The sequence below is a fragment of the Methylobacterium sp. BE186 genome, assembly GCF_031457035.1.
Lineage (GTDB): Bacteria > Pseudomonadota > Alphaproteobacteria > Rhizobiales > Beijerinckiaceae > Methylobacterium > Methylobacterium segetis.
On sequence record NZ_JAVDVV010000003.1, the window covers coordinates 281,495 to 337,832 of the forward strand.

At 70.9% G+C, this 56,338-nt stretch carries 50 protein-coding genes (2 of these 50 cut by a window edge); 24 read left to right on the forward strand and 26 right to left on the reverse strand.

Annotated elements, in window-relative coordinates; translation table 11 throughout:
• The 5 genes from J2X36_RS05435 to atpC form a co-directional block, all read left to right on the forward strand.
• Nucleotides 1–505 carry the 3' portion of a F0F1 ATP synthase subunit delta gene (locus J2X36_RS05435; RefSeq protein WP_310347106.1) on the forward strand. It extends 68 nt beyond the left edge of the window, so the window shows 505 of its 573 coding nt (coding positions 69–573); its start codon lies beyond the left edge, outside the window; it ends in the stop codon at nt 503–505.
• A gap of 62 nt (nt 506–567) precedes the next feature.
• Complete coding sequence (atpA, locus tag J2X36_RS05440; protein ID WP_132250617.1) at nt 568–2,097, forward strand: F0F1 ATP synthase subunit alpha; 1,530 nt, start codon at nt 568–570, stop codon at nt 2,095–2,097.
• A gap of 75 nt (nt 2,098–2,172) precedes the next feature.
• Nucleotides 2,173–3,060, forward strand: coding sequence for a F0F1 ATP synthase subunit gamma (locus tag J2X36_RS05445; RefSeq protein ID WP_132250619.1), 888 nt, complete (start codon nt 2,173–2,175; stop codon nt 3,058–3,060).
• A gap of 48 nt (nt 3,061–3,108) precedes the next feature.
• Nucleotides 3,109–4,566 (forward strand): F0F1 ATP synthase subunit beta, encoded by a 1,458-nt coding sequence (gene atpD, locus J2X36_RS05450; protein WP_310347108.1) that lies wholly within the window; start codon nt 3,109–3,111, stop codon nt 4,564–4,566.
• Between the two features lie 119 nt (nt 4,567–4,685).
• On the forward strand, nt 4,686–5,087 hold the full coding sequence (atpC, locus tag J2X36_RS05455) for an ATP synthase F1 subunit epsilon (protein ID WP_310347110.1): 402 nt from the start codon (nt 4,686–4,688) through the stop codon (nt 5,085–5,087).
• Nucleotides 5,088–5,202: 115 nt separating this feature from the next.
• On the opposite strand, the gene J2X36_RS05460 is transcribed toward atpC, so the two are convergent.
• From J2X36_RS05460 to J2X36_RS05480, 5 genes are all read right to left on the reverse strand, one after another.
• Nucleotides 5,203–6,459, reverse strand: coding sequence for a CCA tRNA nucleotidyltransferase (locus J2X36_RS05460; protein WP_310347111.1), 1,257 nt, complete (start codon nt 6,457–6,459; stop codon nt 5,203–5,205).
• On the reverse strand, nt 6,456–6,713 hold the full coding sequence (locus tag J2X36_RS05465) for a DUF6111 family protein (protein ID WP_132250627.1): 258 nt from the start codon (nt 6,711–6,713) through the stop codon (nt 6,456–6,458). The genes J2X36_RS05460 and J2X36_RS05465 overlap by 4 nt, the downstream gene beginning before the upstream one ends.
• Before the next feature lie 45 nt (nt 6,714–6,758).
• Entirely contained in the window at nt 6,759–7,442 is a 684-nt protein-coding gene (locus J2X36_RS05470) for a CoA pyrophosphatase (RefSeq protein ID WP_405029726.1), read from the reverse strand.
• Entirely contained in the window at nt 7,439–8,026 is a 588-nt protein-coding gene (locus J2X36_RS05475) for a DUF1285 domain-containing protein (RefSeq protein ID WP_310347115.1), read from the reverse strand. The genes J2X36_RS05470 and J2X36_RS05475 overlap by 4 nt, the downstream gene beginning before the upstream one ends.
• A 62-nt stretch (nt 8,027–8,088) precedes the next feature.
• Complete coding sequence (locus J2X36_RS05480) at nt 8,089–8,514, reverse strand: PaaI family thioesterase (protein ID WP_132250631.1); 426 nt, start codon at nt 8,512–8,514, stop codon at nt 8,089–8,091.
• Nucleotides 8,515–8,749: 235 nt separating this feature from the next.
• Between J2X36_RS05480 and J2X36_RS05485 the strand changes: the two genes are divergently transcribed.
• The 4 genes from J2X36_RS05485 (at nt 8,750) to J2X36_RS05500 (ending at nt 15,825) form a co-directional block, all read left to right on the forward strand.
• Entirely contained in the window at nt 8,750–9,754 is a 1,005-nt protein-coding gene (locus J2X36_RS05485; protein WP_132250633.1) for a MoxR family ATPase, read from the forward strand.
• A 3-nt stretch (nt 9,755–9,757) separates the two neighbouring features.
• Nucleotides 9,758–10,669: a DUF58 domain-containing protein gene (locus J2X36_RS05490; RefSeq protein ID WP_310347119.1), complete on the forward strand. Its 912-nt coding sequence runs from the start codon at nt 9,758–9,760 to the stop codon at nt 10,667–10,669.
• Between the two features lie 10 nt (nt 10,670–10,679).
• Nucleotides 10,680–13,511, forward strand: a complete 2,832-nt coding sequence (locus J2X36_RS05495) for a DUF4159 domain-containing protein (protein WP_310347121.1) — start codon at nt 10,680–10,682, stop codon at nt 13,509–13,511.
• Nucleotides 13,512–13,743: 232 nt separating this feature from the next.
• The gene (locus J2X36_RS05500; protein WP_310347122.1) at nt 13,744–15,825 is read left to right on the forward strand and encodes a hypothetical protein; all 2,082 of its coding nucleotides are present in this window, start codon (nt 13,744–13,746) and stop codon (nt 15,823–15,825) included.
• Nucleotides 15,826–15,840: 15 nt separating this feature from the next.
• Here J2X36_RS05500 and J2X36_RS05505 read toward each other — a convergent pair whose 3' ends face one another.
• A complete protein-coding gene (locus tag J2X36_RS05505; RefSeq protein WP_310347124.1) occupies nt 15,841–16,239 on the reverse strand; it encodes a DUF6157 family protein in 399 nt (132 codons plus the stop codon).
• Nucleotides 16,240–16,259: 20 nt separating this feature from the next.
• Entirely contained in the window at nt 16,260–16,757 is a 498-nt protein-coding gene (locus J2X36_RS05510) for an N-acetyltransferase (protein WP_310347126.1), read from the reverse strand.
• A 228-nt stretch (nt 16,758–16,985) separates the two neighbouring features.
• Here J2X36_RS05510 and J2X36_RS05515 point away from each other — a divergent pair, with 228 nt between their 5' ends.
• Both J2X36_RS05515 and J2X36_RS05520 read left to right on the forward strand, forming a co-directional pair.
• Complete coding sequence (locus J2X36_RS05515) at nt 16,986–17,768, forward strand: hypothetical protein (RefSeq protein WP_310347128.1); 783 nt, start codon at nt 16,986–16,988, stop codon at nt 17,766–17,768.
• Nucleotides 17,765–18,313: a hypothetical protein gene (locus J2X36_RS05520; RefSeq protein WP_310347130.1), complete on the forward strand. Its 549-nt coding sequence runs from the start codon at nt 17,765–17,767 to the stop codon at nt 18,311–18,313. Before J2X36_RS05515 ends, J2X36_RS05520 begins: the two co-directional genes overlap by 4 nt.
• 10 nt (nt 18,314–18,323) lie before the next feature.
• On the opposite strand, the gene J2X36_RS05525 is transcribed toward J2X36_RS05520, so the two are convergent.
• The 5 genes from J2X36_RS05525 to J2X36_RS05545 all read right to left on the reverse strand — a co-directional run bounded on the left by J2X36_RS05525 (nt 18,324) and on the right by J2X36_RS05545 (nt 24,588).
• Nucleotides 18,324–19,427: a microcin C ABC transporter permease YejB gene (locus J2X36_RS05525; RefSeq protein ID WP_132250650.1), complete on the reverse strand. Its 1,104-nt coding sequence runs from the start codon at nt 19,425–19,427 to the stop codon at nt 18,324–18,326.
• 18 nt (nt 19,428–19,445) lie between these two features.
• Nucleotides 19,446–21,308, reverse strand: a complete 1,863-nt coding sequence (locus J2X36_RS05530) for an extracellular solute-binding protein (RefSeq protein WP_310347133.1) — start codon at nt 21,306–21,308, stop codon at nt 19,446–19,448.
• Nucleotides 21,305–23,101: an extracellular solute-binding protein gene (locus J2X36_RS05535; RefSeq protein ID WP_405029734.1), complete on the reverse strand. Its 1,797-nt coding sequence runs from the start codon at nt 23,099–23,101 to the stop codon at nt 21,305–21,307. Before J2X36_RS05535 ends, J2X36_RS05530 begins: the two co-directional genes overlap by 4 nt.
• 220 nt (nt 23,102–23,321) lie before the next feature.
• The gene (locus tag J2X36_RS05540) at nt 23,322–23,495 is read right to left on the reverse strand and encodes a hypothetical protein (protein WP_165937771.1); all 174 of its coding nucleotides are present in this window, start codon (nt 23,493–23,495) and stop codon (nt 23,322–23,324) included.
• A 130-nt stretch (nt 23,496–23,625) separates the two neighbouring features.
• Nucleotides 23,626–24,588 carry a cytochrome c family protein gene (locus J2X36_RS05545; RefSeq protein WP_132250656.1) on the reverse strand — a complete coding sequence of 321 codons (963 nt, stop codon included), beginning with the start codon at nt 24,586–24,588 and terminating at the stop codon, nt 23,626–23,628.
• Between the two features lie 288 nt (nt 24,589–24,876).
• On the opposite strand from J2X36_RS05545, the gene J2X36_RS05550 reads away from it, so the two are divergent.
• Entirely contained in the window at nt 24,877–25,620 is a 744-nt protein-coding gene (locus J2X36_RS05550; RefSeq protein WP_310347137.1) for a 3-deoxy-manno-octulosonate cytidylyltransferase, read from the forward strand.
• 6 nt (nt 25,621–25,626) lie between these two features.
• Nucleotides 25,627–26,484, forward strand: coding sequence for a prephenate dehydratase (locus J2X36_RS05555; RefSeq protein ID WP_310347140.1), 858 nt, complete (start codon nt 25,627–25,629; stop codon nt 26,482–26,484).
• A 4-nt stretch (nt 26,485–26,488) separates the two neighbouring features.
• Here J2X36_RS05555 and J2X36_RS05560 read toward each other — a convergent pair whose 3' ends face one another.
• Complete coding sequence (locus J2X36_RS05560) at nt 26,489–27,214, reverse strand: tyrosine-protein phosphatase (protein ID WP_132250662.1); 726 nt, start codon at nt 27,212–27,214, stop codon at nt 26,489–26,491.
• A gap of 190 nt (nt 27,215–27,404) precedes the next feature.
• Here J2X36_RS05560 and J2X36_RS05565 point away from each other — a divergent pair, with 190 nt between their 5' ends.
• Nucleotides 27,405–27,914 (forward strand): GNAT family N-acetyltransferase, encoded by a 510-nt coding sequence (locus J2X36_RS05565; RefSeq protein WP_132250664.1) that lies wholly within the window; start codon nt 27,405–27,407, stop codon nt 27,912–27,914.
• 151 nt (nt 27,915–28,065) lie between these two features.
• On the forward strand, nt 28,066–28,605 hold the full coding sequence (ppa, locus tag J2X36_RS05570) for an inorganic diphosphatase (RefSeq protein WP_132250666.1): 540 nt from the start codon (nt 28,066–28,068) through the stop codon (nt 28,603–28,605).
• An 18-nt stretch (nt 28,606–28,623) separates the two neighbouring features.
• Here the strand turns inward: ppa and J2X36_RS05575 are convergent, their stop codons facing one another.
• Complete coding sequence (locus J2X36_RS05575; RefSeq protein WP_132250668.1) at nt 28,624–29,880, reverse strand: FAD-dependent monooxygenase; 1,257 nt, start codon at nt 29,878–29,880, stop codon at nt 28,624–28,626.
• A 92-nt stretch (nt 29,881–29,972) separates the two neighbouring features.
• On the opposite strand from J2X36_RS05575, the gene tesB reads away from it, so the two are divergent.
• From tesB to J2X36_RS05595, 4 genes are all read left to right on the forward strand, one after another.
• Nucleotides 29,973–30,842, forward strand: a complete 870-nt coding sequence (gene tesB / locus J2X36_RS05580) for an acyl-CoA thioesterase II (protein WP_310347144.1) — start codon at nt 29,973–29,975, stop codon at nt 30,840–30,842.
• A gap of 310 nt (nt 30,843–31,152) precedes the next feature.
• Nucleotides 31,153–31,491, forward strand: coding sequence for a P-II family nitrogen regulator (locus J2X36_RS05585; RefSeq protein WP_132250672.1), 339 nt, complete (start codon nt 31,153–31,155; stop codon nt 31,489–31,491).
• Between the two features lie 91 nt (nt 31,492–31,582).
• Nucleotides 31,583–33,085 carry an ammonium transporter gene (locus tag J2X36_RS05590; protein ID WP_132250674.1) on the forward strand — a complete coding sequence of 501 codons (1,503 nt, stop codon included), beginning with the start codon at nt 31,583–31,585 and terminating at the stop codon, nt 33,083–33,085.
• A 390-nt stretch (nt 33,086–33,475) separates the two neighbouring features.
• Nucleotides 33,476–34,744, forward strand: a complete 1,269-nt coding sequence (locus tag J2X36_RS05595; RefSeq protein ID WP_405029727.1) for an outer membrane beta-barrel protein — start codon at nt 33,476–33,478, stop codon at nt 34,742–34,744.
• Nucleotides 34,745–34,904: 160 nt separating this feature from the next.
• Here J2X36_RS05595 and serA read toward each other — a convergent pair whose 3' ends face one another.
• The 3 genes from serA to trmD form a co-directional block, all read right to left on the reverse strand.
• On the reverse strand, nt 34,905–36,497 hold the full coding sequence (gene serA, locus J2X36_RS05600) for a phosphoglycerate dehydrogenase (RefSeq protein ID WP_310347146.1): 1,593 nt from the start codon (nt 36,495–36,497) through the stop codon (nt 34,905–34,907).
• A 133-nt stretch (nt 36,498–36,630) separates the two neighbouring features.
• Complete coding sequence (locus J2X36_RS05605) at nt 36,631–37,800, reverse strand: phosphoserine transaminase (protein ID WP_310347147.1); 1,170 nt, start codon at nt 37,798–37,800, stop codon at nt 36,631–36,633.
• 137 nt (nt 37,801–37,937) lie between these two features.
• Entirely contained in the window at nt 37,938–38,678 is a 741-nt protein-coding gene (gene trmD / locus J2X36_RS05610) for a tRNA (guanosine(37)-N1)-methyltransferase TrmD (RefSeq protein ID WP_310347149.1), read from the reverse strand.
• A 108-nt stretch (nt 38,679–38,786) separates the two neighbouring features.
• On the opposite strand from trmD, the gene J2X36_RS05615 reads away from it, so the two are divergent.
• Nucleotides 38,787–39,530 carry a class I SAM-dependent methyltransferase gene (locus tag J2X36_RS05615; protein WP_310347150.1) on the forward strand — a complete coding sequence of 248 codons (744 nt, stop codon included), beginning with the start codon at nt 38,787–38,789 and terminating at the stop codon, nt 39,528–39,530.
• A 37-nt stretch (nt 39,531–39,567) separates the two neighbouring features.
• Here the strand turns inward: J2X36_RS05615 and rimM are convergent, their stop codons facing one another.
• From rimM to J2X36_RS05635, 4 genes are all read right to left on the reverse strand, one after another.
• Nucleotides 39,568–40,254: a ribosome maturation factor RimM gene (gene rimM, locus J2X36_RS05620; protein ID WP_310347152.1), complete on the reverse strand. Its 687-nt coding sequence runs from the start codon at nt 40,252–40,254 to the stop codon at nt 39,568–39,570.
• A gap of 10 nt (nt 40,255–40,264) precedes the next feature.
• Complete coding sequence (gene rpsP, locus J2X36_RS05625) at nt 40,265–40,627, reverse strand: 30S ribosomal protein S16 (RefSeq protein WP_132250686.1); 363 nt, start codon at nt 40,625–40,627, stop codon at nt 40,265–40,267.
• A gap of 105 nt (nt 40,628–40,732) precedes the next feature.
• A complete protein-coding gene (ffh, locus tag J2X36_RS05630; RefSeq protein WP_310347155.1) occupies nt 40,733–42,286 on the reverse strand; it encodes a signal recognition particle protein in 1,554 nt (517 codons plus the stop codon).
• A 19-nt stretch (nt 42,287–42,305) separates the two neighbouring features.
• The gene (locus tag J2X36_RS05635) at nt 42,306–42,527 is read right to left on the reverse strand and encodes a glutathione S-transferase (RefSeq protein ID WP_132250691.1); all 222 of its coding nucleotides are present in this window, start codon (nt 42,525–42,527) and stop codon (nt 42,306–42,308) included.
• Between the two features lie 265 nt (nt 42,528–42,792).
• Between J2X36_RS05635 and J2X36_RS05640 the strand changes: the two genes are divergently transcribed.
• The 4 genes from J2X36_RS05640 (at nt 42,793) to J2X36_RS05655 (ending at nt 47,675) form a co-directional block, all read left to right on the forward strand.
• The gene (locus J2X36_RS05640; protein WP_132250693.1) at nt 42,793–43,272 is read left to right on the forward strand and encodes a hypothetical protein; all 480 of its coding nucleotides are present in this window, start codon (nt 42,793–42,795) and stop codon (nt 43,270–43,272) included.
• A 437-nt stretch (nt 43,273–43,709) separates the two neighbouring features.
• Entirely contained in the window at nt 43,710–44,735 is a 1,026-nt protein-coding gene (locus tag J2X36_RS05645; RefSeq protein WP_310347207.1) for an aromatic ring-hydroxylating dioxygenase subunit alpha, read from the forward strand.
• Between the two features lie 68 nt (nt 44,736–44,803).
• Complete coding sequence (locus J2X36_RS05650; RefSeq protein ID WP_310347156.1) at nt 44,804–45,865, forward strand: MBL fold metallo-hydrolase; 1,062 nt, start codon at nt 44,804–44,806, stop codon at nt 45,863–45,865.
• Between the two features lie 169 nt (nt 45,866–46,034).
• The gene (locus tag J2X36_RS05655) at nt 46,035–47,675 is read left to right on the forward strand and encodes a methyl-accepting chemotaxis protein (RefSeq protein ID WP_310347158.1); all 1,641 of its coding nucleotides are present in this window, start codon (nt 46,035–46,037) and stop codon (nt 47,673–47,675) included.
• An 85-nt stretch (nt 47,676–47,760) separates the two neighbouring features.
• Here the strand turns inward: J2X36_RS05655 and J2X36_RS05660 are convergent, their stop codons facing one another.
• The 5 genes from J2X36_RS05660 to J2X36_RS05680 form a co-directional block, all read right to left on the reverse strand.
• Nucleotides 47,761–49,497, reverse strand: coding sequence for an MFS transporter (locus J2X36_RS05660; protein WP_310347160.1), 1,737 nt, complete (start codon nt 49,495–49,497; stop codon nt 47,761–47,763).
• A 349-nt stretch (nt 49,498–49,846) separates the two neighbouring features.
• Complete coding sequence (locus J2X36_RS05665) at nt 49,847–51,535, reverse strand: cation acetate symporter (RefSeq protein WP_310347162.1); 1,689 nt, start codon at nt 51,533–51,535, stop codon at nt 49,847–49,849.
• Nucleotides 51,532–51,909, reverse strand: a complete 378-nt coding sequence (locus J2X36_RS05670) for a DUF485 domain-containing protein (RefSeq protein WP_310347163.1) — start codon at nt 51,907–51,909, stop codon at nt 51,532–51,534. Before J2X36_RS05670 ends, J2X36_RS05665 begins: the two co-directional genes overlap by 4 nt.
• Nucleotides 51,910–52,092: 183 nt before the next feature.
• Nucleotides 52,093–54,042, reverse strand: a complete 1,950-nt coding sequence (gene acs / locus J2X36_RS05675; RefSeq protein WP_310347165.1) for an acetate--CoA ligase — start codon at nt 54,040–54,042, stop codon at nt 52,093–52,095.
• A 401-nt stretch (nt 54,043–54,443) separates the two neighbouring features.
• On the reverse strand, nt 54,444–56,338 hold the 3' portion of the coding sequence (locus J2X36_RS05680; protein WP_310347166.1) for an ATP-binding protein. It continues 655 nt past the right edge of the window; the window shows 1,895 of its 2,550 coding nt (coding positions 656–2,550); its start codon lies off the right edge, out of view; it ends in the stop codon at nt 54,444–54,446.

Genomic DNA, 56,338 nt, shown 5'->3' on the forward strand with positions numbered 1-56,338 from the left:
GTTCGAGTTGGCACGGGACGAGCGTCAGGTCGACGCCGTCGCCGAGAACCTCGACCGGTTCGACGCGCTCCTCCAGGAGAGCGCGGACCTGAACCGCCTCGTGAAGAGCCCGGTCTTCTCCGGCGAGGAACAGGCCGCCGCGATCGGCGCCGTCCTCGACCGAGCCGGCATCACGGGCCTCGCCGCCAATTTCATCCGGCTCGCCGCTGCCAACCGCCGGTTGTTCGCGCTCCCCGACATGATCCGGTCCTTCCGCGCCCTGGTTCGGGCCTCGAAGGGCTTCGTCCGCGCCGAGGTCCGGGTGGCCGAGAAGCCCTCGGAGGCGGTGCTCGAGGAGATCAAGTCCAGCCTGCGCGACGTCGCCAAGTCCGAGGTCGACATCGATCTGCATGTCGATCCGCGCCTGATCGGCGGACTCGTGGTGAAGCTCGGCAGCCGCATGGTCGATGCCAGCCTGCGCACCAAGCTCAACGGAATTCGCCTTGCGATGCGGGAAGCCCGGTAGGCGCCTGACGCCGACCCCGCTCCCGTCCCTGACAACACACGATTGAAGTAAGAGGCCCGACGATGGACATCCGCGCCGCCGAGATCTCCGCGATCCTGAAAGAGCAGATCAAGAACTTCGGCGAAGAGGCCGAGGTCACCGAGGTCGGCCAGGTCCTGTCCGTCGGCGACGGCATCGCCCGCGCCTATGGCCTCGACAACGTCCAGGCCGGCGAGATGGTCGAGTTCGAGTCGGGCGTGCGCGGCATGGCGCTCAACCTCGAGCAGGACAACGTCGGCATCGTGATCTTCGGCTCCGACCGCGAGATCAAGGAAGGCCAGACCGTCAAGCGCACCGGCGCCATCGTGGACGTGCCGGTCGGCAAGGGCCTGCTCGGCCGCGTCGTGGACGGCCTCGGCAACCCGATCGACGGCAAGGGCCCCATCGTGGCTGAGGAGCGCCGCCGCGTGGACGTGAAGGCGCCGGGCATCATCCCGCGCAAGTCCGTGCACGAGCCGATGGCTACCGGCCTCAAGGCGATCGACGCCCTCATCCCGGTCGGCCGCGGCCAGCGCGAGCTGATCATCGGCGATCGCCAGACCGGCAAGACCGCGATCGCCCTCGACACGATCCTGAACCAGAAGCCGGCCCACCAGGGCACCGACGAGAAGGCCAAGCTCTACTGCGTGTACGTCGCGGTGGGTCAGAAGCGCTCGACCGTCGCCCAGTTCGTGAAGGTGCTGGAGGACCAGGGCGCGCTCGAGTACTCGATCGTGATCGCGGCCACCGCGTCGGACGCCGCGCCGATGCAGTTCATCGCCCCCTTCGCCGGTTGCGCCATGGGCGAGTACTTCCGGGACAACGGCATGCACGCCGTGATCGTGTACGACGATCTCTCGAAGCAGGCCGTCGCCTACCGCCAGATGTCGCTGCTGCTGCGCCGCCCGCCGGGCCGCGAGGCCTATCCGGGCGACGTGTTCTACCTCCACAGCCGCCTGCTCGAGCGCGCCGCCAAGATGGGCGACGCCGCCGGCAACGGCTCGCTCACCGCGCTCCCGGTCATCGAGACCCAGGCCAACGACGTGTCCGCCTACATCCCGACGAACGTCATCTCGATCACCGACGGCCAGATCTTCCTTGAGACCGACCTGTTCTACCAGGGCGTGCGCCCGGCGGTGAACGTCGGACTTTCGGTGTCGCGCGTCGGCTCGGCCGCGCAGACCAAGGCGATGAAGAAGGTCGCCGGCAAGATCAAGGGCGAGCTCGCGCAGTACCGCGAGATGGCCGCCTTCGCGCAGTTCGGCTCCGACCTCGACGCCTCGACGCAGCAGCTCCTGAACCGCGGCTCGCGGCTCACCGAGCTTCTCAAGCAGCCGCAATTCTCGCCGCTGAAGATGGAGGAGCAGGTCGCGGTGATCTACGCCGGCGTGAACGGCTACCTCGACAAGCTCCCCGTCAGCAAGGTGCGGGCCTTCGAGGATCAGCTCCTCTCGACGCTGCGCTCCAAGCACCAGGACCTGCTCACCGGCATCCGCGACTCGAAGGATCTCTCCGACGAGAACGCCGGCAAGCTGAAGAGCGTCGTCGAGGGCGTCTCCAAGTCGTTCAACTGAGGCGACGGATCGCCGAAGCCGGGCGCCCGCCGCGCCCGGCCCTGAGCCGCCCGTGACCCACCTGGAAATCTCCCGATGCCGAGTTTGAAGGATCTGCGTAACCGCATCACTTCGGTGAAGGCGACGCAGAAGATCACCAAGGCGATGCAGATGGTCGCCGCCGCCAAGCTGCGGCGCGCCCAGAATGCGGCCGAGAGCGCGCGGCCCTACGCCGAGAAGATGTCCCAGGTGCTCGGCAACCTCGCCGGGAACCTCGTCGGCGGCGTCGGCGCTCCGAAGCTTCTGTCCGGCACGGGTGAGGACCGCACGCACCTCCTCGTGGTCTGCACCGCCGATCGCGGCCTATGCGGCGCCTTCAACTCGTCGATCGCTCGGCTCGCCCGCGACCACGCCAACCGCCTGATGGCGGAGGGCAAGACGGTGAAGATCATCACCGTCGGCAAGAAGGGCTACGACATCCTGCGCCGCCAGTTCCGGCAGCAGATCATCGAGAACATGGACCTGCGGGGCAACAAGCCCGTCGATTACGAGTTCGCCTCGGAGATCGCCGACAAGATCCTCGCGCGCTTCGACGCGGGCGAGTTCGACGTGGCGACCCTGTTCTACTCCGAGTTCCGCTCGGTCATCTCGCAGATCCCGACCGCTCAGAAGCTGATCCCGGCGCAGCTGCCGGAGGGAGCGGAGAGCACCACCGGTGCGCCCGCCGATTCCGCCCTGGAATTCGAGCCGAGCGAGGAAGCGATCCTCGCGACGCTCCTGCCGCGCAACCTCACCGTCCAGGTCTTCCGGGCGCTTCTCGAGAACGCAGCCTCCGAGCAGGGCTCGCGCATGAGCGCCATGGATTCCGCCACCCGCAACGCGGGCGAGATGATCAAGAAGCAGACGCTGATCTACAACCGCACGCGTCAGGCCATGATCACCAAGGAACTGATCGAGATCATCTCGGGCGCCGAGGCTCTCTAAGAGCCGCCCGGACGCCCCGCCCGCACAGATTCGAAGGACACGCACATCATGGCGAACACCGCTCTTCCCACCGCCGCCAACTCGGTCGGCCGGATCACGCAGGTCATCGGGCCTGTGGTCGACGTGCAGTTCGACGGCCATCTGCCGGAAATCCTGAACGCTCTCGAGACCAAGAACAACGGCGCTCGCCTCGTGCTCGAAGTCGCCCAGCAGCTCGGCGAGAACACCGTGCGCTGCGTGGCGATGGACACGTCCGAAGGCCTCGTGCGCGGCCAGGAGGTCACCGACACCGGCGAGGCGATCAAGGTGCCGGTCGGCCTGAACACGCTCGGCCGCATCATGAACGTCATCGGTGAGCCGATCGACGAGGCCGGCCCGATCGAGACCACGACCTACCGTGCGATCCACCAGCCCGCCCCGGCCTACGACGAGCAGTCGACCGAGGCGCAGATCCTCGTCACCGGCATCAAGGTGGTGGACCTGCTCGCCCCCTACGCCAAGGGCGGCAAGATCGGCCTGTTCGGCGGCGCCGGCGTCGGCAAGACCGTGCTGATCATGGAGCTGATCAACAACATCGCGAAGGCCCACTCGGGCTACTCGGTGTTCGCCGGCGTCGGCGAGCGCACCCGCGAGGGCAACGATCTCTACCACGAGATGATCGAGTCCAAGGTCAACATGGACCCGAAGGAGAACGGCGGCTCGGCCGAGGGCTCCAAGTGCGCGCTGGTCTACGGCCAGATGAACGAGTCGCCCGGCGCCCGCTCCCGCGTGGCGCTCACCGGCCTCACCGTCGCCGAGCAGTTCCGCGACGAGGGGCAGGACGTGCTGTTCTTCGTGGACAACATCTTCCGCTTCACACAGGCGGGCTCCGAGGTGTCGGCGCTTCTCGGCCGCATTCCCTCGGCGGTGGGCTATCAGCCGACGCTCGCCACCGACATGGGCGCCCTGCAGGAGCGCATCACCACGACGACGAAGGGTTCGATCACCTCGGTGCAGGCCATCTACGTGCCGGCCGACGACCTGACCGACCCGGCGCCCGCCGCCTCCTTCGCCCACCTCGATGCCACCACCGTGCTCTCGCGCTCGATCGCCGAGAAGGGCATCTACCCGGCGGTGGATCCGCTCGACTCGACCTCGCGCATGCTCTCGCCCGCCATCCTCGGCGAGGAGCATTACGACATCGCCCGCCGCGTCCAGCAGACCTTGCAGCGCTACAAGGCGCTCCAGGACATCATCGCGATCCTGGGCATGGACGAGCTCTCGGAAGAGGACAAGCTGACGGTCGCCCGCGCCCGCAAGATCGAGCGCTTCCTCAGCCAGCCCTTCCACGTGGCCGAGGTCTTCACGGGCTCGCCCGGCAAGCTCGTCGCCCTCGAGGACACGATCAAGGGCTTCAAGGGGCTCGTCAGCGGCGAGTACGACGACCTCCCGGAGGCGGCCTTCTACATGGTCGGCACCATCGAGGAGGCCAAAGAGAAGGCCAAGAAGCTCGCGGCAGCCGCCTGAACCGGCCGTCTCCCTCCCCGCCTCGCGGGGAGGGGCCAAGGGTGGAGCGGCCTGCCCGCACCACCCCGCTCCCAGCTTCTCCCCGCGGGGAGGAGAGCTTCTGAAGAGACCCTGATCCGATGGCCACCTTCCAGTTCGATTTCGTCGGCCCCGAGCGGACGCTCTATTCCGGCCAGGTCGAGGCCGTGCAGCTGCCGGGCACCGAGGGCGAGATGACCATCCTTCCCGGCCACGCGCCGGTGCTGACCTCGCTCAAGGTCGGGGTCATCCTCGTCACCGAGCGCCAGAACAGCGGCAAGCGCATCCTCGTCCGCGGCGGCTTCGCGGATATCGGCCCGACCGGCGTGACGGTGATCGCCGAGCGCGCGGCCCCCATCGAGGAGGTGACGCCCGCCTCGATCGACCGCGACATCGAGGCTGTCGAGCTTCAGCGGGATGCGACCGAGGATTTGGAGCGTCGCGAGGAGCTGAATGGGCAGATCGTACAGCTCCAGGAGACCAAGGTCGCCCTCGGCCTCTGAGCCGATCGCCGGCTCGTCAGGACGGAATTATCCGCCGCTCTCGGCTCAGCCGAGGGCGGTTTTTTTGTCCGGTCGGAAGGCGGCAATCTGCGGCTCGGCAACTCGCCCGGGTCACTCACGCCTTGCGGATCACTTCGAGCGCCTCCTCGAGCAGCGCGTCACGCGATGCCGCGTCGACGGGGCAGCCGCGGGCGAGCCAGAGCTTGCGCGCGGCGGCGAGGGCGCGCCCGATCTGAGGTCCGGGCGCCAGACCGCGGGCGACGAGGTCGGCGCCGGCGAGGGGCATCACCGATCGGGGTGCGGCCGGATCGAGGAGGGCGGGGAGCAGCGCACGGGCCTCCGGCGAGAGGCGAGGGCGCGGCTCGCCCCGGGTGGCTTCGAGCACGCGTCCGAGCGCCGCCGCGCCGTGTTCTGCCGCGAAGGCCCGAAGCGCGGTCGCGTCGATGCTGTCTGGGCTGAGGAGCGCGGCCAGCGCCCGGGCATAGGCGAGAAGGACGGCCTGCTCGGCATTCGAGAGGCGCAACCGGTCTCGTAGCCGCTCGACGTCCGAGGCGCTGAGGACGAAGCCGGCGGCGAGCCGCCCAGTGGCGCAGAGCCCTGCTCGGGCGGCCCGTCCGAGCCGGCCGAGATCGCAGAGGCCGCCGATGAGACGCGGCAGCAGCCCGGTCCGGCTCAGGATCTCGAACGCTTCGGTGACGCCCGGTGTCGTCAGGATCTTGAGGAATTCCGCCCGCACGCGCTCGCGGGACAAGCCGTCGAGGCTGTCGCGAGCCCGGATACAGGCGGCGAGGCCGGGAGCGTCCGGCTCGCCGGCTCCGAACCGGGCGTGAAAGCGGAAGAAGCGCAGGATGCGCAGGGCATCCTCGCGGATGCGCGTGTCCGGATCGCCGATAAAGCGGACACAGCCCTCGGCGAGGTCGGCGAGGCCCTCGGTGAGGTCGTGAAGCGCGCCGTCCACACCCAGGGACAGGGCGTTCATGGTGAAGTCGCGCCGCTCGGCGTCGCGCCGGAAGTCGCGCCCGAACCGGACGATGGCGTGCCGCCCGTCCGTCTCGATGTCCTCTCGGAGCGTCGTCACCTCGAACGGGTCGCCGTCGGCGATCACCGTGACCGTGCCGTGCTCGAACCCGGTCGGGATTGCCTTCAGCCCGGCGGCGGTGGCCCGCGCCATCGTCGAGGCGGGCAGCAGGGTCGTCGCGAGGTCGATGTCGGCCACTTCCCTGCCCAGCAGCGCGTCGCGCACGCAGCCGCCGACGAGGCGGGTCTCCTCGCCCGGCCCGTCGAGGGCAGCGAGCACGGCGGCTACGCCCGGCCGCGCGAGGAGCCGGCTGAGGCCGAGCGCGTCGAGACTGTCCGGGATCGTCGACGTCACCGGAACTGCCCCGGTACGAGGCGGCCATTCTCCATATGAGCCGGCACGTAGCCGCCGGCATGGCGCTCGGAGAACAGGCCGGTGAGGACGAGAGAGGCGATCACGACGCCGAAGCCCGCCAGCACGAGCCGGAAGACCTGCGCCTCCCAGTGAACCCGGTGGAACGGGTTCCGGCCGACGAGGAGGAGGTAGCCGAAGAAGAGCAGGAACGGGATGAGGAAGAGGCCGAGCTCTTCGAGGACGCGACGCAGCATGGCACCCGGGCGGTCAACGGATCAGGCGGGCGGCGACGCCCTGGCTCACAGACATAAGCGCTGATGGAGATTGTGCAGGATCCCGGCCGTGAGACCCCAGATCATGCGCTCGCCGAAGGGAATGGCGTAGTAATGGCGCAGCTGGCCCTTGCACAGAAGGGCGTTCCGCTCGTAGCGCGAGGGGTCCATCAGGAAGGCGAGCGGCACCTCGAAGATCTCGGCGACCTCCGCCGGGTTCGGCGCCAGCGGTGCGGCGGGATCAACGAGGCCGACCACGGGCGTGACGAGGAAGCCGGTCGCCGAGAGGTAGGGGTCGAGATATCCGATCGTCCGCACCCGCTCGGGGGCGAGGCCGATCTCCTCCTCGGCCTCGCGGAGCGCGGCGTGCCGGGGCGTCTCGTCGTGCGGGTCGATCTTGCCACCGGGGAAGGCGATCTGGCCCGAATGGTCGCGCAGATGGGGGGCGCGCTTCGTCAGGAGGACGAACAGGCTGCCATAGCGGGGCACCACCGGCACCAGCACGGCGGCGCGGCGATGCGGACCGGGCGGCGCCACGGCCTTGCCCTCGGGATCGAGGGAATGGTCGCCGCACGGGTTGGAGGTCGGATCGCAGGGACCCGGCGGCTCGCGCGAGAGCCGGGCCTCGGCCCGGGCGAGGAAATCGGCCAAGGCCGCCTCGTCGGGCGGCGGGGCGGCCACCGGGGCCAGGACGCGAGAGGACACGCTCACGCAGCCTCGGCGGGCGCGATCCGGTGGAAGGCGCCGCCCGCTGCGAGCCCGAACCAGCGGGTCCCGTCGATCTCACGCTCTTCGCCCATCTCCACGAGGTCGTAGGTCAGAGCGCGCGTCATGAGTGCCCAGAGACCGCGCCGGACGTGGATGTAGGGGCGCAGACCCCCCTCCCGATCCTGCTCGAACCGGAGCGCGTGCTCGGTATCGAGCGGGACGAGATCGTCGACGTTGGTGCGGAAGGCGAGGCGCCGCGCTTCGCCGGTGCCCTCGACGGCCATCTCGACGGCCAAGAAGGGCGCGTCGTCCACGGCGATGCCGACGCTCTCGACGGGTGTGACGAGGACGATGCGTCCGTCCGGCTCCTTCCGGAGGATCGAGGCGAAGAGCTTGACCAGGGCCGGCCGCCGGATCGGCGATCCGTTGTGGAACCACGTCCCGTCCGCGGCGATCCGCATGTCGATTTCTCCGCAATAGGGCGGCTTCCACGATTCGACCGGCGGCAGCCCGCGCGGCTCCAGCCTGCCGAGCGCGTCGCTGAGGCGGCTGAGGATCGGATCGGCGGTCGCGTCGGCGGCTGTCATCGGTGCATCAGATAGGGCCGGGCGGACGCTGGCAATCGGCTCGCGACGCGGTGCCACCGCCTTCATGGCGCGGGCTTGCGGCGGAGGATCTTCCAGATGCCCGTGGCGCTGGCGACGATATCCGTCCCGCAGGTCAGGTCCGTGCGCAGGAAGACGAGGGAACTCGTGCGTCTTACGATCTCGGGGCGGGCCTCGATCCAGTCGCCGATGCGCCCTGCTCCGACGAACTGCATCTCGAGCTGGATCGTCACGCAGTTCGCTCCGTCGGCGGCCGCCATCGCGGCGACGCCGAGAGCCCGGTCGGCGAAGGTCATCAGCATGCCGCCCTGCACGATCCCGATCAGGTTGGCGTGCTTCGTCTCCGCGCGGAAGCCGTAGGCCCCCTCCGGCCGGTGCCAGACCGGGCCGACATGGTCGATGAAGCCCGGATCGTCGAAAGCTTCCCAGCCGTCGGACGGCTCGGGCAGGAGGGCGGGGTCGGCCGGCATGGCGATCTCGTGAAGCGGGACGGTGGGATCGTGGACAGAACTCTGTGCGCCGGCGGTTGATCCGAGGGGTTGAGGGAGCGGACCGGGCTGCGGCGACACCGACCTTGCCAGCCCGCCCAAAAGGACGCCACACTCCGGCCCTTCGACAGGTCCCGGGCGTTCGTCCCGGGCACGGCCCCTGCACACCGACCGCGAGGCCCGCGCGCCGGGCCGCGAGAGACGGGAAACGACGCGCATGACGCACGGCTCATCGCCGGCCACCAGCCTCGACGACGGCATCGTCGCCACCGCCGAATCCTGCCTCGCGGCGGTCGGCAAGGCCCGGGAGGCGATCCACGGAGTCATCTTCGGCCAGGAGCAGGTCGTCGACCTCGCCCTGGTGACGATCCTCGCCGGCGGACATGGTCTCCTCGTCGGCTTGCCGGGCCTCGCCAAGACCAAGCTCGTGGAGACCCTCGGCACCGTCCTCGGCCTCGACGCGCGGCGGGTGCAGTTCACCCCCGACCTGATGCCCTCCGACATCCTGGGCACCGAGATCCTCGACGAGGACGCGGACCGGCGCCGCTCCTTCCGCTTCGTGAAGGGCCCCGTCTTCACGCAGCTCCTGATGGCCGACGAGATCAACCGCGCGAGCCCGCGCACCCAATCGGCCCTGCTGCAGGCGATGCAGGAGCACTTCGTCTCGGTCGCGGGCGAGCGCCACGACCTGCCGCGGCCGTTCCACGTGCTGGCGACCCAGAACCCGATCGAGCAGGAGGGCACCTACCCGCTGCCGGAGGCGCAGCTCGACCGCTTTCTCCTCGAGATCGACGTGGGCTATCCCGACCGGGCGGCGGAGCGGCGCATCCTGATCGAGACCACCGGCGTCGAGGAGACGCGGCCGCGGGCCGTCATGACGACGGAGGAGCTTCTCACAGCCCAGCGCCTGGTCCGGCGGCTGCCGGTCGGCGAGGCGGTGGTCGACGCGATCCTCGACCTCGTGCGCTCGGCCCGGCCGGACAGCGGCGAGGGAATCGTGAAGGGCAAGCTCCTGTGGGGTCCGGGACCCCGCGCCAGCCAGGCGCTGACGCTCGCCGTGCGCGCCCGCGCCCTGATCGAGGGCCGCGTCGCGCCCTCCATCGCCGACGTGAAGGCGCTCGCCGAGCCCGTGCTGAAGCACCGCATGGCGCTGAGCTTCGCGGCCCGGGCCGACGGCGAGACCGTGCCGGGCCTGATCCGGCAGCTCGCGGACAAGCTCTAGCGGATGGTCGCGACCCGGGTCTCCGGCCCCTCCGAGCGCGCCCCCGGACGGCGCGAGACTGAGCGCGCGCTCTCCCTGGCAGAGCGCATGCCGCGCCTCGTGCTGGAGGCGCGGCGCGTCTCGTCGACGCTGGCGCACGGCCTTCACGGGCGCAGGCGAGCGGGACCGGGCGAGAGCTTCTGGCAATTCCGGCCCTTCGTGACGGGTGAGGCGGCGGCCCGCATCGACTGGCGCCGCTCGGCCCGGGACGACCGGCTCTACGTGCGCGAGCGCGAGTGGGAGGCCGCCCACAATGTCTGGCTCTGGATCGACCGATCCGCCTCGATGGGCTTCGTGTCGGACCTCTCCGAGACCCCGAAGGTCGAGCGCGCCCTCGTCCTCGGCCTCGCCCTGGCCGACACCCTGGTGGAGGGCGGCGAGCGGGTCGGCCTGCTCGGGCTGACGCGGCCGAACGCCTCCCGGCGGATCGTCGAGGCGATGGCGCAGGAGATCGTCGGCGACGAGGCCGGACTCGCGCAGGACCTTCCGCCCCGCGCCGCCCTCGGGCGGTTCGACGAGGCGATCCTGGTGAGCGACTTCCTGACGCCGCTGCGCGAGATCGAGCCCGCGCTGCGCACCCTCGCGGGGCACGGTACGCGGGGCCATTGCGTCCTCATCGCCGACCCGGTCGAGGAGACTTTCCCCTTCGCGGGACAGGCGGTGCTGCAGGATCCGGAAGCCGGGATCAGCCTGGATGTCGGCGACGCGGCGGCCTGGGGGGAAGCCTATCGCGAGCGCAACGCCGCCCATCGCGCCGGGCTTCTCGGGCTGACCCGGGACCTCGGCTGGACGCTGACGCTCCACCGCACCGACCGCCCGGCGAGCGAGGCGGCGTTGCGCCTCGTCACCCTGGTGGCCGCCCGCGGCGCCGGCTGAGGAGGGCGTGATGCTCGGACCGCTGACCTTCGCCGCCCCCTTCGCGCTCGCCGCCCTGGTGGCCCTGCCGGCCCTCTGGTTCCTGCTGCGGGTGACGCCGCCGCGCCCGCGCCGGATCGACTTCCCGCCGCTGCGGATCGCGGCCGATCTCGCGCCGCGCCGGGAGACGCCGGCCCGCACGCCGCCCTGGCTGCTGATCCTGCGGATGCTGGCGGCAGCCGCCCTCATCCTCGCCGTGGCGGGACCTGTCTGGAACCCGGCCGGGATCGGGGCGGCGGGCGGGCGCAACCCGCTCATCCTACTGATCGACAACGGGTTTTCGGCGGCCCACGATTGGCGGGAGCGCCTGCGCGTCGCCACCGACGCGGTCGAGGGCGCGGCCCGCGACGGGCGCCCGGTCGCGATCCTCAGCCTCGCCGATCCGGCCGCCGCGGCCGAGGCGCGCAACCCGGCCGCCGCGCTGGAGCGCCTGCGGGCGATCGCGCCGCGGCCCCATCTCGCCGACCGGGCGGCGCATCTGCCGGCCATCGGAAGCGTCCTGGAGCGGATGCCGGGAGCCGGCATCGTCTGGATCAGCGACGGCGTCGCGGGGACCGGGGAGGGTCGTTTCGCGCCGGATCTGGAGGCGCTCGCGACGAAGCACGGCGTTGATCTCGCGATCCTCAAAACCGACCAGCCGACGTTGATCGCGATCACCGGCTCGGAGGGGGGCGGACGGCTCACCGCACGGGTCCTGCGCGCGGCGCCCAACGGGCGCGACACGGGCCTCGTCCGGGCGCTCGACCAGAAGGGCCTGCCCCTCGCGGAGCACGATTTCGCCTTCGCGCCGAACGCCACCGAGGCCGAGATCGTGTTCGACCTGCCGGTGGAGCTGCGCAACGCGATCGCGCGGCTCGAGATCACCAACGAGCGCTCGGCCGGAGCCGTGGCCCTGATGGACGAGCGCGGCAAGCGGCGCCGCGTCGGCCTCGTCTTCGGCGGCACGGCCGATCAGGCGCAGCCCCTGCTGGCGCCGACCTACTATCTCGCCAAGGCGCTGACGCCCTTCGCCGACGTGCAGGAGCCCCGCGGCGCCAAGGGCACGGCCGAGTCGATCGGCCAGATGCTCGACAGCCAGGTCTCCGTGCTGGTTCTGGCCGATGTCGGGGCGCTCGACGAGCAGACGCTCGGCCGCGTCTCGACCTTCGTCGATGGCGGCGGCCTCCTCCTGCGCTTCGCCGGGGCCCGGCTCGCCGCCGGCAACGATCCGCTCGTGCCCGTGCGCCTGCGCCGGGGCGGCCGGACGCTCGGCGGCACGCTCTCCTGGGACAGCCCGAAGACGCTGGCCCCCTTCGCCCCCGAGAGCCCCTTCGCGGGCCTCGCGCCGCCGGCCGATATCGGCGTGCGCCGCCAGATCCTGGCGGAGCCCGACGGCGAGTTGCCGAGCCGGACCTGGGCCTCGCTCCAGGACGGCACGCCGATCGTCACCGCCGAGAAGCGGGGCCAGGGGCTCGTCGTGCTGTTCCACGTCACCGCCGACACGACCTGGTCGAACCTGCCCCTGTCCGGCCTCTTCATCGACATGCTGCGGCGGGTGGTGGGCCTCGCCGGCAGCAGCGCCGCCCCGGTGGCCGAGGGCGGCCCGCGGCCCGCGGCCGCCGTCCTGGCGCCGCGGCTGACCCTCGACGGGTTCGGGGCGCTCGGCAGCCCGCCCGCCTCCGCCAAGGCCGTCTCGGCCGATTACGGGGACCGGGCGACGGGCGAGCACCCGCCGGGCTTCTACGGGCCGGCTGATAGCGGCATCGCCGTCAACGCGCTCCGGCCGGACGACCGGCTGAAGGCCCTCGACCTCGCGAGCCTGAAGAATGCCCGCCTCGGCTCGCTGGCGGGGGCCGAGACCCTTGACCTTCGGGCCCACCTCTTCACCCTTGCCCTGATGCTCCTCGTCCTCGACACCCTCGCCGGGCTCTGGCTCGGCGGGTTCCTCAGCCGGTCGACCGGAGGCCTGCTGGGCCGGGTCGGCAACCGGCCGGCCGCCCTGCTGCTCGCCGGCCTCGCCCTCCTGGCGCTGGCGGCTCCGCTCCCGACGCGCGCCGAGGAGCCGGCGGCGAACCGCCCGAACGGCTTCGAATCCGCCCTCGTGACGCGCCTCGCCTACGTGATCACCGGCGACGCGGCGGTCGACGAGGCGAGCCGGGCCGGCCTCTCGGGGCTGACCCAGATGCTCGCCTCGCGCACGGCGCTCGAACCCGGCGAGCCCGCGGGCCTCGACCCGGCCAGGGACGAGCTCTCCTTCTACCCGCTGATCTACTGGCCGATCGCGCCGGGGCGCCCGCAGCCAAGCGAGGCCGCGATCCGCCGGATCGACGCCTTCATGCGCAACGGCGGCACCGTCCTCTTCGACACCCGCGACGCCCTGACGAGCCGCCCGGGCGACGGGCCGACGCCGGAGGCGGCCTACCTGCGCAAGATGCTGGCGACGCTGGAGGTGCCGGAACTGGAGCCCGTTCCGATCGACCACGTGCTCACCAAGGCCTTCTACCTCGTCGAGACCTTCCCCGGCCGCTACGCGACGGGCCAGACCTGGGTCGAGGCGCTGCCCCCCGCGGCGGACGGGGGCGAGCGGCGCCCGGCGCGCGCGGGCGACGGGGTCAGCCCCATCATCATCACCGGCAACGACCTCGCCGCCGCCTGGGCGGTCGGCCGCCGGGGCGAGGCGCTCTATCCCGTCACCGGGGGCGACCAGCGCCAGCGCGAGATGGCCTTCCGCGGCGGCGTCAACATCGTGATGTACACGCTGACCGGCAACTACAAGGCGGATCAGGTCCACGTGCCGGCCCTGCTGGAGCGGCTCGGACAGTGAGGAACATGCAGGCACAGGTGAGACGGCCGCTGGCTCGCAGCCCGGCTCGATCGGGCGCCCTTCAGCTCTCCAGCCCGGGAGAGGTCGACGCCGCGCGAGCCGACCGGGTGAGGGGGACAGGTTTTTCGGAAACGGTCGCACCCCTCACCCCGTCCCTCTCCCGAACGGGAGCGGGGGCGCGGCGCGGGCTTGATGATCGCCGGTGCACCCCTGATCGCGGAGGGCTCGCTCCGTGCTGAGCCTCAGCTTCACGCCCCTCGTCCCCTGGCCGGTTCTCGCCGGCTTCGGCGTGCTCGCCCTCCTGTTCGGCGGCCTCGCCCTCGTGGCGCGCGGGCGGACGGCGGGCCTGCGGGCCCTCGTGCTGATCCTCGTCCTCGCCGCCCTCGCAAACCCGTCCCTCGTGCGCGAGGACCGGGAGCCGGTGAAGGACGTCGCGGCGGTCGTCGTCGACCGCTCGGGCTCGCAATCGCTCGGCGATCGCCCGGCCATGACCGATCAGGTCCGGGCCGAGCTGCAGCGCCGCTTCGGCGGCCTCACCAACATCGAGCCGCGCTTCATCGACGTGCCGGATTCCCGCGAGGGCGACGGCGGCACGCAACTCTTCGCGGCGCTCTCGCAATCGCTCGCCGACGTGCCGCCGGAGCGGCTGGCGGGCGTCGTGATGCTGACGGACGGCGTGATCCACGACATCCCGGCCACCGCCGCCGCGCTCGGCCTGAAGGCGCCGCTCCACGTCCTCGTCACCGGGCACCCGGACGAGCGCGACCGGCAGATCAAGCTCCTGGAAGCGCCCCGCTTCGGCATCGTCGGCAAGGAGCTGACGATCCGGGCCGAGGTGATGGAGCGGGGCGGCACCGGCAACGCCGTGGTGACGGTCCGCCGCGACGGCGAGCAGATCGGCCGGCGCAGCGTGCCGACGGGCAAGCCCTTCGCGCTGACGACGAAGATCGAGCATGGCGGCCCGAACGTCGTCGAGATCGAGGTCGAGCCGCTGCCGGGCGAGCTGACCACGGTCAACAACCGGGCGGTGCTGCCGATCGAGGGCATCCGCGAGAAGCTGCGCGTGCTCCTCGTCTCCGGCGAGCCGCACCAGGGCGAGCGGACGTGGCGCAACCTCCTCAAGTCCGACGCCAATGTCGATCTCGTCCACTTCACCATCCTGCGCCCGCCCGAGAAGCAGGACGGCACGCCGATCTCCGAACTCTCCCTGATCGCCTTCCCGACGCGCGAGCTGTTCGTCCAGAAGATCAAGGATTTCGACCTGATCATCTTCGACCGCTACGCCAACCAGAGCGTGCTGCCCTCGGCCTATTTCGACAACATCGTCCGCTACGTGCAGGAAGGCGGCGCGCTCCTCATCGCGGCGGGTCCGGAATTCGCCTCCTCGGCGAGCCTCGCCCGCACCCGGCTCTCCTCGATCCTGCCCGGCGACCCGAACGGCCGGGTCGTCGAGCAGCCCTACAAGGCCGCCCTCACGCAGACCGGCGCGCGCCACCCCGTCACGCGGGCGCTGCCCGGCTCCGAATCGAGCCCACCAACCTGGGGCGACTGGCTGCGCATCGTCGCGGCGCAGACCCGGCCCGGGATCCAGCCGATCCTGGCAGGGGCCAACAACCTGCCATTGCTCGCCCTCTCCCGCGAGGAGAAGGGGCGCGTCGCGCTGCTGCTCTCGGACCATGCCTGGCTCTGGGCGCGGGGCTACCAAGAGGGCGGCCCGCATCTCGACCTGCTGCGCCGCCTCGGCCACTGGCTGATGAAGGAGCCTGCGCTGGAGGAGGAGGCGCTGCGCGCCCAGACCACGGGCCGGGGCCGCGAGGTCCGGGTCGAGCGCCAAACCATGTCGGATACGGCCGAGCCCGTCACCGTCACCGGCCCGACCGGGCAGGAACGGACCCTCACCCTCACGGAGGCGCAGCCCGGCCTGTTCTCGGCGACCTTCGAGGCGAGCGAGCTCGGCCTCCACACGCTGCGTTCCGGATCCCTCGTCGCCTTCGTCAGCGTCGGCCCGGCCAATCCGCGCGAGCTCACCGACGTGTTCAGCGACACCGAGCGGACGCGGGCGCTCGCCGAGGCGACGGGCGGCTCGATCCGCCGCGTGGCGGATGCGGGCGGGATCAGCGTGCCGCGTCTGCAGAGCGTGCGCAGCGGACGCCTGAGCGGCGGCGACTGGATCGGTTTCCGCCCGAGCGACAGCGCCATCATCCGGGGCGTCGAGGTCTACCCGCTCGCCCTCGGCCTCTGGGCTCTGGCCGCCATCGGCGCGGCGCTGCTGGCGATGTGGCTCGTGGAGGGGCGCCGCGGGCGCGCCGCCTGAGCCGCCGGCTGAGGCTCAGGCGCGCCGGGTGCGCATGCCGGGAACGATCCTGAGGTCCGTGCGCGCGGCGAACATCGCATAGGCCTGCGTCTCGACGCCGTAGGCCGCGACGCGGCCCGCCGCATCGTGGTGCAGCCCCCAGCCGTGCAGCTTCACCAGCGGCGAGGCGCGCAGGCACGCCTGCGGCCGGGCCAGGAAGGCGGCGCGCTCCGCCGGCCGCTCCGCCTCCGTGAGGGCGCGGCGGCGCGCATGGACCTCGAACAGCAGGTCGTCGCTCGTGAGCCCGTAGGGATCGGCGAGGAGGAGGGCGTGCTGGATCTGCGCGATCGAGCCCGGCTTCAGGGGGGCGAGGCCGGCATCGGCCGGGCTGTCGGCGGAGGCGAGGATGAACGCGTCGACATAGTTGGTGCTCATCGCCCCTCCGGCGCGCAGGTTCAGCCGCCCGAGACCGGGCCTTCGGCCGCCGCGAAGGCGCCCTCGGCGAGTTCAAGCCAGAGGAAGCGGGCCGGATCGACCGGACCCGGCAGGACGAGGCGGCCGGCCGGCACCGGCACGAAGCCGAAGCGGCGGTAATAAGGGGCGTCTCCCACCAGCACGACGAGGCCGTGCCCGGCCTCCCGCGCCGCCGACAGGCTCGCCTCCATCAGGGCGGCCCCGACGCCGCGGTTGCCGAAGCTCGGATCGACGGTGAGAGGGCCGAGCACCAGGATCGGCCGGTCGCCCGCCCGGGCGGGTCCGACCCGCACCGAACCGACGAGGAAGGTGCCGACGAGGGCCGTGAAGCTGAGCTCGGCCCGGTGCCCCACGCCCTCGCGCAGGCGGTAGGCGGTGCGGGCGAAGCGTCCCGGCCCGAAGGCCCGGGCATGCAGGCGCTCGATGGCCGGCCCGTCGTCGGGATGCTCGGGCCGGATGACGAGGGAGAGGGGAGACACGCGCGCTTCCGGGATCCAGGCGTCGCGCCCGATAGCAGCGCGGGGGCCCGGCTGCAAATGGGGCTTGCGCGCCCGGCCCGGCAGCGGCGGGGGCGGGGCCTGTCTACCCGCTTGAGCTCGGCCGCGAAGACTGCCAAGCTCAAGACACGCGGGAGCGCGCCCGGGTCTCCGACCAGTCGTCGCCGGCCGGCCGGGAGCCCGAACCTGAACAACCCGGAGCGTTCGACGGTGCCGCGCGCCCTCTACTCGATCGGTCCGCCGATCCGCCCGAAGATCCGCCACGACAACGGCTTCCTCGACCAGTATCAGAAGCGCGCGCCGTCGCTCGGCGACCGGAAGATGCTGGCCCGCTGGAAGCTGCTGCTGGAAGCCGCCGAAGCCGGCCAGAACGTGCCGTTCCTGCCGCACAACGACGTGCCGGATGCGCTCGCCGCCTATCGGCACTTTCTGGAAGGAAGCGGGCGGACGCGGCGGATCGGCTACGAGCGCTACCTGCGGGACGATCCGAGCGGGCGGATCACCCTCGACAACATGATCCGCGACGCGCGCGAGGGCGCCGTCGGCCTCTACGAGCGGTCCTTCCCGAGGCGCGATGCAAGCTTCAGCATGACCTCGACCGCGCTCGCGGCGGGCGGCACCCAGTCCCCGTTTCCCTACCCGCAGACCGAGAATTGGCAGAAGGCCATCGGCGCGCACAATTTCTGGATCAGCGCCGACGTGATCGTGAGCGCGCATCCCGCCTACCCGGTCTACGAGATGACGATGACCATCCACGTCGAGGACATGTACAACTTCAACCCGGGCGCGCAGGACATCGCCACCGGCATACCGGACGACGCCAACGGCCTGTTCGAGATCACGGGGCTGGCGCAGCAATATCTCAATGTGGCGGAGGTTCAGCGGCACGTCGCATGGCGCGGCTCGGCGGTGGCCGCCGCCCGCGTGACCCTGGCGGACACCTCGCGGCAGAGGCGGCCCTCCGACAATCGCCGCTTGCGGAACCGCCTGTGAGCCCGGACCGGGGACCGGGCTCCCTGACGCGGCGGGCCGCGCTGCTGCGCCTCGGCCTCTCGCTCGGGGGGCAAGTGCTCGGGGGGCAAGTGCTCGGGGGGCAAGTGCTCGGCGGTCAGGCGCTCGGCCTCGCCGCCACGGGGCGCGCCGTCGCGCGGGAGAGGACAGAGGCCGTGACCGTCAGCACCGATATCGAGGCCCTCGGGCGGCTGATCCGCCTGCCGGCGCGGCCGCAGGAGGCGTGGTGGCAGACGCAGGCGTTGGGCGAGGCGGGCGGCCTCGGCCCGTCCGACTGGCTCCTCGTGGCGGTCCTTCGCTTCGCGCCGGACGCCGCCCGCCCGCTTCTCGCCGGCGCCGCGCAGACCCAGCTGCCGCCAAGAGACTTCCCCGACTGGGCCCTGGCGCGGGTCCTCGGCGGAGGGCCCGGCGAGTCGGAGGCGCGCGCCTGCTCGATCGACCCCTTCGCGAAGCCGCCTCTCCTCGAGGGGGCGTGCTTCCATCTCGCGGGGGCGGACCTCTTCCTCATCCGGCTCCACACGACCTGAGGGAGCGCCCTCAGGTCGCGCGCGCGGAGAAGTCGATGCGCGGGTCGATCCAGACGTAGATGAGGTCGGAGAGCAGGTTCACCGCGAGCCCGAGCAGGGAGAAGATGTAGAGCGTGGCGAAGACGACCGGATAATCGCGCCCGACGATCGACTGGAACGAGAGCAGGCCCAGCCCGTCCAGGCTGAAGATCGTCTCGATCAGGAGCGAGCCCGTGAAGAAGGCCGAGATGAAGGCCCCGGGAAAGCCCGCCACCACGATCAGCATCGCGTTGCGGAAGACGTGCCCGTAGAGGACGCGGCGCTCGCTCAGGCCCTTCATGCGGGCGGTCAGCACGTATTGCTTGCGGATCTCGTCGAGGAAGGAGTTCTTGGTCAGCAGCGTCGAGGTGGCGAAGGCCCCGATCACCAGGGCGGTGAGCGGCAGCACCATGTGCCAGGCGTAATCAACGATCCTCTCGCCCCAGGTGAAGCTCTCCCAGCCCTCGCTGGTGAGGCCGCGCAGGGGGAAGATCTGCACGAAGGAGCCGCCCGCGAACAGGATGATCAGCATCAGCCCGAACAGGAAGCCCGGGATCGCGTAGCCGATGATGACGACGAAGGAGGTCCAGAGATCGAAGCGGGAGCCGTCCTTCACGGCCTTGCGGATGCCGAGCGGGATCGAGATCGCGTAGGACAGGAGCGTCATCCAGAGCCCCAGCGAGATCGAGACCGGTAGGCGCTCGCGGATCAGCTGCAGCACGCTGACGTCGCGGAAATAGCTCCGCCCGAAATCGAACCGGGCATAGTCCCAGAGCATCTTGGCGAAGCGCTCGGGCGCCGGCCGGTCGAAGCCGAATTGCTGCTCGAGCTTGGCGATGAATTCGGGGCTCAACCCCTGCGCGCCGCGGTACTTCGAGCTCGTCTCGCCGGTGCGGTTGGCGGACATCCCGCCGCCGAGATCGCCCGCGCCGCCGGTCACGCGCGAGAGCGCGCCGTCGCCCTGGCCCTGGAGCTGGGCCAGCACCCGCTCCACCGGGCCGCCGGGGGCGAATTGCACGATCGCGAAGGTGATCAGCATGATCCCGAACAGGGTCGGGATCATCAGGGCGACGCGGCGCAGGATGTAGGCGAGCACGAGGGTCCCCTTCCGCGGTCAGTTGCGGCCGATCCGGCGCGCCTTGTCGGCGTCGAACCACCAGATGGAGGGCGCGCCGAGCCCGTAGCGCGGGCCGGCGGCCGGGCGGCCGTAGACGTCCCAGACCGCGAGGCGGTGGCTGCCCGAATACCACATCGGCACCCAGTAGCGGCCGGCCCGCAGCACCCGGTCGAGGGCGCGGCAGGCATGGGTCAGGTCCTGGCGCGAGGCGGCGTTCGCGACCTTGTCGACGAGCGCGTCGATCGCCGGGTCCGCGATGCCCGCGAGGTTGTTCGAGCCCGGCGTGCCGGCCGCGCGCGAGCCGTAGGCCTGGCGGAGTTCGGCGCCCGGCGTGACGCCGTTCGTGAAGCGGCGCGAGGTGACGTCGAAGGCGAAGTCGTTGAGGCGCGCCTGGTATTGCGAAGGATCCACCTGCCGGATCGTGCCCTTGATGCCGATCAGCCCGAGATTGCGGATGAAGGGGTGGGTGTGCGGCTCGAGCGCGGGGTCGGTGTCGAGGAACTCGATCTCGATCGGCTTGCCGCCGGGCAAGCGGGCTATGCCGCCCTCGCGGGTGCAGCCGGCCTCGCGCAGCAGCGCCACCGCGCGGCTGAGGAGCGCCCGGTCCTGGCCGGAGCCGTCCGAGGCGGGCGGGGTCCAGGCCTCGCCGAACACCTCCGCCGGCAGGCCGTCGCGCAGGGGGTCGAGGAGGGCGAGTTCCTCCGCCGAGGGTTTGCCCGTCGCCTTGAGGTCCGAGTTCTCGAAATACGAGGCCGTGCGCGTGTAGGCGCCGTACATCAGGTTGCGGTTCGTCCAATCGAAATCGAAGCAGAGGCCGATCGCTTCGCGCACCCGCGGATCGCGGAAGGGCTCGCGGCGGGTGTTGATCCACCAGCCCTGCGTGCCGGAGGGGGTGGCGTCGGGCAGGGTCGTCTGCACGACGCGGCCTTCCTTGACGGCCGGGAAGTCGTAGCCCGTCGCCCAGACGCGGGCGGTGAACTCCTCCCGGTAGGTGAAGGCGCCGCTCTTGAACGCCTCGAAGGCCACCTGCCGGTCGCGGAAATACTCGTAGCGGATCGAATCGAAATTGTTCTGGCCGACATTGACCGGCAGGTCGGCCGCCCAGTAGTCGCGCACCCGCTCCAACTCGATGAAGCGGCCGACATCGAGCCGCCCGACCTGGTAGGGGCCGGAGCCGAGCGGCGGCTCCAGGCTCGCCGCCTCGAAGTCGCGGGTCTCGTAATAGGCCGCCGAGAAGATCGGCAATTGCGCCACGAAGAGCGGCAGGTCGCGGCTGCGCCCGGGCGCGAAGGTGACGATCACGGTGCCCTCGTCGGGGGCCGCCGCGTCCGTCATGTCGGCGATCACCTGCGAGATCTCGGGGTGCCCCTTCGCCTTGAGGAGCTTCAGCGAGGCGGCGACGTCCCGGGCCGTCAGCCGCGACCCGTCATGGAAGCGGGCCTGCGGGCGCAGGCGGAACGTGTAGGTGAGCCCGTCCTCGCTCACCTCGACGGCGCGGGCCACGAGGCCGTAGAGCGCGTCCGGCTCGTCGAGGGCGCGCACCATCAGGCTGTCGAAGGTGAGGTTCATGCCCGCCGCACCGTCCCCGCGCAGGACGTAGACGTTGAGCGTGTTGAACGTGTTGCCGTTCTGGTTGCCGAAGGTCGCCGAGAGCTGCGCCGAGAACCGGCCGCCATGGGGCGCAGCCGGGTTCACGTAGTCGAAATTCTGGAAATCGGCCGGGTATTTCAGGTCGCCGAAGCTCGAGAGACCGTGGGCGGGCCGGGGATTCTGGGCGCGGGCTCCGCGCGGCAGGCAGGCCGCGCCGGCGAGCGCCCCGGCGCCGAGGACGAGACCGCGCCGTGTGGGAGCGGGGCTCAACGGGGCGCCCCGGTCTTGGCGGCCATCGTCTCGTCGTACCACCACGTCGTCGGGAAGCCCGAGCCGCCGTAGCGCGGCAGCAGGTCCGGATGGCCGAAGCGGTTCCAGCGCAGGGTGCGGGAGACGCCGGAGGCCCATTGCGGCACCACGTAATGGTGGGCGAGCAGGGTCCGGTCGAGGGCGCGGGTCGCGGCGACGACGCCGGGCCGGTCCTTGGCGAAGATCACCTTCTCGATCAGGGCGTCGATGCCCGGATCCTTGATGCCGGCGATGTTGCGCGCACCCGGCTTGTCGGATGCGGCCGAGCCCCAGTACTCGCGCTGCTCGTTGCCCGGCGAGAGCGATTCGGGCCAGGAACTCGTCGTGATGTCGAACTCGAAGGCGCGCATCCGGTTCTGGTACTGCGCCTGATCGATGACGCGCAGCGTCGAATCGATGCCGATCAGCTTCAGCTGCGCGGCAAACGGCAGGATCACCCGCTCGAAGACGTTCTGGAATTCGAGGAACTCGACCGTGAGCGGCTCGCCGGTCTTGGCGTCGACCATCTTGCCGCCGCGCAGCTCGTAGCCCGCCTCGCGCAGGAGCTTGACCGCCTCGCGCAGGTTCGCCCGCACGGCGTCGGGGCCGTCATTGACCGGGTTCCTGTAGGGCGTGGTGAAGACGGAGGCCGGGACCTTGTCCCTGACGCTCTCCAGGATCGCCTTCTCCTCGCCCTCGGGCAGGCCCGAGGAGGCGAGCTCCGAGCCGAAATAGTAGGAGTCGATCCGCTTGTAGAGGCCGAAGAACAGGGCCCGGTTCATCTCCTCGAAGTTCATGACGAGGTTGAAGGCGCGCCGCACGCGCTCGTCCTTGAACTTGTCCCGGCGCAGGTTGAACACGAAGGCCTGCATGATGCCGTTCCCGCGATCCGGGAACTCCTCCTTGACGAGGCGGCCCTCCTTGACGGCGGGGAAGTCGTCGTAGGCGGTGGCCCAGTTGCGGGCGACGTTCTCGGTGCGGAAATCGTAGAGGTCGCCCTTCAGCGCCTCGACCAGCACGGTCGAGTCGCGGAAATACTCGTTGCGGATCGTGCCGAGGTTGTTGCGCCCGGCATTCACCGGCAGGTCCTTGCCCCAGTAATCGGCCACCCGCTCGTAGGTCGCGCTGCGGCCCGGATCGACCTTGGCGAGGCGATAGGGGCCGGAGCCGAGGGGGATCTCCAGGCTGGTCTCGGTAGGGTTGCGCGCCTTGCCCTCGGCGTTCTTGCCCGTCCACCAGTGCTTGGGCAGCACGCGGAGCTGGCCGATCACCTGCGGCAACTCGCGGTTCCCGGTCTCGCTGAAGGTGAAGGTCACCTCGCGCTCGCCCGTCTGCTCGGCCTTCGCCACGTTCTGGTAGTAGGCGGCGTAGAAGGGGCTGCTGTCCTTGAGGATGCCGAAGGACCAGATCACGTCCTCGGCCGTGATCGGCTTCCCGTCATGCCAGCGCCCGCCCTCGCGCAGCCGATACGTGACCGAGGACAGGTCGGGCGCGATCCGGACGGATTCGGCGAGCAGCCCGTAGGAGGTGAAGGGCTCGTCGAGGGATTCCGTCATCAGCGTGTCGTAGATGAGCAGGACCCCGCCCTCGAGATCGCCCTTCAGCCCCGACACGATCGTGTTGAGGTTGTCGAAGCCGCCGAGCGCGCCGAGGCGCACGAGGCCGCCCTTCGGCGCGTCGGGCTTGGCGTACTCGAAATGCTTGAAGTCCGGCCCGTATTTCGGCTGGCCCATCAGCGTGACGGCGTGCGCCCACTCGCCCGTCGGCGCGGCCACGGAGGCGGCGGAGGATTCGGGCGCCGCTCTGGCCGGAAGCCCCGGTAGGGCGACGCAGAGCGTCGCGGCGAAGAGGCGTCCGATCAGGGCGTGGGCTGTCACGGTGGAGCGATCTCCCGGTGGGCGCCCGACCGGGGTCGGGACGCGGGGCCGGGCGACGTTCTAGGACGGACGGGCGCCGCACGCCAAGCCGGCGCGTCCGCGCAGGGCTCCCGCCCGGTCAGGAAGCGTCCGAGGGCGGGGCCTTGGCGAGGCGCGGACGCTGGAGGAGCCGCACCGATTCCTCGATCCGGGCCCGGCTCGACTCGATCGCGAGGCGGGTGAGCGCGAGGCAGCGGTCGGTGCGGGCCTGGAAGGTGAAGTCGATCCGTGCCGGACGCGGGAGCGTGTGCATACCGCTTTGTGGCCGCACGAGGCTCCGGCCGCATTCACCTGTATCAAGCGGCGCGGAGGGCCGGGCGGGACCGGCAGAACGACGAAGGCCGGGCGCGGGGCCCGGCCTTCGCTGGGGCGTCGGACGCCCTCTATTGCTGCGCGGGCTTGCTGCCTGCGTCGAGATCCTTGGCCTTCTGCTCGGCCGCCGGATCGGGCTTGGCGGGGGCCTCCGTCGCGTCGGGCGCGCTCGGGGCGGCGGGTGCGGGCGCGTCCTTGGCGGAGGGCGCCGGGCCGCCGGCCTCGGGGGCCTGCTGCGGGGCGACCTCGTTGTGGCCCTCGACGCTGCCGGCGGGCTTCGGCCCGACGGGCTTGGCCTCCTTCGTGTCGGCGGGCTTGGCCGGGCTGTCCTTGCCCTCGGAGGGCTTGTTCGCCGCCGGCGTCTCGGCGGAGGGCTTGTCGCCCCCGGCCTTCGTCGGCGCGGCGTCGGCGGGCTTGGACTCGGGCTTCGCATCCGCCGGCTTCGCGTCCGCCGGCTTGGCCTCGCCCGATTTGGCCTCGCCCGATTTGGCGTCGGCCTTCTCGGCGGCGGGAAGCGGCTTCGGGCTGTCGGAGAGCGTACGCAGGTAGGCGATGACGTTGGCGCGCTCCTGCGGGGAGGAGATGCCGGCGAAGGCCATCTTCGTGCCCTTCGCGTAGCCCTTGGGGCTTTCCAGGAAGTGGTCGAGATCCTCGTAGGTCCAGGCGCCGCCCTTCTCCTTCAGGCTGGCCGAGTAGTCGAAGCCCGGCTCATGGGCCTTCTGGCGCTCCACCACGTCCCAGAGATGGGGACCGACCTTGTTCGGGCCGCCCTTCTCAAAGCTGTGGCAGGACTGGCAAGCCTTCGTCCCGGCCTGCCCCTTCTCGACATTGGCGCTGGCGAGCCGCACGGAGACGGGCTCGGCCTTCGCGGCGGGGGCGCCGCCGGCCTCGGCCTTCGGCTCCGGCAGCTCGTAGCCGGCGCTGCCCGCGGGCTTCGGGTGGTAGATCAGCTCGGCGACGAACCCCGATCCCATCGCGAACAGCAAGGCTCCGAGCACCGCGCCGGCAACCTTGTTCACCTCGAATGAGTCCATTCTCGACAACTCCGGCGCGCCGCCGGGCTGCGCCCCCGCGGCACAAGATTGCGACCGGCGGGGGAAGGCGCCGACCTTGGAAAAGTTCGAGGGTGCCTTAGCCGCTCCGCACGGATCTTGACAATGGCGGATTCGGCGACCGCGAGGTCGCAGAGGCCACGGAGCGGGACAAACGTCCCTCGAATCCTCGCCATGACAACACGCCTGCCGCCTGTTAAGCACCCCGGCCGCGAGACGAAGCCTGCCACGAGGGCTGTCGCGAAGGCTGTTGCGAAGGTTGTTGACAGCATGTCCGACCCCCTGGTCCTGATCCCCGCGCGGCTCGCCGCGACGCGCCTGCCGAACAAGCCGCTCGCCGACATCGCCGGCGAGCCGATGATCGTGCATGTCTGGCGCCGCGCGACGGAGGCGGGCATCGGCCCGGTTGTGGTGGCGACCGACGCGCCGGAGATCGCGGCGGCGGTCGAGGCGGTCGGCGGCCTCGCGGTGATGACGCGGGCCAATCACCCCTCGGGCTCGGACCGCCTCGCCGAGGCGCTGGAGATCGTCGATCCGGAAGGCCATCACGATGTCGTCGTCAACGTCCAGGGCGACCTGCCGACGATCGACCCGCGCGCCATCGGCGCGGCCGTGACGCCCCTCGCCGACCGGGCCGTCGACATCGCCACGCTCTGCGCCGTGATCACCCGCGACGAGGAGGCGACCGACCCGAACGTGGTCAAGCTCGTCGGCGTCCCGGTCGGCCCGGACCGGCTGCGCGCCCTCTACTTCACGCGGGCCCGCGCCCCGTGGGGGGAGGGGGCGCTTCATCACCATATCGGCCTCTACGCGTATCGCCGCACGGCGCTCGCCCGCTTCATGGCCCTGCCGCCCGGCCACCTCGAGACCCGCGAGAAGCTGGAGCAGCTGCGGGCGCTCGAGGCCGGCATGCGCATCGACGCGATCGTCGTCGACGACCTTCCGCTCGGCGTCGACACGCCCCATGACCTCGAACGCGCCCGCGCCCTGATGGGCGCCCGCCGCCTGAACTGACGCACGATGACCAACCGCACCATCTCCTACCAGGGCGAGCCCGGCGCCAACTCGCACATCCTCTGCGCGCAGGCCTATCCGGACTGGACGCCGCTGCCCTGCCCGACCTTCGAGGACGCCTTCGCGGCGGTGACGGAGGGGCGCGCCGCACTCGCCATGATCCCGATCGAGAACTCGATCGCGGGGCGGGTCGCCGACATCCACCACCTGCTGCCGACCTCGCCGCTCCACATCGTGGCCGAGCACTTCCTGCCGATCCACTTCCAGCTGATGGCGCTTCCGGGCGCACCCGCCGAGGGGCTGACCAGCGTGCACAGCCACGTCCACGCGCTGGGCCAGTGCCGCCGCATCATCCGGCGGCTCGGGCTCAAGGCGGTGGTCGCCGGCGACACGGCCGGCGCCGCGCGCGAGGTGGCGGAGGCCGGCGACCCGACGCGGGGCGCGCTCGCCCCGGCACTCGCCGCCGAGGTCTACGGACTCGAGATCCTGGCGCGCGACGTCGAGGACGAGGCGCACAACACCACCCGCTTCGTGGTGTTCTCGCCCGATCCGATCACGGCGCAGGCCGGCGAGGGACCGATGGTGACGAGCTTCATCTTCCGGGTGCGCAACATCCCGGCCGCCCTCTACAAGGCGCTCGGCGGCTTCGCGACGAACGGCGTCAACATGTCGAAGCTCGAGAGCTACATGGTCGAGGGCCAGTTCACGGCGACGCAGTTCTACGCCGAGGTCGACGGGCACCCGGACGATCCGGGACTGGCCCGGGCCCTCGACGAGCTCCGCTACTTCTCGCGCGAGTGCAAGATCATCGGCGTCTACCCGGCCCACCCCTTCCGCGAGACGACCCGGCTCGCGGCGGAGTAGCGGCCTACTCGCGCCGGATCACCCGGTCGACCAGCACGTCCGACCAGAACCCCGCCCGGAAGGACCGCCGGAGCGCCTCCGGATCGTACGCGGTCTCGACCCAGGTGAGGAAGTCGAGCCCCCGCGGCTCGCCCTCGCGCAGGTAGAGCGCGAAGAACGCGTCGAGGATCCCCGTCTTGGCGAAGCGGAAATGGCCGAAGCGCGCCGAGAGCTGGCGGGCCGCCTCGGCCACGGGCCGGTTCTCGTGCAGGATCAGGTAGAGGGCGGCGGCGAGCCCCGCCCGGTCCGCCCCCGACTTGCAATGCATCACCGCCGGGTACTCGATGCCCGCGAAGACGTCGCGCGCGGCGAGGATCGTCTCCCGCGACGGCGCGTCGCGGGAGCGCAGCACGAACTCGACGAGCTTCAGCCCGTGCCGCTCGCAGGCCTCCCGCTGCAGGGGCCACGACCCGTGCTCGCGCCCTCCCCGGAGCGAGATGATCGTGCGCACGCCCTGGCGGTGGAAGCGGGCGAGGTCGCGCGGGCTCGGCTGGGCCGAGCGCCAGATCTCGCCGGCCCCGACCCGGTGCCGGTTCAGATAGGCGAGGCGGAACACCCCGTGATCCACGAGGAGCATGTTCGCCCAGGCCATCAGGCGGGCGCCCGGCCCCGAGATCGGCCGCTCGAAGCGGGCGATGCGGGCCAGACGCCGCGCGTTGCGGACCTCGGTGGTGCGGAATCGGTTGAACACGGGATGCGCGGAAGGGCTCGCGGAGGGGGCGGAGGCCGCCTCTAACAGCCCGGCCGGACCCTCGCAAATCGAGGGTACGTTTCCGGCATCGGCCTTGCCTTCTCTTTGCCGGCATCCGGGCAGAACCTGAGGCAGGGCATTCGGGTTTCCCACCGGCAACGAAGCACGCTTGCGAGAAGGGATCCGGGGCATGAGCACGCGCAGCACGACGAGCATCCGCCGGGCCCGCGAGAGCGACGCGGGGTCCCTCTCCGCGGTGTTCGACGCGTCCTGGCGGGAAGCCTATCGCGGCATCATTCCCGGGCTCGCCCTGGAACGCCTGATCGCGCAGCGGGACGGCCGCTGGTGGCGGGGCGCCCTGCGCCGCGGACGGCCGATCGCCGTGGTCGAGACGGCCGAGGGCGTCGTCGGCTACGCGGCCTACGGGCGGGCCCGCAGCGTCGCCCTGAAGGCGGAGGGCGAGATCGACGAGCTCTACCTCGCCCCCGAATACCAGGGCGTCGGGCTCGGCCGGCGCCTGTTCCGGGCCGTGCGCAACGATCTGGGCGATCACGGGCTCGCGCGCGTCGGCGTCTGGTCGCTGGAGGAGAACGAGCGGGCGGGCGCCTTCTACGAGGGTCTCGGCGGCGTCCCCGGGCCGCGGGGCCTCGACCGGATCGCCGGATTGCGCCTCGCCAAGGTCGGATACCTGTTCCGGTGAGGGCCGCGTACCGGGTCCGGTGAGGGCCGCGTCGGCAACGATTCGGCGGAAACGTCGCCACGGCGGGGCGTGGCCGATTTCCTTCGTCGGGCAACGGCTTTAAGAGACCGGCGGACGGGGCTCGCGCCCCCGATACCGGAGACGAGGGACCATGCGTATCGACGCCATCTCGATCGGCAAGACTCCGCCGCAGGACGTCAACGTGATCATCGAGGTCCCGCTCGGCGGCGAACCGATCAAGTACGAGATGGACAAGGATGCGGGCGCGCTCGTCGTCGACCGCTTCCTCTACACCTCGATGGTCTATCCGGGGAATTACGGCTTCATCCCGCACACGCTCTCGGGCGACGGCGATCCCTGCGACGTGCTCGTGGCCAACACCCGGGCCATCGCGCCGGGCGCGATCATGAGCGTGCGCCCGGTCGGCGTCCTCGTGATGGAGGACAATGCCGGCGAGGACGAGAAGATCGTGGCCGTGCCCTCGCGCCACCTGACGATGCGCTACGACCGCATCGAGAACTACACCGACCTGCCCGACATCACGCTCAGCCAGATCCAGCACTTCTTCGAGCATTACAAGGACCTGGAGCCCGGCAAGTGGGTCAAGGTCGTGCGCTGGGGCGACAAGGCCGAGGCCCACCGCCTGATCCTCGAGGGGATCGAGCGCGCCAAGGGCGAGAAGAAGGCCTGAGCGGCCTCCGGCGGGGCGCTACAGCGCCTCGCCCCTCATGAGCCGGGGCTGCGCGCCGCGCTGGCCCGCGGCCTCGCCGATGAAGTAGCGCTTCAGCGCCGGCATCCGGTCGACGAGGCCGAGGCCGAGGTCGCGGATGAGGCGCACCGGCAGCACGTCGTTCGAGAACAGCCGGTTGAGCCCGTCGGTGGCCGCCGCCATCGCCAGCGCGTCGAAGCGGCGGCTGCGCTCGTAGGCGCGCAGCACATCCTCCCCGCCGGGATCCATCCCGAGGCGCACGGCGTCGCTCACGGCCTCGGCGAGCGCCGCCGCGTCGGCGAGCCCCAGATTGAGCCCCTGGCCGGCGATCGGATGGATGACGTGGGCGGCATCGCCGAGGAGCGCGAGGCGCTCCGCCCGGAAGCTGCGGGCGAGGCCGAAGGCGAGGGGATGGGCGCTCGGCCCGTCGAGCAGGGCGAGCTCCCCCAGATTGAGGGTGAAGCGCCGCTCGATCTCGGCCAGGACCTCCTCCGGCCCGCCGCCGAGCAGGGCCGGCACCTCCGCCGCACGCTCCGTCCAGACGATCGAGGAGCGATGGCCGAGGGGGCCGCCCGCGCTGAGGGGCAGGATCGCGAAGGGGCCGCCCGGCAGGAAATGCTCCCAGGCCCGGCCCTCGTGATCGCGGGCGTGCCCGATCGTCGCGACGATGCCCGATTGCGGGTAGGACCAGCCGACCCAGCCGATGCCGGCGGCCTCGCGCAGGCGCGAGCGCGCCCCGTCCGCGGCCACGACGAGGCTCGCCGTGAGAACGCGGCCATCCGCCAGGGCGACGCGCATCGCGCCCCGCTCCGGCCGCGCGCGCGCCACGCCGACCGGATCGAGGGCGATTTCCGCCTCCCGCGCGGCCGAGACCAGGGCCTCGGCGAGGGGCTCGGCCTCGACCATGTGGGCGAAGGGGGCGTCCGCCTCGCGGTCCTGCCCGAAGGTCAGGAAGACGGGCCGGACGGGATCGGCGAGCCGGCTGTCGCTGATCGCCATGTCGCGGATCGGCTGCGCCGCGCCCGCGAGGCGGCCCCAGATCCCGAGCCGATCCAGCATGCGCCGCGCGCCCGCGGCGACCGCGTAGGCCCGCCCGCGCTGGCGAGCGGCCGCCGCGGCGAGGCCGGGATCGCAGACGGTGATCCGGAGCGCCGGCCCGTGCGCCTGCCCGAGGGCGAGCGCGAGGGCGAGACCGGGGATGCCGCCGCCGGCGACGAGGAGGGAGCGGGCGCCGGGCCGGGCAGTCGAACTCGTCATGGCTCCGTCGCCTCCCGTGGATCGGTGTTGCCCAAGCCTGCTATGACCTGCCGCCCGAGGCCACAAGGCCCCCTTCAGCCGCATGTGATGCCATGACCGGAATCGTCGCCGAACTCCTCGACATCCTCGACCTCGAGCGCCTGGAGGTCGATCTGTTCCGCGGCGTCAGCCCGCAGATCGGCTGGCCGCGGGTGTTCGGGGGGCAGGTCGTCGCGCAGGCGCTCGTGGCGGCGACGCGGACGGTGCCGAGCACGCGCCCGCCGCATTCCCTGCACGCCTATTTCCTCCTCGGCGGCGACCCGAAGGCGCCGATCATCTACGAGGTCGAGCGCATCCGCGACGGGCGCAGCTTCACCACGCGGCGGGTCAAGGCGGTCCAGCACGGGCGCGCGATCTTCGCGATGTCGGTCTCCTACCACGACGTGGAGGAGGGCTACAGCCATCAGGCCCGGATGCCCGAGGCGCCCGATCCCGAGACGCTGCCCGACACGCGGGCCCTCCTCGCTGCGGGCGGCAAGGGCATCCCGTTTCCCGTCGCCGCCTATTTCGCCCGCGAGCGCCCGATCGAGCTGAAGCCCGTCTCGATCGAGCGCTACCTCGTGCGCGAGCCGCGGGAGCCGCGCTGCCGCGTCTGGCTGCGGGCGGCCTCGCCCCTGCCGGACGACCCCGCGATCCATCAGGCGGTGCTCGCCTACGCCACCGACATGACGCTCCTCGACGCGACCCTGATCGCGCATGGGCGCACCGTGTTCGACACGGACATGCAGTCGGCGAGCCTCGACCACGCGCTCTGGTTCCACCGGCCCTTCAGGGCGGACGATTGGCTGCTATACGCCCAGGACAGCCCGGCCGCAGAGGGCGCGCGCGGCTTCGCGCGTGGCCAGATCTTCAGCCGCGCGGGCGAGCTGATCGCCTCGGTCGCGCAGGAGGGATTGATCAGGCCGCGCCGGGCGCAGGATTGACGGCATCGACCGTGCGCTTCCGGACGCTTTCGACCCGGAAAAGCTGAATTTTGCCTAATGCGAAGACGACCTGCACAATCGAATGGCAGATTGTCGCCGGCTGCCGCCCGGAACATCAGCATGAGCGGTCCAAAACCTGGGCAGACGGCGAAGTCGTGAAAAGGTTCCCGGCCAGGAAAGCGCTGGCATAGTCCTTGAATGAGGGGCGGCGAGCGCGGGGTCATCCCGATCCTCGCGCAACCCGGACCGAGACGTCGCGATCAAGACGGCTCCGGCCACCGGTTCCCAGTCGGACAAGGGGGCGCCGCCCATGAAAATCGTGATGGCCATCATCAAGCCGTTCAAGCTGGAGGAGGTGCGCGACGCCCTGACCGGCATCGGCGTGCACGGCCTGACAGTGACCGAGGTCAAGGGCTACGGCCGCCAGAAGGGCCACACGGAGATCTACCGCGGCGCCGAATACGCCGTGAGCTTCCTGCCCAAGCTCAAGATCGAGGTGGCCGTCTCCGCCGATCTCGTCGCGAACGTGATCGACACGATCGCCGGGGCCGCCCGCACCGGCCAGATCGGCGACGGCAAGATCTTCGTCATGCCCCTCGAGAAGGCCGTCCGCATCCGCACCGGCGAGACCGACGCCGACGCCCTCTGAGCCGGCCCAAATCCGCGCCGGGCCCCGGCGGGCTCAGCGGCAACACACCGTTTCACAACAGAATCGCATCGCGATCGGGAGTCTCGTGTCCATGAAACTTCGCAACATCCTCGCGCTCGGCTTGGGAGGGGCAGCGCTCGCCGCCCTCCTCGTCGAGCCGTCCCTGGCGCAGACGCCGACGCTGGAGGCTGCCGCAGTCCCGGCCGCCTCGCCCGTGCCGGCCAAAGGCGATACGGCCTGGATGCTGATCTCCAGCGCCCTCGTCCTGATGATGACCGTGCCGGGCCTGGCGCTGTTCTACGGCGGCCTCGTCCGCACCAAGAACATGCTCTCCGTCCTGACGCAGGTCTTCGCGATCGCCTGCATCGTCTGCCTGCTGTGGGTCTTCTACGGCTACAGCCTCGCCTTCACCAACGGCGGCGGCCTGAACGACTTCATCGGCGGCTTCTCGAAGGCCTTCCTGAAGGGCATCGACCCGAACTCGACGGCCGCCACCTTCTCGAACGGCGTCGTGATCCCCGAATACGTCTACATCTGCTTCCAGATGACGTTCGCGATGATCACCCCGGCGCTCATCGTCGGCGCCTTCGCCGAGCGGATGAAGTTCTCGGCGCTCGTCGTGTTCTCCATCCTGTGGGTCACGCTGATCTACTTCCCGATGGCCCACATGGTCTGGTACTGGGGCGGACCGGACGCGGTCGGCAACGCCGCCAAGGCCCTGGCCGCGGCGACCGACGAGGCCGCCAAGAAGACGGCGCAGGACGCTCTCGACGCCGTCAACGCCGATGCGGGCCTGCTCTTCAAATGGGGCGCCCTCGACTTCGCCGGCGGCACCGTCGTGCACATCAACGCCGGCATCGCGGGCTTCGTCGGCTGCCTCATGCTCGGCAAGCGCATCGGCTACGGCCGGGACCTGCTCGCCCCGCACTCCCTGACCATGACCACGATCGGCGCCTCGCTCCTCTGGGTCGGCTGGTTCGGCTTCAACGCCGGCTCGAACCTCGAGGCCAACGGCACCACGGCGCTCGCCATGATCAACACCTTCGTGGCCACCGCGGCCGCGGCGGTCTCGTGGCTCTTCGTGGAATGGGCGCTCAAGGGCAAGCCGTCGCTGCTCGGCATGCTGTCGGGCGCCATCGCCGGCCTCGTCGCCGTCACCCCGGCCTCCGGCTTCGCCGGCCCGATGGGCTCGATCGTCCTCGGGCTCGTCGCCGGCGCGATCTGCTTCGCGATGTGCTCCACCGTGAAGAACGCGATCGGCTACGACGACTCGCTCGACGTGTTCGGCGTGCACTGCATCGGCGGCATCATCGGCGCCCTCGCGACCGGCATCCTGGTCAACCCGGATCTCGGCGGCGTCGGCATCCCGGACTACACCACGAAGCCCGGCGAGCTCGTCGTCGGTGCCTACGACCTGACGACCCAGCTCATCACGCAGGCCAAGGCGGTCGGCATGACGATCCTGTGGTCGGGCATCGGCTCGGCGATCCTCTACAAGCTCGTGGACGTCACGATCGGCCTGCGGGTGACGCAGGAGGAGGAGCGCGAGGGTCTCGACATCGCCGATCACGGCGAGCGCGCCTACAACTACTGATCGTCAGCCCTCGGGCATCGATCCGAACGGGAGGGCCCCGGCTCGCGAGAGCCGGGGCCCTCCCTCGTTTCGAGCCACCGATTCGATCGCGCGACGGGGCGCCGGCCTGATTCGTTCGGCCCCGGCGGCGCGGCGGAGCGGTCACCGAAAGGTGAGGCGTTGCGAGAGCCCGGTCGCTCCGGCGTCGAAGGCCCGCCGTCAGCAAATTCGTCGCGTGGCAAGTGCCGTCCCGAACAAAAAAGCGTGTCCTCGGCGCAACATGGCCCGATGGAAGCTGTGAGCCCCCCTGAACTGCCTCCAAACTAGGCAATTGCCTGGAGTTTGGTTTTGCGCTGCACGGGCCGATCCGGCACCTTGACTATACAAGATCAAACATTGGGGCTCGACACGATGACCTTCAAACTGTTCCTGCAGTGCGGCACGGCCGCGGCCGCGATATCGCTCTGCCTCGGACAGGCTCAGGCGGCGGACATGCCGGCGGCCCCGCCCCCGGCCCCGGTGGTCGAGGCCTGCAAGGCCACGATCACCTTCCCCGCCTTCGGCGGCGTCATCAAGCAGAACCCGAACCCCGCCTGCTTCACCACGGGCATCGGCGACATCTATGTCGGCGGCGCGGTCACGGGCTACGCCTACAATTACTCGAACGCGTTCGGGCCCTTCTACACGCCTCCGGGCGAGCGCGACGACCGCTACGGCCGCGTCGACATCAGCAACCTGCAGGCCTTCATCCAGAAGGCCGACGGCCCGTTCCAGTTCTACATCCAGACCGGCCTCTACTCGATCCCGGCGCTGGGCTTCCCGACCTTCAGCTCGTTCAGCCAGACCGACCTGCTGTTCGGCCCCGTGCCGGTGGCCTTCGGCAAGATCGCGATCAACGACGAGTGGTCGGTGCAGGGCGGCCGGATGCCGACCAACATCGGCTCGGAGCTCGCCTTCACCTTCCAGAACCTGAACATCTCGCGCGGCCTCCTGTTCAACCAGGAGAACATCATCAACCAGGGCGCGCAGGTCAATTATTCGAGCGGGCCGCTCGCGGCCTCGATCGCGGTGACGGACGGCTTCTACTCCGGCGAGCTCAACTGGGTCACCGGCGCCATCACCTACAAGCTCGACGACGCCAACACGATCGGCATCAACGGCGGCACGCACTTCTCGAGCTACAATTCCGGCTTGCGCAGCCTGCGCTTCCAATACGCGACGCCGGTGGCGCTGCAGAACAGCAGCATCGTCAGCGCGAACTACACCTACTCGGCCGGCCCGTGGATCGTGACGCCGTACGTCCAGTACACGAACGTCGAGCCGGTCTTCGGCCTCGCCGGCGCCGAGACCTTCGGCGGCGCGCTGCTCGCGAGCTACGCCTTCACCGACAACTTCGCGCTCGCCGGCCGCTTCGAGTACATCAGCCAGAGCGGCAGCCGCTTCAACCCGGCCGGCCAGACCTCCGTGCTCTACGGCGCGGGCAGCTCGGCCTATTCCTTCACGATCACGCCGACCTTCACCTTCGACCGGTTCTTCATCCGCGGCGAGTACTCGCATGTCGAGCTGGTCGACTTCCAGCGCCCGGATCTCGCCAACGGCATCGTGGGCCTCGGCTTCGGCCGCATCGGCAACCGCGCCGGCCAGGACCGCTACATGATCGAGACGGGCTTCACCTTCTGATCCCGGCTTAACCCCGGCGCCGAGCCCATCGGCGCCGGGCGAACCGTTCGACGAAACGGGCGCGCGTTCGGTCGGAACGCGCGCCCGTTCTGCATTCTCCGCGGGTTGCGGCCCGCCGCACCGAGGCGGCGGGCCGCACCGACGCGGCGGGCGATGCGTCTCAGAAGCTCACCGCCCGCACGCGCTTCACCTGCGGGATCTCGGCGATCTTCTCCAGCACGTCCGGCCCGACCGGCCCGTCCACCGCCACGAAGGCGATGGCGTTGCCGCCCTCGGTCTCGCGGCCGAGATTGAAGGTCGCGATGTTGACGCCGGCCTCGCCGAGCAGGCTGCCGAAGCGGCCGATGAAGCCCGGCTTGTCGTGGTTGCGCACGTAGAGCATGTGCGGCGCGAAGGCCGCATCGATGTCGATGCTGCGAATCTCGATGATCCGGGGCTTGCCGTCGTGGAAGACGGTGCCGGCGGCATCCCGCGGCATGTCCTCCGCATCGACCGTGATGCGCACGACCGATTCGTAATCGCCGTCCCCGCCCTCGCGCTTCACCTCGTCGATGACGATGCCGCGCTCGCGGGCGATGGCGGGGGCCGAGACCATGTTGATGTCGGCGAGGAACGGGCGCAGCACCCCGGTCACCGCCGCCGAGGTGAGCGCGCGGGTGTTCATCCCCGCGACCGCCCCCTCGTAGGTGATGCGGATGCCCTTGATCGGCGCGTCGGTGAGCTGGCCGAGGAACGAGCCGAGCTTGTCGGCGAGCGACACGTAGGGCCTCAGGCGCGGCGCCTCCTCGGCCGAAATCGACGGGAAGTTGATGGCGTTGGTGATGGCCCCGCTGAGGAGGTAATCCGCCATCTGCTCGGCGACCTGGAGCGCCACGTTCTCCTGCGCCTCGTTGGTCGCGGCGCCGAGATGGGGCGTGCAGATCACGTTCGGGTGGCCGAAGAGCGGGTTCTCCTTCGCCGGCTCCTCCACGAAGACGTCGAAGGCCGCACCGGCCACGTGGCCCGAATCGAGCGCCGCGCGGAGCGCCGCCTCGTCCACGAGGCCGCCGCGGGCGCAATTGACGATGCGCACGCCGGGCTTCGTCCGCGCCAGCGCCTCGGCCGAGAGGATGTTGCGGGTCTTGTCCGTCATGGGGACGTGCAGGGTGATGATGTCGGCGCGCGCGAGCAGCCCGTCGAGCTCGACCTTCTCGACCCCGATCTCGCGCGCCCGCTCGGGCGACAGGAAGGGGTCGTAGGCGATCACCTTCAGCTTCAGGCCGATGGCGCGGTCGGCCACGATCGCGCCGATATTGCCACAGCCGATCACCCCGAGGGTCTTGGCCGTGAGCTCGACGCCCATGAAGCGGTTCTTCTCCCAGCGGCCGGCCTGCGTCGAGGCGTCGGCCTGCGGGATCTGGCGGGCGAGCGCGAACATCATCGCGATGGCGTGCTCGGCCGTGGTGATCGAGTTGCCGAAGGGCGTGTTCATCACGATCACGCCCTTGGCGGTGGCGGCCGGCACGTCGACGTTGTCGACGCCGATGCCGGCCCGGCCGACGACGCGCAGGCGCGCGGCCTGATCGAGGATCTTCGGCGTCACCTTGGTGGCGGAGCGGATGGCGAGGCCGTCGTAATCGCCGATGACGGCGGCGAGCGCCTCCTTGTCCTTGCCGAGTTCGGGACGGAAATCGACGTCGATGCCGCGGTCGCGGAAGATCTGGATCGCGGCCTCCGACAGCGCGTCGGAGATGAGCACCTTGGGAGCGGGCATGCGTGCCTCCTGCTCTAACAGGTCGGGGAAGCGGCCGGACGGGCCGGCCGCGGCAATCTCGATGTGTGGACGGCGCGGGCGGACACCCTCTCCCCTACGGGAGAGGTGAGGCGCCGCGGCGCAGGGGCAGGCCCTACGCCGCCCGGGCGAGCTTCGCCTTGGCCTCGGCGAAGGCCCAGTCGAGCCAGGGCGTCAGCGCCTCGAGGTCGGCGCGCTCCACCGTGCCGCCGCACCAGATGCGCAGGCCCGCGGGCGCATCGCGGTAGGCGGCGATGTCGTAGGCGACGCCCTCGCGCTCCAGGGACCCGACGATGTCCTTGGCCACCGCCGCGACCGCCGCGTCGCCCTTGGCGAGCACGTCCGGATCGGCGATCACGAGGCAGATGCCCGTGTTCGAGTAGGTGGCGGGATCAACCGCGAGATGGGTGATCCAGGGGGTGCGCGCCACCCACTCATGGATCACTCCGGCATTGGCGTCGGCCCGCGCATGCAGCGCGTCGAGGCCGCCGATGCTCTCCGCCCAGCGCAGGGTGTCGAGGTAATCCTCGACCGCGAGCATCGAGGGCGTGTTGATCGTGTCGCCCTTGAAGATGCCCTCGATCAGCTTGCCGCCCTTGGCGAGGCGGAACACCTTCGGCACCGGCCAGGCGGGGGTGTGGCTCTCGATCCGGGCCACGGCGCGGGGCGACAGGATCAGGATGCCGTGCGCGGCCTCGCCGCCCATCACCTTCTGCCAGGAGAAGGTGACGACATCGAGCTTGTCCCACGCCAGCGGCTGCGCGAAGGCGGCCGAAGTGGCGTCGCAGATCGTGAGCCCCTCCCGGTCGGCCGCGATCCAGTCGCCGTTCGGCACCTTCACGCCGGCGGCCGTCCCGTTCCAGGTGAAGATGACGTCGCTGCGCTTCGTGTCGATCTTCGAGAGGTCGGGGAGCACGCCGTAGGGCGTCTGGTGCACGATGGGGCTGATCTTCAGCTCCTTCAGCGCGTCCGTGACCCACTCGGCCCCGAAGGCCTCCCAGGCCGCGACCTCGACCGGCTTCGGGCCGAGCATCGTCCACATGGCCATCTCGACGGCGCCGGTATCGGAGCCCGGCACGATGCCGATGCGATAATCGGCCGGCACGCGCAGGATCCTGCGCGTCAGGTCGATGGCTTCCTGGAGCTTGCCCTTGCCGAGGGGGGAGCGGTGCGAGCGCCCGAGCGCCGCATCGGAGAGGGCGTCGAGCGTCCAGCCGGGGCGCTTCGTGCAGGGGCCGGACGAGAAATAGGGCACGCGGGGACGCGTGTCGGGGCGGTTCGTCATGTGATCCATCCTTGCAGATGGGCGCTCCTCGTTGGGGAGGAGTGTCCCGTCGATCCGCATGATGGAACTTCGTTGCGAAAGCAAGGTGGGCAAGGGTCGAAGGCCGTCGATCCTCCGTCCGTGTCACATGTGCGCAGTCATTCCGTGATCCGCGTCACGCTCCGATTGAGAAGATCCGGCCGGCGCTCGCGCGTGAGGCGAAGGGCCTCGTCAGCCCGCCAGCGGGCGATCGCCGCGTGGTTGCCGCCGGTGAGCACCTCGGGAATCGTGCGCCCCTCCCAGGCCCGCGGCCGCGTGTAGTGCGGGTATTCGAGCCGGTCGTTCTCGAAGCTCTCCTCGACGCCGGAGGCCTCCTTGCCCATCACGCCGGGCAGGAGGCGCACGCAGGCATCGATCAGCACCATCGCGGCGATCTCGCCGCCGGAGAGCACGTAATCGCCGATCGAGACCTCCTCCAGGGCGCGGCCCGCGATGACCCGCTCGTCGACGCCCTCGAAGCGGCCGCAGACGACGACGAGGCCGGGGCCGGCGGCGAGCGCCCGCACCCGCGCCTGCGTCAGCGGGCGGCCGCGGGGCGACATCAGAAGGCGCGGGCGCGGATCGTCGGGGCCGGCGGCCGAGTCGATCGCGGCGGCGAGCACGTCGCAGCGGAGCACCATGCCGGCGCCGCCGCCCGCGGGCGTGTCGTCGACGCTGCGGTGGCGGCCGAGCCCGTGCTCGCGGATGTTGCGCGCCGACAGGTCCCAGGCGCCGCGGCCGAGCGCGTCCCCGGAGAGGGAGACGCCGAGGGGGCCCGGGAACATCTCCGGGTAGAGCGTCAGCACCGTGGCCTGCCAGGGTGCGGGCGCTCGGGAGGGCAGGGGGTCGTCGGCGGTCATGCGTGGCGTCTTGGCGCGGAGCCCGTCCGGGGGTCAATGGCCGGGACCGCCGCCGACTGTGCGAACGCGCCGAGGCCCCTATTCTCCGAGGCCCCTCAGAGTGCCCCGATGCCGCGCCCGATCCTTCCCGTTCCCCTCCTCATCCTCGGACTCGCCGGGATCGCCTCGGCGGCCGAACCGCTCGGGCCGCCCGGCGCCCCGGCCTCGCTCTTCCCGAAGCCCGACCGGCCCGTCGCCGAGATCGTGGCGGCGCAATGGGCCCTGGAGAAGGAGCGCGAGAAGGCGGACGAGGTCGGGCAGGTGGCCCGCCTGATGGGCATCGCGCCGGGGCAGACGATCGCCGATATCGGCGCGGGCAGCGGCTACTACACGCTGCGCATCTCCGAGCGCGTGGGGCCGCAGGGCCGGGTCCTCGCCGAGGACGTCACGCCGCGCTACCTCGCGGAGTTGCAGAAGCGGGTGCGCAAGGCGGGATTGCAGAACGTCACGATCGTGCGCGGCGAGCCGCACGACCCGCGCCTGAAGCCGGCCTCCGTCGACGCGGCCGTGCTCGTGCACATGTATCACGAGATCAGCCAGCCCTACGGCCTGCTCCACAACCTCGCCGCCGCGATGAGGCCGGGCGGCCGTGTCGGCATCGTGGACGCGGACGACATCCCCTCGCGCCACGGCACGCCGCCCGCGCTGCTGCGCTGCGAACTCGCCGCCGCGGGCTATCGCGAGACCGGCTTCAGCGTGCTGGAGGGGGGAGTCGGCTACCTCGCGATCTTCGAGGCGCCGGCACCGGAGCAGCGGCCCGACCCGCGCGCGATCCGCCCCTGCCGGGACGAGGCGAGCCGGGGCGCGAAGTAGCGACGGTGCGGCGGGGGAGTAGCGACGGCGCGGCGCCTCAGCCCGGCTCGTCCGGAGGCTTCGGGCCAGAAGGGGCGAAGAGGTCGTCCGGCGGGTCGACGGTGATCCGGCCGCCCGGCACGTCGAGCCCGGGCACGAACGCCTTGGTGAAGGGCAGGAGCGCGCTCGGTCCGCCGGCCTCGGGACGGATCTCCAGGAGGTCGCCGCCGCCGTAATTCGGCACCGCGACCACGGTGCCGAGGGTCTTGCCCGCGCTGTCGACGACGGACAGGCCGACGAGGTCGGCCGTGAAGAACTCGTCCTCGTCCTCCGCCTGCCCGAGCGTGTCGCGCGGGACGTAGAGGCCGACGCGGTTCAGCGCCTCGGCGCCGCTGCGGTCGGACACGCCCTTCACGCGGGCGACGAGGAGGTCCGGCGCGGGGCCGGGTGCGGGCCGGGCGCTCACGATCTCGATGCTGCGGCCATCGGCCGTGCGGAGCGGCCCGTAGGCGGCGATCGCCACCGGGTCGGCCGTGTAGGATTTCAGGCGGATCTCGCCGTTGAGCCCGTGCGCCCGGCCGAATTCGCCCAGGAGGACGAGGCCGGGATCGGGCGCGGCGGGCGCCGGCCTCGCCGCGGCGCCTTTCGGCCGGGGCGAGGTCTCGGACGCGGGCGCGAGGCGTGGGGGCCTCGCGCGGCGGGCGCCGTCCCCGCGGGGTGGTTGTCCGCCGGGACGGCGCGCCATCTCCCGCGCCTCAGGCCGCGGCGTCCTCGGCCGGGGCGGCAGCCGCCTCGGCGCGCTTGGCCGCGCGCTCCTTGGCCTTCTCGCCGGGCTCGGCCTTCTTCGGGTTGTTGCGGGCCGGCCGCTTGGCGAGGCCGGCGGCGTCGAGGAAGCGCAGGACGCGGTCCGTCGGCTGCGCGCCCTTGGCGAGCCAGGACTGGATCTTGTCGGTCTCGAGCTGCACGCGGGCCGGATCGTCCTTGGCCTTCATGGGATCGTAGACGCCGACCTTATCGATGAAGCGGCCGTCGCGAGGGGCGCGGGCGTCGGCGACGACGATGCGGTAGTAGGGGCGCTTCTTGGCGCCGCCGCGGGTGAGACGGATCTTGAGGGACATGCTTTCAACTCCTGAACGTGTACGTGGTCTGGTTAGAGCGAATAGTGAGTAGGGAGTAGCGAAGAGAGCGGAAACCCTGTTCGCTATTCGCTACCCTCTATTCGCTCACTTCTTCTTCCCGAACGGGAACCCGCCGAGGCCGGGAAGACCCGGCACCTTCGGCCCGCCGAGCCCCGGAAGGCTCGGCATCTTTCCGCCGCCCATTCCGGGCGGCATCGGCGGCAGCTTGCCGCCGAACTGCTTCTCGATCTGCGCGATCTGTTCCGGCGTCGGCTCGGGCATGCCCGGGGGCATGCCGCCCGGCATCCCGCCGCCGCCGAGGCCGAACATGTTGCCCAGAGCCTGCCCGATTCCCCGCTTGCCCGAGCCCATCGCCTTCATCATGTCGGCCATGGTCCGGTGCATCTTGAGGAGCTTGTTGATCTCCTCGACCTTCACGCCGGCGCCGGCGGCGATGCGCTTCTTGCGGGAGTTCTTGAGGAGATCGGGGTTCTTGCGCTCCTGCGGCGTCATCGAGGAGATGATCGCCCGCTGGCGCCTGAACATCTTCTCGTCGAGATTCGCGCCCTCGACCTGCTTCTTGATCTGGCCCATGCCCGGCAGCATGCCCATCAGGCCGCCGATGCCGCCCATCTTCTCCATCTGGCCGAGCTGCATCGACAAGTCCTCGAGATCGAACTTGCCCTTGCGCATCTTCTCGGCGGTGCGCATCGCCTGCTCGGCGTCGATCGTCTCCGCCGCCTTCTCGACCAGGGAGACGATGTCGCCCATGCCGAGGATGCGGTTGGCCACGCGCGCCGGGTGAAACTCCTCCAGCGCGTCGACCTTCTCGCCGGTGCCGACGAGCTTGATCGGCTTGCCCGTGACCGCGCGCATGGAGAGCGCCGCGCCGCCGCGGGAATCGCCGTCCATGCGGGTGAGCACGATGCCGGTGACGCCGAGGCGCTGGTCGAAGGCGCGGGCGGTGTTGACCGCGTCCTGGCCGGTCAGCGCATCGGCGACGAGGAGCACCTCGTGGGGCCGCGTCGCCGCCTTCACCTCGGCGGCCTCGGCCATCAGGGCCTCGTCGACCGTGGTGCGGCCGGCGGTGTCGAGCATGACCACGTCGAAGCCGCCGAGGCGGGCCGCGTCCATGGCGCGCTTGGCGATCTGCACCGCGGACTGGCCGGCGACGATCGGCAGGCTCTCGACGCCGACCTGACCCGCCAGCACGGCGAGCTGCTCCATGGCGGCCGGGCGCCGGGTGTCGAGGGAGGCGAGCAGGACGCGGCGGCGCTCGCGCTCGGTCAGGCGGCGGGCGATCTTGGCGGTGGTGGTCGTCTTGCCGGAGCCCTGGAGGCCCACCATCAGGATGGCGACGGGGGCGGGGGCGTTGAGGTCGATCACCTCGGCCTGATCGCCCAGCATCGCCACGAGCTCGTCGTTGACGATCTTGACGACCATCTGGCCGGGCGTGATCGACTTGAGAACGGTGGCGCCCACCGCCTTCTCGCGCACCCGGTCGGTGAAGCCGCGCACCACCTCCAGCGCCACATCGGCCTCGAGCAGCGCGCGGCGCACCTCCCGCATGGCGGCGGTGACGTCGGCCTCGGTCAGCGCGCCGCGGCGCGTCAGCCCCGAGAGAATGCCGGAGAGGCGATCGGACAGGCCTTCGAACATGGTCAGGCGATTCCGTGGGTCACTGGTGAAGGCCCGCCTTCTCGACGCGGCGCGCCTGCAGGGCGGCCTCGAAGCTCTGAAGCGCGCGGGCGAACCGGTCTCGGCACTCGGGATCGCAGAACCCGACGACGGCACCGTTGTAGAGCGTCAGCGAATCCGCCGCGATCGGCTTGCCGGACCACGGGCAGGTCTCGTTGATCGCATCCTCGATGCGAAGGGGCGTCTCGCGTGCTGGCGTCATGGCTTGGCACACCGGGGCAGGACGCGCTTCTTCCAACACGGAACACGCCCGAGGGCGCGGACGCGCTGTCGGGCGTTGACCTCCGGCCTCTCGGGCCGGTCGGCGTTCAGGTTGACGTCCATGCGTCGGATCGGGAGCGCGGGCCTTAGGCGGGCGTGGCCGAAATGTCAAATTCCCGGTTCGGCCCCGGAAGGCTCCGTTAAGCTTTACGGTTCATTAAGCATGATCTGGTCGGATGGACCTGAGATCGCAAGGACGCCCGCAGATGTCGGAACCCGCCCGTCAGTACCCGTCGCACGAGAGCGGCCGCCCGGCTCCCGGCCCCTTGCGCGACTGGCTCGCCGCGATGAAGGCCCACACCCCCCCGGTGCCGGAGCGGCCCGCGACGGTGCGGCAAGAGGCGCCCCGCGCAGCCGAGCCGCAGCAGAGCTGGGCCCCGCGCCTCGTTCCCGGCAACGCGGCGCAGGCCGAGCGCGCGCCGGCCGGACCGGCCCGCGCCGGAATGGGCACGGCGGACGGCGAGGACATGTCGGAGCTGATGGCCGAGAACCTGATGCTCAAGGCCAAGCTGCGGATCGAGCAGGACCGCTACGCCGAGCTTCAGGCCATGCTGGCCCAGGAGATCCGCGACCTGCGCAAACACGTGCAGGACGAGATGAGCGCGCTGGAGAGCGTGCGCGAGGAGCGCGACCTCTGGCAGGCGCGGGCCGAGGCCCTGGCCCAGCCGCTGTTCCAGAAGCGCTGAGACCCGCCGCAGGCACCCGGAATGCCGAAGGGCCGCCCCAAGGGGCGGCCCTTCCATTGCCGAACCGCGGTCCGGCCGAAACTGTCTCGCGTCCCTGACGCTTTACGCGAAAGCGCCGGAGGCGACGGTCCAGGTCCGGAGAGCCGACGACCGCGGCTGATGACAATGAGACACTGGATCACCTCCTTTCGTTAGTTGCGGGAAGCCCAAGGTAGGAAACCGCACGCCGGATGGGAAGGGGCTTGGCTGCGCCCTCTCGCCGCTGCCCTCCCGGCGCTGGCCAGCATCGGCGGGGCGCATTAAGGAGGGCGGCCCCTCTTCCGGTCCGTCGCGGCGGCCGGAAGCTCGAAGCTCGCGGTCCCCCCGTGTCGAACGCCCCCATCCCGACCCTGCGCCCGGCGCTCCCTTCGGACGAGGCCGCCCTCGATCCCGATGCCATGCGCCAGCCTCTGCCGGACGCGTGGTACTGCGTCGGCCGCGCCGACGCGCTCAAGGGCGGCAAGCTCCGCTCGGTCCCCCTCAACGGCGAGCTGATCGTGATGGGCCGGGACGCGTCGGGCGCACCCTTCGCCCTGCGCGACCGCTGCCCGCACCGGGGCATGGCGCTCTCGAAGGGGCGCTTCGACGGCGACGCGCTCACCTGCCCGTTCCACGGCTGGCGCTTCGGCACGGACGGGCGCTGCCGGGACGTGCCGACCCTCTCGGCCTCGGACGCGGCCGATTTCTCGCGCATCGCGGTGCAGCGCTTCCCCGTCCGCGAGAGCGCCGGCTTCGTCTGGGTCAATCCCCATCTCGGCCCCGCAGGCGTCGACCTGCCCGCTCCGCCCGAGCTCGATTTCGAGCCCGCGGGCTGCGTCGTGGTGGCGCTCGAAGTCGAGGCGTCCTTCGACCTCACGACGCTCAGCCTCGTCGATCCCGGGCACGTCGCCTTCGTGCACGATTCCTGGTGGTTCCGGCCCTCGAAGGAGCTGCGCGAGAAGGTGAAGTCCTTCCGGCCGACGCCGCACGGCTTCACGATGACGAGCCACGCCACCACCAAGAGTTCGCCCGTCTACCGGCTGCTCGGCGGCGTGCCCGATGTCGAGATCGAGTTCCGGCTGCCGGGGGTTCGCCTGGAGCGGATCCGGGCCGGGCGCAAGCGGGTGGCGAACTACACCTTCGCGACGCCGCTGACCGGAAACCGGACCCTGCTGACGAACGCCCTCTATTTCAGCGTGCCGGCCCTCAAGCCCCTGCAGCCCCTCGCCAAGCTCCTGATGCGCCAGTTCCTGACCCAGGACCAGCAGGTGCTCCAACACGCGCAGGCGGGCCTCGACCGCAAGCCCACCATGGTCCTGTTCGGGCAGGGGGACCTGCCCTCGCAATGGTATTTCCGCCTCAAGCGCGAGGCGTTGCAGGCCGCCCGCGAGGCCCGGGCCTTCGCCAACCCCCTGCAGCCGCAGGAGCTGCGCTGGCGCTCCTGACGGGCATCGGCTGCGGCACGGAGGCGTGACGCCTTGACGGGCTCACCGGCCCCGCCATCTCCCCGCCGATGAAACGGCGAAGCCTCCTCGCGGCCGCCAGCGCCGCCACCGTGATGACGCTCGGCGGCGTCGGCTACGCCGCGCACCGGCGCGGCCGCAACCCGTATTACCGGGGGCCGACGAGCGACCATTTCGACGGCGTCCGCTTCCACAGCCCGGATCAGGCCGGCGACAAGGACCTCGCCGACATCATCCGCTGGCAGCTCGCCCGCCAGGGAGAGGCGTGGCCGAAGAGCTTCCCGAGCCCCTTTCCGGCCGACAAGCCGCCGGAGCGCTCGGACGCCTTGCGCGTGGTGCTGATCGGGCACGCCAGCTACCTGTTCCAGGTGGCCGGGCGGAACATCCTGGTCGATCCGGTCTACGCCAAGCGCGCGAGTCCGGTCGGGTTCGCCGGTCCGAAGAGGGTCAACCCGCCCGGCATCGCCTTCGGCGACCTGCCGCCGATCGATGCGGTCTTGATCACCCACAACCATTACGACCATCTCGACGGGCCGACCGTCGCGCGGCTCTGGCAGGCACATCAGCCCCTGGTCGTGGCGCCGCTCGGCAACGACGCGATCCTGCGCTCCTACGACGAGACCCTGCATGTCGAGCCCCGGGACTGGGGCGAGAGCGTCGATCTCGGCGGCGGGCTCGCGATCCATCTCGTGCCGGCCAACCACTGGTCGGCCCGCGGCCTCAACGACCGGCGCATGGCGCTCTGGTGCGCCTTCGTGATCACGGGGCCCCAGGGCGTCCACTACCATGTCGGCGACAGCGGCCTCGGCGACGGGTCGATCTTCCGCTCCGTGCGCGAACGCTTCGGGCCGCCGCGCCTCGCCACCCTGCCGATCGGCGCCTATGAGCCGCGCTGGTTCATGCAGCCCCAGCACATGAACCCGCAGGATGCGGTCGAGGCCGCGGGCCTGCTCGGCGTGGAGCAGGCGCTCGGCCACCATTGGGGCACGTTCCGCCTCACCGACGAGGGCGTCGAGAGACCGGCCGAGGCGCTCGCCAGCGCGCTCGCGGCCGCGGGGCGCCCGGCCGACAGCTTCCTGGCGCTCCGCCCCGGGCAGGTCTGGACACCCTGAGCGCAGGATCGTCGGCGCGAAATCGTACGGCGCGAAACGAGGTGCTAAGACACGCGTGGCAAGATGATCGCTCCCGTCACGGCACATGCCGACCGTCCGAGCGATTTCCATGCATAGGTTTAGCAGCCTCACGACCAAGATCATCCTCCTAGCCGGAGGTGCGATCGTCTTGACGGTCGGGATTCTGCTCGCGGCAGCGAGCCACCAGATCTGGTCGCAGATCGAGGAGAAGCAGCGCGCCGAGGCCGAAACCCATATCCGGACGCTCGCCCTCGTTTTCGCCGGCAAGGTCCCGGGCGCGACGGCCGGCCTCGACGGCGCGCGGCTCGCGCGGGTCACCACGCCCGATCTCGGCGCTCTCGGCGACCTGTCGATCGTCGACGACGTGACGGCCTATCTCGGCGGGAACGCCACGGTCTTCGCCCGCGAGCCCGGGGCCGAGCGCTTCGTGCGCCGCATCACCAACGTGAAGAAGGAGAACGGCGAGCGCGCCGTGGGCACGGCGCTCGCGGACGACCACCCGGCCCAGGCCGCGATCCGGGCCGGCAGGGCCTATTCGGGCAGCGTCGTGCTGTTCGGGCGGCCGTTCTACACCGTCTACCACCCGACCTTCGACAGGGCCGGCAACGTCAGCGGCATCCTCTACATCGGCATCCCGCTGGAGCGGTACTACGCCGATTACGGCGCGACGATGTGGATGATGGGCTTCGTCAGCCTCGCCGCGGCCATCCTGGCCTGCCTCGTCATCGTCCCCGTCGCCGTGCGGATGTTCCGCCCCCTCAACGAGATCGCCGCGCGCACGACGCGGCTCGCGGAGGGCGACCTCGACGCACCGATCCCCTCGCAGGCGCGCCGCGACGAGATCGGCGCCGTCGCCCGCGCCCTCGGGTCGCTGCGCGACACGAGCCGGCGGGCCCGCAGCCTCGAGAGCGACCAGCGCACGGCGAGCGAGGGCGAGCGGCACCGCCGCGTGCTCCTCGACGGGGAGGTCGAGCGCTTCCGGGTCCGGGTCCAGCAATCGGTGGCGACCTTCAATGCCCGCACCGGCGAGATGCGCGAGCGCGCCGCCGCGATGAGCGCGGTCTCCGCCGAGGCCAACCGGGCGATCGAGGGCGCCTCGTCCGGCTCGCGGGAGACCTCCGCCAACGTGCAGACGGTGGCGAGCGCCGCCGAGGAGCTGGCGGCCTCGATCTCCGAGATCCAGGGCCGGATCGGCCGGGCGAGGGGCGAGGTCGAGGGCGCGCTCGGCGAGGCCGAGGCGATGAACGCGCAGGTGGGCGACCTCGCGGCCTCGGCCCAGCGCATCGGCGACGTGGTCGGCCTGATCCGGGCGGTGGCCGAGCAGACGAACCTGCTCGCGCTCAACGCGACGATCGAGGCGGCCCGGGCCGGCGAGGCGGGGCGCGGCTTCGCGGTCGTGGCGGCCGAGGTGAAGGAGCTCGCCGGGCAGACGGCGCGGGCCACCGACGAGATCGCGGCCCAGATCGCGCGGGTGCAGGGCGCGACCGGCGTCGCGGTCGACGCGATCGGCCGGATGACGGGCCGGATGGGCTCGATCAGCGCCACCACCGCCGACATCTCGGAGGCGGTCGCCGCGCAGGGGGCGGCCACGGAGGAGATTTCCCGCAACGTCGGCGAGACCGCACAGACGAGCGTCGCGATCGCCCGCGACCTCGGCACGGTGGCGAGCGCGGCCCAGCGCACCACCGAGATGGCGGCGACCGTCGAATCCGCCGCCTCGTCGGTCGAGGACGTGGCAGCCGGCCTCGAGGCGGAGATCGCGCGCTTCCTCGGCGCCGTCGCGGCGTGATCGCGATCATCCCCGCAAGCGCCATGAAAAAGGCCCCGCCGATCGGCGGGGCCTTCGTCTTTTCAAGGGGTTGGCCCCGCCATCCTCAGGCGAGGATGTCCCGGTCCTTGGTCTCGGGGATGAAGATCAGGCCGATCACGAACGTGAAGAGCGCGATCACGATCGGGTACCAGAGGCCGTAATAGATGTCGCCGGTCTGGGCCACCATCGCGAAGGCGGTGGCGGGCAGGAGGCCGCCGAACCAGCCGTTGCCGATATGGTAGGGCAGCGACATCGAGGTGTAGCGGATGCGCGTCGGGAAGAGCTCCACGAGCGCCGCCGCGATCGGCCCGTAGACCATCGTCACGTAGAAGACGAGGATCGTCAGGATGCCGATCACCATCAGCTTCTGGCCCGTGAACACGTCGACCGGGTTCGCGGCCTTGATCACGGTCGGGTTGTTGGTCGCCGAGGGATAGCCCGCCTCGGTGAGCGCGGCGGGGACTGCCTTGGCGAAGTTCGGATCCGCCACGGGGAAGTCCTTGCCGTTGACGCTCACCACCGTCGGCGTGCCCGCGGGCTGCGGCTCGGTGCTGTAGCTCACGGCGGAGCGGGCGAGCAGCGCCTTGGCGATGTCGCACTCCTTGGTGAACTTGGCCGTGCCGACCGGATTGAACTGGAACGAGCAATCGGCCGGGTTCGTCTTCACCACCACCGGCACGTTCGACTGCGCCGCGAAGAGCGCCGGGTTGGCGTTCGCGGTGAGCTGGTGGAACAGCGGGAAGTAGGTGAGCGCCGCGATCAGGCAGCCGCCGAGGATGATCGGCTTGCGGCCGATCCTGTCGGAGAGGGCCCCGAAGAACAGGAACCCGCCGGTGGCCAGGATCAGCGACCACGCGATCATCACGTTGGCCGTGAACTGGTCGACCTTCAGGATGCTCTGCAGGAAGAACAGCGCGTAGAACTGGCCCGTGTACCAGACGACGGCCTGGCCGGCGGTGAGGCCGAGCAGCGCCAGCAGCGCCCACTTGGCATTCTTCCACTGGCCGAACGCCTCGGAGAGCGGCGCCTTCGAGTGCGTGCCCTCGGCCTTCATCTTCTGGAAGGCGGGGCTCTCGTTCATCTGGAGCCGGATCCAGACCGAGATGGCCAGGAGCGCGACCGAGACGAGGAACGGGATGCGCCAGCCCCAGACCTGGAAGGCGGTGAGGGTCGTCGTGGTGCCGTCCGCGTTCGTCACCACGGTCGGCGCGTAGGCGTTGTTCACGTAGCCCTGCGTCGAGAGGATGATGATGAGCGAGAGCAGCAGACCGAGCGTCGCCGTCGTCTGGATGAAGGCGGTGTAGAAGCCGCGGCGCCCGCGCGGAGCGTGCTCGGCCACGTAGACGGCCGCGCCGCCGTACTCGCCGCCCAGCGCGAGGCCCTGGAGCATGCGCAGAGCCAGCAGCGTGACGGGGGCGATCCAGCCGACGCCGTAGCTGTTGAGCGTGGCGTAGGAGGGCAGCAGGCCGACGCAGAAGGTCGAGATGCCCATGATCAGGATCGTGACGAGGAAGGTGTACTTGCGGCCGACCATGTCGCCGAGGCGGCCGAAGACGAGGGCGCCGAAGGGGCGCACGAGGAAGCCCGCCGCGAAGGCGAGGAGCGCGAAGATGTTGCGCGTCGCTTCCGGATAGGCGGAGAAGAACTGCGCGCCTATGATCGCGGCGAGCGAGCCGTACAGGTAGAAGTCGTACCACTCGAAGACGGTGCCGAGGGAGGAGGCCAAGATGACCTTCTTCTCCCCGGCGCTCATCGGTCTTGCCGCCTCGTCCGCCCGCGGCACTGCGGTTCCCACAGCCATCTCGGCCCCTCCATCCATGATTACTTCGGAACCCGCCTTCCCGGCGGCCCGGATTTGGGACGGCTCGAGACCGCCCATTGCGCTGCACAGGGTCGGCCGATTGCTCAACTGAAGCCAGCAGCCGATCGTCCGCCCTTCGCAGACGATAGCGCAAGCCACAGCGTCGCCCAATAGATGAACGGATCGAAAGGATTACCGATCGCGGCTTAGCAACAAGGATTGCGCCGACCTGTAACCGGTCTCAACAGGGCTGCCCAAGAAGAAGGGCGTGGCTCACGGCCACGCCCCCTGGTTTAATCCCGGTCTCAATACACAGCCCTTGTCCCGGCCTGGCGGGCCGGGATGGACCTCAATGCGCGTGCGCGAGGGACGCGCCGATGCCGGTCTCCGAGCGCACGTACTGGGCGTCGAAGGCCGCCCGCTCGCGCCGGGCGCGGGCGGTGTTGTCGACCTTCGAGACGAGCCAGATCGTGACGAAGGCAAGCGGCATCGAGAACAGGGCCGGGTTGGCGTAGGGGAAGAGCGCGGCCGGCTGGCCGAAGGTCTTCACCCAGACCGCGTCCGACAGGACCACCATCACCACCGCCGCGACGAGCCCGACGAGACCGCCGATGAGCGCGCCCCAGGTCGTGGTTCCGCGCCAGAGGATCGACATGGCGAGTACGGGGAAGTTGCAGCTCGCCGCCACCGAGAAGGCGAGACCGACCATGAAGGCGACGTTCTGGTTCTCGAAGATGTAGCCGAGCACGATCGCCACGATGCCGATGGCCACCGCCGAGATCTTCGAGAGGTTGACCTCGTGCTTCTCGGTGGTGCGCCCGCGGGCGATGACCTGCGCGTAGAGGTCGTGGCTGACGGCCGAGGCGCCGGCGAGCGTCAGGCCCGCCACCACCGCGAGGATGGTCGCGAAGGCCACCGCGGAGATGAAGCCGAGGAAGTACGGGCCGCCGACCGCGTTGGCGAGGTTGACGGCGACCATGTTGGTGCCGCCGATCATGTCCTTGAGCTTGTCGAAGGAGCCGCCCGCACCGAGCTTGAAGTAGCTCGGGTCCGACATCAGCAGGGCGATGCCGCCGAAGCCGATGATGAAGGTCAGGATGTAGAAGTAGCCGATCAGGCCCGTGGCGTAGAAGACCGACTTGCGGGCGGCCTGCGCGTCCGAGACCGTGAAGAAGCGCATCAGGATGTGCGGCAGGCCGGCGGTGCCGAACATCAGGCCGACGCCGAGCGAGATCGAGTCGATCGGGTTCGTGACGAGGCCGCCGGGCGCCATGATGGCGTCGCCCTTCGGATGCGTCTGCACCGCCGCCGCGAACAGGGTCTCGGGGTTGAAGCCGTACTTGTAGAGCACGGCGCCCGCCATGAAGGTCGCGCCGCCGAGGAGTAGGCAGGCCTTGATCACCTGCACCCAGGTCGTCGCCTTCATGCCGCCGAAGGCGACGTAGATGATCATCAGAGCGCCGACGATCACCACCGCGTAGAGGTAGGGCAGACCGAACAGGAGCTGGATCAGCTTACCCGCGCCGACCATCTGGGCGATCAGGTAGAAGGCCACGACGACGAGCGTCCCGGTCGCCGAGATGAGGCGGATCGCGGTCTGGTCGAGGCGGAAGCTCGCCACGTCCGCGAAGGTGAACTTGCCGAGGTTGCGCAGGCGTTCCGCGATCAGGAACAGCACGATCGGCCAGCCGACGAGGAAGCCCGTCGAGTAGATCAGCCCGTCGAAGCCCGAGGTGTAGACGAGGCCGGAGATGCCGAGGAACGAGGCGGCCGACATGTAGTCGCCGGCGATCGCCAGCGAGTTGGTGCCCGCCGAGATGCCGCCGCCAGCCGCGTAGAAATCCGCGGCCGACTTGGTGCCCTTGGCGGCCTTGTAGGTGATGCCCAGCGTGAACAGCACGAAGAACAGGAACATGCCGATGGCCGGCCAGTTCGTCGCCTGCTGCTGGACGGCGCCGAGATCGGGGCCGGCCGCGCGCGCGGCGGTGGCGGCGAGCGCGAGGGGGGCCGTGAGGAGGAGCGTGGGGAGGCGGGTCATCGGCCGAGGCTCCGCGTGAGCTCGGCGGTCAGGGCGTCGTAGCGGCCGTTGGCGCGCACGACGTAGATGCCGGTGAGGATGAAGGCGAAGACGATGACGCCGACGCCGAGGAACAGGCCGAGCGACGCGGTGCTGCCGCCGACCTTGGTGGCGAGCAGCGCCTTGTCGAAGGCGATGAGGCCGATGAAGCCGAAATAGACCACCAGCATCAGCCCGGTCAGGATCCAGCCGAAGCGCGTGCGCTCGTGGACGAGGGTCTGGAAGGTCGGGTTGCGGATGATCCGTTCGAACTGGGGATCGCTCTCGACGGCCGGCCCCCCCGGATCGCGGGCGAGACGGGGGTCTGCGCCCCCCTGCGCATAGGATGTCGTCATAGGATTTCCTCCGCCGGATGTCGGGCCTCTGACGGGCCTCTCCGCGTCCGGGCACTGATCGTGGGGAAGGACGGCGCTCCCGCGAAACGCCCGGGCAGGGGGCGCCGCCCCGCCGCCGCCGGGGGCGGAGGGGCTCTCTCGCGAGAGGTGACTGGTGGAGGCGGAGCCCGGCGGGCCGCCGGCTCAGCGGGTCCGGTTCTGCCGGTTCTCGATGAGGTCGTCCACGACCGCCGGCTCGGCCAGCGTCGAGGTGTCCCCGAGGGAGGAGAACTCGTCCTCGGCGATCTTGCGCAGGATGCGGCGCATGATCTTGCCGGAGCGGGTCTTGGGCAGGCCGGGGGCGAACTGGATCAAGTCCGGCGAGGCGATCGGGCCGATATCCTTGCGGACCCAGGCCACGAGTTCCTTGCGCAGGGCGTCGTCCCCGTCCTCGCCCTCGTTGAGAGTCACGTAGGCGTAGATGCCCTGGCCCTTCAGGTTGTGGGGGTAGCCCACCACCGCGGCCTCGGCGACCTTCGGGTGCGCCACGAGGGAGGATTCGACCTCCGCCGTGCCCATGCGGTGGCCCGAGACGTTGATGACGTCGTCGACGCGGCCCGTGATCCAGTAATAGCCGTCGGAATCGCGCCGCGCCCCGTCGCCCGTGAAGTAGTTGCCGGGATAGGTCGAGAAGTAGGTCTGCTCGAAGCGCTCATGGTCGCCGTAGACCGTGCGCATCTGGCCGGGCCAGGAATCCTTGATGCAGAGGTTGCCCTCGCAGGCCCCGTCGAGGACCTTGCCCTCCGCATCCACCATGATCGGCTGCACGCCGAAGAAGGGTCGCGTCGCCGAGCCGGGCTTCAGGTTCGTGGCGCCCGGCAGCGGCGTGATCAGGATGCCGCCGGTCTCGGTCTGCCACCACGTGTCGACGATCGGGCAACGGCTGTCGCCGACCACGCGGTAGTACCATTCCCAGGCTTCCGGGTTGATCGGCTCGCCGACGGAGCCCAGCACCCGAAGGGTCTCGCGGGAGGTCTTCTTCACCGGCCCCTCGCCGCCGCCCATCAGGGAGCGGATCGCGGTCGGCGCGGTGTAGAAGATGTTGACCTTGTGCTTGTCGATCACCTCCCAGAAGCGGGAATTCGACGGGTAGGTCGGGATGCCCTCGAACATCAGCGTCGTCGCGCCGTTGGCGAGCGGCCCGTACAGGATGTAGCTGTGGCCGGTGACCCAGCCGACATCGGCCGTGCACCAGTAGACGTCACCCTCGCGGTAATCGAACACGTACTGGTGCGTCATCGAGGCGTAGACGAGATAGCCGCCCGTGGTGTGCACCACGCCCTTCGGCTGGCCGGTCGAGCCCGAGGTATAGAGGATGAAGAGCGGGTGCTCGGCCTCGACGGCCTCGGCCGGACACTCGTCCGTCACCTGCTCGGCGGCCTCGTGGTAGTAGACGTCGCGGCCCGGCTCCATCGGGATGTTGGAGCCCGTGCGGCGCACCACGATGACGTGATCGACGACGTCCGTGCCGAGGCGCTGGATCGCGGCGTCGACATTGGCCTTGAGCGGCACCTTGCGGCCGCCGCGCAGGCCCTCGTCCGCAGTGATCACGACCTTCGAGGCGCAGCCCTCGATGCGGCCGGCCAGCGAATCCGGCGAGAAGCCGCCGAACACCACCGAGTGGATCGCGCCGAGCCGGGCGCAGGCCAGCATCGCGTAGGCTGCCTCGGGGATCATCGGCAGGTAGATCGTGACCCGGTCGCCCTTCTCCACGCCCCGGTTGCGCAGCACGTTCGCCATCCGGCAGACCTGCGCGTGCAGCTCGCGGTAGGTGATGTGCTTCGACTCGTTCGGGTCGTCGCCCTCCCAGATGATGGCGGTCTGGTCGCCCCGGGTGGCGAGGTGCCGGTCGATGCAATTGTGCGCGACGTTGGTGGTGCCGTCCTCGAACCACCGGATCGAGATGTCGCCCGGCTGGAAGCTCGTGTTCTTCACGCGCGTGAAGGGCTTCATCCAGTCGATGTGCCTGCCGTGCTCGCCCCAGAACGCGTCCGGATCCTCGACCGACGCCTTGTACATCGCGAGGTACTTGGCATTGTCGACATGGGCGCCCTCGCGCCAGCTGTCACGGACCTCGACCAGCTTCTCGTCCATCGCGTCTCTTCCCTGAATGGTGCCCGATCGTATCGCGGATCTCGCCGCGCAGTCGGGACTTCCAAGACTTTTCTTAATGCTCGACAGGAACCTGCCGCAAGCGCTCAACCAACCCGAACAATAGGTTGGACACAATTCAACTCTGCTTGGAGGCGCCGTTCGGGACTGTCAAGCGGTGCCAAAGTCGGATGGCAGGCCCGCTGAGGGCGCCTGTGGGTCCGTTTCGGCCCCTGCGCGGGGCCGGCACGAAGGTGGATAACGCCGAGCGGCCCGCCAAGGCTCCGCTCGCCTGTTGGGCCGCCACGGTGACAACGGGCCTCGATTGTCGCTCGCCGGCACCGCACACCGATCCCCGCGGGCTTCGTCAGGCGCGGGGCAGCGGGACGCGATCTCCTCCCGGCTCAGGCGCTCATCGCGGCGCGGGCGGGAAACAGTATCTCGACCAGCGTCCCCTCATCCTTGCGGCTCGTGATCTGGAAGCGGCCGCGGTTCGCCTCTACCAGCGCCTTCGTCAGGGGCAGGCCGAGGCCGGTGCCGCCGCCCTTGCGCGGGACCGCGATCGCGGCGGTTCGGAACGGCTCCAGGGCCGAGGCAATCTCCTCGGCGCTCATGCCGATGCCGGTGTCGCGCACCCGCAGGGCGATCTCGCCGCGCTCGGCGATCGTCGTGGACACGATGACCTGCCCGCCGGCCTCCGTGAACCGGATCGCGTTGGCGATGACGTTGAGCGCCGCCTGGCGCATCGAGCGCTCGTCGGCCACCAGCGTTGTCAGATCCGCCGAGAAGCTCGTACGCACGACGATGCGGTCGCGCGCGGCCTGCGGCTGCAGCAGGGCCACGCAGCTCGAGACGAGGTCGTTGAGCGGCACCGGCCCGAAGGCGAGGTCGAGGCGCCCGGCCTCGATCTTGGCGAGGTCGACGAGATCGTTGACGAGGCCGAGCACGTGCTCGCCGGAGGCGTGGATGTCGCGCAGATAGTCGCGATAGCGCTCGGGCACGGGGCCGAACTGCTCATTGAGCATCACGTCGGCGAAACCGAGGATGCCGTTCATCGGCGTGCGGATCTCGTGGCTCACCTTGGCGAGGAAGTTCGCCTTCCAGGCCTCGGCCGCCTCGGCCTGCGCGACGGCCCGATCGGCGGCCGCCGCAAGGCGCCGGGTCTCGCTGAGATCCCGCAGGATCGCGAGGCGGCTCCCATCGGGCGAGGGCGGCCCGAGCCGGAGCGCGAGCGGGATCGCGCCCGCCCGGCCGCGGGCCGTCACCTCGCGGGCGGCCGGGGCGGGGCCGTGCAGCGCGGCGCGCAGGGCGATGGCGCTCTCGGGCGTGAACAGGGCGAGCAGCGCCTGCCCGGGCAGGGCGGCGGCGTCGCGCCCGAGCAGGTCCGCCGCGGCCCGGTTGAGGGCGACGACGCGGTGCTCGGCGTCGAGGGCGAGGATCCCGTCCTCGATCGCGTCGAGGGCGCGCTCGAGGACCGACTGGCCGCGCGGGGCCGGCGGCATCGGGGCCGGCACGGGCAGATCGGCGGGGCGGGGGTCGACGACGAGGATTTCGGCCGCATGCCCCCCCCAGCGGGTCTCGCCGCGGGCGACCGCGACGGGCCGGACGCCGTCCTCGCGGGTGATCAGGCGGTCGTTGCCGCCGCCCTCCGTCCCGTCGTGGCGCAGGATCAGGCGTGCGAGGCCGCCCGCCGCCTGGAACGCGGCGAGATCGGCAAAGCCCGCGAGGTCGAGGAAGGCTCGGTTCGCGTAGAGGAGGGTATCGTCGCGCCGGATCAGGATCGCCGCGGGCAGATCGTCGAGGAGGGGCGGCGCCTCGCCCGGCCCGGCCTCCGCCAGCCGGTTCTCGGCAAGCCGTCCCACGGGGAAGGGCATGACGGCCGCGCCCTGCTGCGGGTAATCGGGATCGGGCGCCGCTTCGTCGCCGGCAAAGCGCGCGCCGAGGGCCCGCGCGATCTCCCGAAAGGCCGCGTGCTCGGAGACCGACAGGAGGGTCGCATCGCCGAGGGCGGGAACATCCGCCGCGGGAGCCGGCCCGCCCTCGTCCGCTCCGAGGGAGACCGGGATCGCGCCCACCTCGGCCCGGCCGGACGTGGGCTCCGGGTCCGCTTGCGCAGGGGATCCGGCCGCCGCCCGCACGAGGCCGAAGCCGCCGTATCCGGTGAAAGGGTGCCCGTTGCGGCCGAGGGGCGCCCCGGAGATCTCGACGCCGATCGGCTCGACCGCCTCTCCGAGCGCGATCCCGGCGGGAACGCCGCGAAAGGTGCGCCGCTCCGCGAGCGCGGCGAGGAGCGGCTCGC

Excerpts from the sequence above, each read along its gene's own strand:
- J2X36_RS05475 (WP_310347115.1), bottom strand. The coding sequence starts at position 8,026 with ATGACAGCCGCCGACGCGACCGCCGATCCGATCCTCAGCCGCCTCAGC.
- tesB (WP_310347144.1), top strand. The coding sequence starts at position 29,973 with ATGACCGGAATCGTCGCCGAACTCCTCGACATCCTCGACCTCGAGCGC.
- J2X36_RS05505 (WP_310347124.1), bottom strand. The coding sequence starts at position 16,239 with ATGAGCACCAACTATGTCGACGCGTTCATCCTCGCCTCCGCCGACAGC.
- J2X36_RS05650 (WP_310347156.1), top strand. The coding sequence starts at position 44,804 with ATGAAACGGCGAAGCCTCCTCGCGGCCGCCAGCGCCGCCACCGTGATG.
- trmD (WP_310347149.1), bottom strand. The coding sequence starts at position 38,678 with ATGACCGCCGACGACCCCCTGCCCTCCCGAGCGCCCGCACCCTGGCAG.
- J2X36_RS05490 (WP_310347119.1), top strand. The coding sequence starts at position 9,758 with ATGGTCGCGACCCGGGTCTCCGGCCCCTCCGAGCGCGCCCCCGGACGG.
- ppa (WP_132250666.1), top strand. The coding sequence starts at position 28,066 with ATGCGTATCGACGCCATCTCGATCGGCAAGACTCCGCCGCAGGACGTC.
- J2X36_RS05465 (WP_132250627.1), bottom strand. The coding sequence starts at position 6,713 with ATGCTGCGTCGCGTCCTCGAAGAGCTCGGCCTCTTCCTCATCCCGTTC.
- J2X36_RS05555 (WP_310347140.1), top strand. The coding sequence starts at position 25,627 with ATGACCAACCGCACCATCTCCTACCAGGGCGAGCCCGGCGCCAACTCG.
- J2X36_RS05485 (WP_132250633.1), top strand. The coding sequence starts at position 8,750 with ATGACGCACGGCTCATCGCCGGCCACCAGCCTCGACGACGGCATCGTC.
- serA (WP_310347146.1), bottom strand. The coding sequence starts at position 36,497 with ATGCCCGCTCCCAAGGTGCTCATCTCCGACGCGCTGTCGGAGGCCGCG.
- J2X36_RS05665 (WP_310347162.1), bottom strand. The coding sequence starts at position 51,535 with ATGACCCGCCTCCCCACGCTCCTCCTCACGGCCCCCCTCGCGCTCGCC.
- J2X36_RS05660 (WP_310347160.1), bottom strand. The coding sequence starts at position 49,497 with ATGGCTGTGGGAACCGCAGTGCCGCGGGCGGACGAGGCGGCAAGACCG.
- J2X36_RS05585 (WP_132250672.1), top strand. The coding sequence starts at position 31,153 with ATGAAAATCGTGATGGCCATCATCAAGCCGTTCAAGCTGGAGGAGGTG.
- J2X36_RS05545 (WP_132250656.1), bottom strand. The coding sequence starts at position 24,588 with ATGGACTCATTCGAGGTGAACAAGGTTGCCGGCGCGGTGCTCGGAGCC.
- J2X36_RS05635 (WP_132250691.1), bottom strand. The coding sequence starts at position 42,527 with ATGACGCCAGCACGCGAGACGCCCCTTCGCATCGAGGATGCGATCAAC.
- J2X36_RS05645 (WP_310347207.1), top strand. The coding sequence starts at position 43,710 with ATGCGCCAGCCTCTGCCGGACGCGTGGTACTGCGTCGGCCGCGCCGAC.
- J2X36_RS05670 (WP_310347163.1), bottom strand. The coding sequence starts at position 51,909 with ATGACGACATCCTATGCGCAGGGGGGCGCAGACCCCCGTCTCGCCCGC.
- J2X36_RS05615 (WP_310347150.1), top strand. The coding sequence starts at position 38,787 with ATGCCGCGCCCGATCCTTCCCGTTCCCCTCCTCATCCTCGGACTCGCC.
- J2X36_RS05540 (WP_165937771.1), bottom strand. The coding sequence starts at position 23,495 with ATGCACACGCTCCCGCGTCCGGCACGGATCGACTTCACCTTCCAGGCC.
- J2X36_RS05495 (WP_310347121.1), top strand. The coding sequence starts at position 10,680 with ATGCTCGGACCGCTGACCTTCGCCGCCCCCTTCGCGCTCGCCGCCCTG.
- J2X36_RS05565 (WP_132250664.1), top strand. The coding sequence starts at position 27,405 with ATGAGCACGCGCAGCACGACGAGCATCCGCCGGGCCCGCGAGAGCGAC.
- atpC (WP_310347110.1), top strand. The coding sequence starts at position 4,686 with ATGGCCACCTTCCAGTTCGATTTCGTCGGCCCCGAGCGGACGCTCTAT.
- atpA (WP_132250617.1), top strand. The coding sequence starts at position 568 with ATGGACATCCGCGCCGCCGAGATCTCCGCGATCCTGAAAGAGCAGATC.
- J2X36_RS05480 (WP_132250631.1), bottom strand. The coding sequence starts at position 8,514 with ATGCCGGCCGACCCCGCCCTCCTGCCCGAGCCGTCCGACGGCTGGGAA.
- J2X36_RS05605 (WP_310347147.1), bottom strand. The coding sequence starts at position 37,800 with ATGACGAACCGCCCCGACACGCGTCCCCGCGTGCCCTATTTCTCGTCC.
- J2X36_RS05575 (WP_132250668.1), bottom strand. The coding sequence starts at position 29,880 with ATGACGAGTTCGACTGCCCGGCCCGGCGCCCGCTCCCTCCTCGTCGCC.
- atpD (WP_310347108.1), top strand. The coding sequence starts at position 3,109 with ATGGCGAACACCGCTCTTCCCACCGCCGCCAACTCGGTCGGCCGGATC.
- rimM (WP_310347152.1), bottom strand. The coding sequence starts at position 40,254 with ATGGCGCGCCGTCCCGGCGGACAACCACCCCGCGGGGACGGCGCCCGC.
- acs (WP_310347165.1), bottom strand. The coding sequence starts at position 54,042 with ATGGACGAGAAGCTGGTCGAGGTCCGTGACAGCTGGCGCGAGGGCGCC.
- J2X36_RS05445 (WP_132250619.1), top strand. The coding sequence starts at position 2,173 with ATGCCGAGTTTGAAGGATCTGCGTAACCGCATCACTTCGGTGAAGGCG.
- J2X36_RS05640 (WP_132250693.1), top strand. The coding sequence starts at position 42,793 with ATGTCGGAACCCGCCCGTCAGTACCCGTCGCACGAGAGCGGCCGCCCG.
- J2X36_RS05595 (WP_405029727.1), top strand. The coding sequence starts at position 33,476 with ATGACCTTCAAACTGTTCCTGCAGTGCGGCACGGCCGCGGCCGCGATA.
- J2X36_RS05550 (WP_310347137.1), top strand. The coding sequence starts at position 24,877 with ATGTCCGACCCCCTGGTCCTGATCCCCGCGCGGCTCGCCGCGACGCGC.
- J2X36_RS05590 (WP_132250674.1), top strand. The coding sequence starts at position 31,583 with ATGAAACTTCGCAACATCCTCGCGCTCGGCTTGGGAGGGGCAGCGCTC.
- rpsP (WP_132250686.1), bottom strand. The coding sequence starts at position 40,627 with ATGTCCCTCAAGATCCGTCTCACCCGCGGCGGCGCCAAGAAGCGCCCC.
- ffh (WP_310347155.1), bottom strand. The coding sequence starts at position 42,286 with ATGTTCGAAGGCCTGTCCGATCGCCTCTCCGGCATTCTCTCGGGGCTG.